A 55,604-nucleotide genomic window follows, 5' to 3' on the forward strand; every position below is an offset into this window, starting at 1 on the left:
GTCCCGACGTCGACATCGTCTCGATCACCACGCCCAACGCCCTTCACAAGGAGATGGCGCTGGCGGCGATCGCGGCGGGAAAGCACGTCCATTGCGAAAAACCGATGGCGCTGACCCTCGAAGACGCCCGCGAAATGGAAGCGGCCGCGCGGCGAAGCGGCGTCCGCACGATCATCGGCTACAACTACATCCACAACCCAGCCTTCGCCCATGCCCGCCGCCTGATCGAGGAAGGCGTCGTCGGCCGGCCGGTGCATTTCCGCGGCATCGTCGACGAGGACTATCAGGCCGATCCCGACCTTCCCTGGACGTGGCGGGCCAAGCGCGCCGATGCCGGCCTCGGCGCGTTGGGCGATCTCGGTTGCCATCTCGTCTCGATGGCGGTCGGCCTGATGGGGCCGGTGGAAAGCCTCGTCGCCGATACGCAGATCATCCATCAGACGCGGCCCCTCGGCGACGGCTCCGGCCGCGGCACGGTCGAGAACGAGGATGCGGCGAGCGCGATCCTGCGGTTTCACGGCGGTGCCCAAGGGGCGCTCTCCACCTCGCGCTCTGCCTGGGGGCGCAAGAACAAGCTCGACTTCGAGGTGCACGGCACGAAAGGCATGATCGCCTTTTCCCAGGAGCGGATGAACGAGCTGCAGCTCTATGTGAACGACGGGCCCCGTTCCCAGCAGGGCTTCCGCACCATCCTCACCGGCCCCGAGCATCCGCCCTACGGCGCCTTCTGCCCGGCGCCCGGCCATCAGCTCGGCTTCGGCGATCTCAAGACCATCGAGGCGGCCTCGTTCCTGCGCGCCATCGCCGGGGATGCGCCCAACCACCCCGACTTCACCGCCGCGCTGTCGTTCGAGGCCGTCATACACGCCATCGACGTCTCCGCCCGAGAGGGGCGGCGCGTCAATCTCTGACATCCGAAAATCTCCGACATCTGACGATCGTCCGCCCCGCCGGACAGGGAGGAAACCCATGAAAGTCGCACTCTTCGGCGCCGGCCGCATCGGCAAGGTCCACGCCGCCTCGATCAAGGCCGATTCGCGGTCGGACCTCGTCGCCGTCACCGACGTCGTCGCCGAGGCCGCGGATAGCCTCGCGAAGGAGCACGGCATCGCCGTCCGCACCCCTGAGGACATTCTCGCCGACCCGGCGATCGACGCGATCCTGATCGCCTCTTCGACGAACACCCACGCCGAACTCATCGAAAAGGGCGTTGCGGCGAACAAGGCGATCTTCTGCGAAAAGCCGATCGACCTGTCGCTCGAGCGGGCGCGACGCGTCCGCGAGATCGCGGCCAAGTCGGCGAAGCCGGTGATGATGGGCTTCAACCGCCGCTTCGATCCGAACTTCGCCGCCATCAAGACGGCCCTCGACGCCGGCGAGATCGGCAGGGGCGAAATGCTCGCCGTCACCTCCTACGATCCGGCGCCGCCGCCGGTCGCCTACGTCAAGGTCTCGGGCGGGCTCTACCGGGACATGATGATCCACGACTTCGACATGTGCGCCTTTCTCTTCGGCATGCCCGAGAGCGTCATGGCGCATGGCTCCTGCCTGGTCGATCCGGAGATTGGCGAGGCCGGCGACGTCGACACCGCCGTCGTCGTCCTGACCTATTCGGACGGGCGGCTCGCTACGATCCGCAACTCCCGCCGCGCCGCCTTCGGCTACGACCAGCGGGTGGAGCTGCTCGGCTCGGACGGCATGCTGGAGGCGAGGAACGAGGTCGAGAACACGGTGGTCAAGTCGACCGCGGCAGGCGTCTCCTCGGCCAAGCCGATGTTCTTCTTCCTCGAACGCTACATGCGCGCCTATCAGATCGAATGGGCCGCCTTCGTCGACGCGGTCGAGGGCGGCAAGCCCGTGCCGGCCACCGTCGAGGACGGTGTGAACGCGCTGGCTCTGGCGGAAGCCGCGAACCGCTCGCGCCAGGAGGGCCGCCCCGTCGCGGTCGCCGAGGTGATGGCGGGAGCCTGACCATGGCCTTCACTCTCGCCGCCTGCGCCGAAATGCTGTGGCGCGACCGCCCGATGGAGTGGCGGGTGAAGCGTCTTTGCGAACTCGGCTACGAGGTCGGGCTGTGGAACTGGCCGGATCACGACCTCGCCATGCTGGAGAGATCCGGCGCGACGTTTTCGATCATGAACGGCTATCTGTCCGGTCGCCTCGCCGACGACGAGGGCGCCGCCGAGCTCCTGCGCACGGCGCGCCAGACCGCCGAGGTGGGCCTTCGTCTCGGCGTCCGGCGGCTCAACCTCCATGGCACCGGCCTCGGCGAGGGTGGACTGCCGGTGACGCCGTGCGAGACCGTCAGCGGCGCCATGTGGTTGAAGGCGCGCGACACGCTGGAGAGGATCGCCGATCTCGCCGAGGAAAAGGGCGTCGTCTTCACGCTGGAAAACCTCAACACGGCCGTGGATCACCCGGGCGTGCCCTTTGCGAGGGCGGCGGACACTCTGGCGCTCGTTTCGGCGGTGAACCGGCCGGGGCTGAAGCTCAATCTCGACCTCTATCACGCACAGATCGGCGAGGGGAATCTGATCGAACTCTGCCGCTCCGCCTTGCCGTGGATCGGCGAGATCCAGGTCGCGGACGTCCCGGGCCGAATGGAGCCCGGCACCGGCGAAATCGCCTATGCCGGCATTGCCCGGGCGCTCGCGGCGATGGGCTATGACGGCGCCGTCGGGATGGAGGCCTTTGCGAGCGGCGATCCGGACGACGCGCTGGCGGCCTTTCGGCAGGCCTTCAACCTTCCTGCGACGTAGCCGACGAGCCGCTCCCGGCGCTGTCGGTCGAAAGCGGCCCATCCAGGCGGCGGGTTCGACGACGGTCCGGCCCTTCGGTGAGCGGGCGGGTTGCGCCGGTTGCGCGGAGCTCTCGCCGTGTTCGGGTTTGACCGCGCCGCAATTCCCATCTACCCCATGGCGATCAATCGACGGTGCCCCTCCCGAAGGGGCTGAAAGCGATTCCGGTGCGGCCGACCCAAGCAGGGGGCCAAGACGGAGCTGTCGGAACGATCCGCCGATCCTCGACGAGGGTTCGCGGCTCCTCCGGCGTCGTCAACGGACTAGGAGGGAACGTCATGAAAGCCTTGATGCTGTGCGGCCATGGCAGCCGCGACGAGGGCGCGGTGCGCGAATTCGCCGGGCTCGCCGAGAAGCTGAAGGCCCGGCTGCCGGACTGGAAGACCGACTACGGCTATCTGGAATTCGCCAAGCCGATCATCCGCGACGGGCTCGACCGGCTGCGGGGCGAGGGCGCGCGCGAGATCATGGCGCTGCCGGGCATGCTGTTCGCCGCCGGCCATGCCAAGAACGACATTCCATCGGTGCTCAACACCTATGCCGCCGAAAACGGCGTGACGATCAACTACGGCCGCGAGCTCGGCATCGACCTGAAGATGCTGCGCGCCGCCGGCGAGCGGATCAAGGAATGCTTGAGAGCCGACGGCTGGCAGGACGGCGAGCCGCTGCACGACACGATGCTCGTCGTGGTCGGCAGAGGCGCCTCCGATCCCGACGCCAACTCCAACGTTTCCAAGGTCATGCGGATGCTGTGGGAAGGCTTCGGTTTCGGCTGGGGCGAGACCTGCTATTCCGGCGTCACCTTTCCGCTGGTCGGGCCGGGGCTGACCCATGCCGCCAAGCTCGGCTACAAACGGATCGTCGTCTTTCCCTATTTCCTCTTCACCGGCATCCTGGTGCGGCGGATCTACGACCAGACCGACACCGTGGCGGCCGCCCATCCGGACATCAAATTCCTCAAAGCGCCCTATCTCGGCGACCACGATCTGGTGGTCGAGACCTTCGTGGACCGTCTCGATGAGATCCTCGAAGGCACCAACAACATGAACTGCCAGCTCTGCAAGTATCGCGAGCAGGTGCTGGGATTCGAGGCCGAGGTGGGGCTCGCCCAGGAGAGTCACCACCACCACGTCGAGGGCATCGGCTCGTCCGCCGACTGCAAGCTCTGCGACACGACCTGTACCGGGGCCTGTCAGGCAAAGCCTGCCGCGGGCGCAAAGTCCGCCGCGGGACATTCCCACGCCGATCACTCCCGTGGCGGTCATCATCACCACCATGACGGTGGCACCCACCATCACCACCACCACGGGGACGGCCATCACCATCATCATCATGGTGACGGCGGCCATGATCATGCCCATGATCACGGGCATTCCCATGCCGGCGGGAATGGCCACACCCACGACCATGGGCACCACCACCATCCCTATCCGCATGCCGACCACCCTCTCGGCCCGCGATCGATGCGCTAGTTCGAGCGCTCGACGCGCCGGCTGACGACGCGCCAGAAGACGAGACGACCCGATGCCCCTTTTCGACCGCTACGCCATCGTCGACTGGTCGGCCGCCAACACGCCGACCACCGGCAAGGATTCGATCTGGATCGCGCTGGCCGAGCGGGAAGGCGGCGAGGTGCGGATGATCGAGACCTCGAACCCGCCGACCCGCTCGGCGGCGATGGCCCGGCTGAGACAGTTCTTTCGCGATGCGCTCGCCGAGGACAAGACCGTCTTCGCCGGCTTCGACTTTCCTTTCGGCTATCCGCAGGGCGGCGCCTCGGCGATCACCGGCGAGGCTGGCTGGCAGGCGCTCTGGAGCTTCTTCGCCGAGGCGATGCAGGACCGGGACGACAACTTTTCCAACCGCTTCGAGGTGACGGGCCGCCTCAACCGCGAGCGCCTCTCCTTCGCGCCGATGTATTGGGGTCGGCCGATGCACCAGGACGTGCCGGGCCTGTCCGTGACCAAGCCCGATCCCTATCCGACGGCTTTGCCCGAAAAGCGCATGGCCGAGGCGCGCACCGGCAAGGCCCAGCCCGTCTGGAAGCTGAACTTCACCGGTTCGGTCGGCAGCCAGGCGATCACCGGCATCGCCCGGCTGCAGCATCTTCGCGCCGATCCGGAATTTTCCGGCAAGATCGCCGTCTGGCCCTTCGAGACCCGCTTCGCCGAGGCGATCTCGGCACCCATCGTCCTCGCCGAGATCTATCCCGGCCTCGTCGACATCGAGAAGGGCGAAAAATCCTGCCTCGACGAGGCGCAGGTCGACACGCTCGCCGAACTCTTCGCAAGGCTCGACGCGGCCGATCGCTTCGCGCCTCTGCTCGACGTGCCGCGCGGGCTGTCTGAGGAGGAACTCGCCGCGGTCCTCGCCGAGGAAGGCTGGATCGTCGGCCTCGACCAGCTCAAGGAGGCCAATCTCGTTCCCGACCGTGGCGGTCTCGACGACCTCGCCAATGGCGCTGCCGAAGACGGCTATCTGCGGGACCCGGCGGCGATCTATGCCGAGAGCTTCCGGATCATCCGCGAAGAGGCGGATCTTTCGGCCGTGCCGGAGGAGGCCGAGGCGCTGGCCGTCCGGATGATCCACGCCTGCGGCATGACCGACATCGTCACCGATCTCGCCGTCTCGGAGGGCGCCGTCGCCGCAGGCCAGGCAGCGCTCGACGCCGGCGCACCGATCCTCTGCGATTCGGAAATGGTCGCCCACGGCATCATCTCCGCCAATCTGAAGCAGCAGAACAAGATCGTCTGCCGCCTCACCGACCCGCGCACCCGCCGCATCGCCGAGAAGAACGCGACCACCCGCTCGGCCGCCCAGGTGGACCTTTGGAGCGACGATCTGCTCGAGGGTGCGATCGTCGCCATCGGCAACGCGCCGACCGCGCTGTTCCGCCTGCTCGAGCGCCTGGACGAAGGCGCGCCGCGCCCGGCGCTGATCGTCGGAATGCCGGTCGGCTTCGTCGGCGCCGCCGAGTCGAAGGCCGCGCTTCTCGCCGATTCCCGCGGCGTTCCCTTCGTCACCCTGTCCGGGCGGCGCGGCGGTTCGGCGCTGGCGGCGGCGGCCGTCAACGCGCTCGCCATGGGGACGAAGGAGCCGTGAGCGATCCCGTCCGTCCCTGGCTTGCCGGCAAGGCGCAGACGGGCGGCGACGACCCGGCCGTGCCGGCGCCGGACGGCCCCTGGCTGACGGTCGTCGGCATCGGCGATGGCGGCCTTTCCTCCCTGACCGGCGAGGCGCTCGACGCGATCGACCGGGCCGGAACGATCTTCGGCGGCGAGCGGCATCTCGCCATGCTGGGTGAAACCCGGGCCGAGACGGTTCCGTGGGACAAGCCCTTCGCCGACGCGCTCGATCGGCTGCTCGCGCGCGCCGGGACGCCGACCGTCGTCCTCGCCACCGGCGATCCGATGTGGTTCGGCGTCGGGGCGACGCTCGCACGCCATGTTTCGCCGGGCGCGATGCGGGTGCTGCCGGCGCCGTCCGCGTTTTCGCTCGCCGCCGCCAAGCTCGGCTGGCCGATCCAGACCACCGCCTGTCTCACCGTCCACGGAAGGCCGGTCGACCAGTTGTCGCGGCATCTCTTTCCGGGCGAGCGGCTGCTGATCCTGTCCGAGGACGCAGGCTCGCCCCGCGAGATCGCCCGGCTTCTGACCAGCCGTGGCTTCGGCCAGAGCCGGCTGGTGGTGCTCGAACATCTCGGCGGCGAGCGCGAGGCGATCCGTGAGACCCTGGCGGCCGGCTACGATCTGGAAGATGGCGCCGATCTCAACCTCGTCGCCGTCGAATGCGTCGCCGGGCGCGCGGCGACCCCGCGCCCGACCGTCGCCGGCCTGCCGGACGACGCCTTCGTCCATGACGGCAAGATGACCAAGCGCACGCTGCGGGCCCTGGCGATCGCCGCGCTCGAGCCGATGCCCGGCGCGCTGCTCTGGGACGTCGGCGCCGGCGCCGGCTCGATCGCCGTCGAATGGCTGCGGGCCGCGCCCCGAGCCCGCGCCGTCGCCATCGAGCCGAAGCCGGAGCGCTGCGCGACGATCGCCGAGAACGCCGCGACGCTCGGCGTGCCGGAACTCCTGATCGTCGAGGGCCCGGCGCCGCAGGCCTATGCCGGGCTCGACGCGCCCGACGCGATCTTCATCGGCGGCGGCCTGTCGGACGGCGTCTTCGCGGCGGCCTTCGACGCGCTGAAGCCCGGCGGGCGGATGGTCGCCCATGCGGTGACGCTGGAATCGGAAGCGATTCTGATCGATCTTCACGGCCGGCTCGGTGGGGAACTGATGCGCATCGCCATCGACCGGGCCGAGACGGTCGGGCCGTTCCGCGGCTTCAAGCCGGCAATGCCGGTCGTCCACTGGCATCTGACGAAGCCCCATCCGAGACCCCGGCCGGGCACGGGACAGGCCGGATGAGCGGCATTCTCTACGGCCTCGGCGTCGGCCCGGGCGATCCGGAGCTGTTGACGCTGAAGGCGCTGCGGATCCTGAAATCCTGCCCGGTCGTCGCCTATCCGGCGCCCGATCACGGCCAGAGCTTCGCGCGGTCGATCGTCGCCGGGTTTCTCGCCGGCGACCAGGACGAGATCCCGATCGTCGTGCCGATGCGCGTCGAGCGGTTTCCGGCAGCCGAGGTCTACGACCGGGCGGCCGAGGCGATCGCGGCGCGGCTGACCCGCGGCGAGGACGTCGCCGTCCTCTGCGAGGGCGATCCGTTCTTCTACGGCTCCTTCATGTATCTCTTCGAGCGCCTCGCCGAGCGCTACGCGGTCGAGATCGTGCCGGGCGTCGCCTCGCCGATGGCCTCGGCGGCGCGGGCGCTGCAGCCGATCGCTTCGCGCAACGACGTCCTCACCGTCATTCCCGGCCCGCTCGACGACGCGGCGCTGACCGAAAAGCTCGAAGGCGTCGAGGCCTTCGTCATCATGAAGCTCGGCCGGCATTTCGACCGGGTGAAGGCGCTGATCGCGCGGCTCGGCCTTCTCGATCGCGCGGTCTATTGCGAGCGGGTGACGCTGGCCGAGGAGCGGGTGATGCCACTCGCCGAGGTGTCGGGTGCCGCGCCCTATTTCTCGATGATCCTCGGCTATCGCGGCGAGGAGCCGGCCATCGCGCGCCGTTATGCCCGCGAGGCAGCCGGGATTCTCGCGATCCCTTCCAATCCGACAGATCGGGCCTGACCGCCGTGCCGAACGACAGACCCGCCGTCATCCATCTCACCGAGGCGGCGAAGCCGCTCGCCGATCGGATCGCGGCGGCGATCGGAGGCGAGGCGATCGGCGTCGGAGCGCGGGCGGTACGCGCCGAGACCACCGGCGCACCAATCGGATCGGCCGCCCCCGGCGTCGGCGAGAGCCTGCGCGGTCTCTTCGCGGCCGGTCGGCCGCTCGTCGCGCTGATGGCGAGCGGCGCCCTGATCCGCATCCTGGCGCCGCTTCTTTCCGACAAGCAGTCCGAACCGCCGGTCGTCGCCGTCGCCGAAGACGGCTCGGCCGTCGTGCCGCTTCTCGGCGGCCATCACGGCGCCAACGACCTCGCGCGCCGCATCGCGGCGGTGACGGACGGCTTCGCGGCGGTGACGACGGCAGGCGACGTGAAATTCGGCGTCGCCCTCGACGCGCCGCCCGCGGGGTATGCGCTGGAGAACCCGCAGGACGCCAAGGCCGTGATGGCGGCGCTCGTCTCAGGCGCGAGCGCGCGCCTCGAGGCGGCGGCGCCCTGGCTCGAAGCCTCGGCGATCCCGCTTGCCGAAAACGACTCGTCCGACGTCGCGACCGTCCGGCTGACGGTCACATCGACGGGCCGCTCTCCTCTGCCGAACGAACTCCTCTACCGGCCGAAGACCCTCGTCCTCGGCCTCGGTGCCGAGCGCGGCGCGCCCGCCGAAGAGGCGATCGCCCTTGCCGAGAACGTGCTGGCCGAAGCCGGCGTCAGCCCCCTGTCGCTGGCGGCCGTCGCCAGCCTCGACGTCAAGGCGGACGAAGCGGCGGTGCATGCGGTGGCTGAACATTTCGGCGTCCCGGCGCGGTTTTTTGCCGCCGCGCGTCTGGAAGAGGAGGCGCCGCGGCTGGAGAACCCGTCCGACGTCGTCTTCGCCGAGGTCGGCTGCCATGGCGTCGCGGAGGGCGCGGCGCTTGCCGGCGTCGGCGCGGCCGGCCGGCTGCGGATCGCCAAGCGCAAGTCGAAGCGGGTCACCGCCGCCCTCGGCGAGGCGCCGGAGCCGGTCGATCCCGCGACCATCGGCCGGGCGCGGGGCACGCTCTTCGTCGTCGGCATCGGCCCGGGCAGCGAGGCTTGGCGTTCGCCGGAGGTGAGCCGCATGGTGGCCGCCTCGACCGATCTCGTCGGCTATTCGCTCTATCTCGATCTTCTCGGCCCGCTGACGGGCGGCAAGACCCGCCACGACTTCGACCTCGGCAAGGAGGAGGCGCGGGTGCGCCACGCCATGGAACTGGCCGGCGAGGGACGGAGGGTGGCCCTCGTCTGTTCCGGCGACGCCGGCATCTACGCCATGGCGACGCTGGTCTTCGAGCTTCTCGACAAGGGCGACGTCACGGACGCCGCAAAACGGATCGAAATCGTCAATTCGCCCGGCATCTCGGCCCTGCAGGGCGCCGCCGCCCGCGCCGGCGCGCCGCTCGGCCACGACTTCTGTACCATCTCGCTCTCCGATCTCCTGACGCCCTGGGACGACATAAAGCGGCGGGTGAAGGCCGCGGCGGAGGGCGACTTCGTCATCGCCTTCTACAACCCCGTCTCGAAGAAGCGCCGGACCCAACTCGCCTTCGCCCGCGACGTGCTGCTGCAGCACCGCCCGGCCGACACGCCGGTGATTTTGGCCGCGAATCTCGGCCGCAAGGGAGAGACGGTGCGGATCGTGCCGCTGGAGGCGCTCGACGTGGACGAGGTCGACATGCTGACGGTGGTGATCGTCGGCTCGTCCAACACCCGCGTCGTTTCGACCGGCGACGGCAAGCGCTGGGCCTATACGCCGCGTGGCTATGCGCGCAAGGACGGGACGGGGATCGCCGGCGGTTATGCCGGGGCGATGCCCTCGAGGTAACCCGTCAGGGTGAGGTTCTCGGCCCGTCATGGACCGGCAGGGCAGAGGGGGCGCGAAGGGCGTCGACGTCGAAAGCTCGAGCTCCCCACATAAGCCTACGACCGCCCCCGCCACGCGTCCTTCACATGCACCGGCCAGCGGCGCGGCAGGATGGCGACGATGTCGAAGCGGATCGAAAGCCTTGCGTAGTCCTTCTGCTTGGCAAGCCAGAGATCGGCCGCGCCCTCGATCCGCCGCTGGGCGTAAGGGCCGACGGCGTCCATCGCGGCGAGGAGCGTCGGGCGCGCCTTCACCTCGACGATGGCGACGAGGTCGCCGCGCCTTGCGATGACGTCGATCTCGCCGAGCCTGGTGCGGTACTGCCGGGCGAGGATCCGGTAGCCCTTCAGCCGCAGCGCCCAGGCCGCCAGCCACTCGCCGCGATGGCCGCGGCCGAGATGGCGGCGTCTCGCCTTCGCCGCCCCCGCGTCGGCCTTGTGCGGCGGGCGGCTCATTTCGCCTTCAGCTCCAGGGCGCGCTGGTAGAGGTCGCGGCGGGGAAGTCCGGTGAGCCGTGCCGCTTCCTGCGCCGCTTTGGCCGGCTTCATCTCGCCGAGGAGGCCGGCGAGGATCTGGTCGGCATCGGCCTCGCCCGCCACGCTCCCGGCCGGCGGCGGCGCGATGCAGACGACGATCTCGCCGCGCACCTCTCCCATCGCGGCGAATTGCGCCGCCAGTTCCGGCAAGGTGCCGCGATAGACCGTCTCGTGCAGTTTCGTCAGTTCGCGGCAGACGGCGGCCTCCCGCTCCGGAAACGTCTCCCCCATGGCGGCGAGGCTGGCCGCGATCCGGTGCGGCGCCTCGAAGAGGATCAGCGTGCCGGGGATCCGCACGAGTTCTTCGAGCCGCTCGGCCCGCGCCTTTTCCTTCTGCGGCAGGAAGCCGGCGAAGAAGAAGGCGTCCGACGGAAGGCCGGAGGCGACGAGCGCCGTCGTCACCGCCGAGGCGCCGGGGATCGGCACGACCTTGACGCCGGCCTCATGCGCGCTCCGCACCAGCCGGTAGCCGGGATCGGAGACCAGCGGCGTGCCGGCGTCGGAACACAGCGCGACGGATCCACCGGAAAGAACGGTCTCGATCAGCGCCGGACCGGCGTCCTGCGCATTGTGCTCGTGATAGGGCGTCATCCGCCGCTCGATGGCAAAGCGCTGCAACAGCTTGCCGGTCACCCGCGTGTCCTCGCAGGCGAGGCGGTCCGCCCCGGCGATGATCTCCAGCGCCCGGAGGGTGATGTCGGACAGATTGCCGATCGGCGTCGCGACGAGATAGAGCGCCGGCTCCGGCCGGGAGGCCGTGCGGGTCTGGCCGAGAAGGGTGAAGGTCGGGGCGGCGGATTGGTCCATACGTCGGGCATATACGACGGCCGGAAGATCGTGAACACCGGGGCGGCATGCGGCCGGCGTCGCGCTTTGCCCCCGTTCCTCGGACCGGCGCCTTCGGCATCCTCGGCAACGCGCCCTGTTGCGGATGGTCGAAACACGGCCGACCGGCAAGAGATTTCGAGGCGGTGACCGCCACGATCGGGGGCGGCGACATTCCGACGGACGCCGTCGCTTCGCAGAGCGTGGCCCGCGCCGGTCTTTCGCTTTGTTTTCTGGAGCTTGTCGAAAATGGGGACCCGTGGTCAAAGTGCTCGTCACCCCATGAACGGCGAGACGAGCATGACCGTAACGACCCTGAAGCTCAACGAGCGCGACGACGTCGCCGTCGCCATCAAAGATATCCCCGAAGGCTTTTCCTTCGACGGCGGGATGGCGACGCGCGAAAGGATCCCGGCCGGACACAAAGTCGCCCTCCGCCGGATCGGGGTCGGCGAACCGGTCTTCAAATACGGCCAGATCATCGGCGCTGCGACTGCGGAGATCGCGCCCGGCGCCCATGTCCACGTTCACAATCTCGGCATGGGGACGCACAAGCAGGACTACGCCTTCGGCATGGCGGCTAAGGCTTTGCCGCCCGCTCCGGGCGAGCCGACGTTCCAGGGTTTCCACCGGCCCTCCGGCCGGGTCGGGACGCGCAACTATCTCGGCATCCTCACCACGGTGAACTGTTCCGGCTCGGTCGCCCGCTTCGTCGCTGAAGAGGCCGCGCGCCGCTGCCTTCTCGATGAGTTCCCCAATGTCGACGGGGTCGTGCCGATCGTTCATGGTTCGGGCTGCGGCATGTCCGGCAAGGGGGAGGGCTACGAGGCCCTGTTCCGCACCCTGGCGGGCTACGGCCACAATCCGAATTTCGGCGCCATCCTGATGCTCGGGCTCGGCTGCGAGGTGATGCAGGTCGCCGATCTCGTCGGCCGGGACGCGCTGAAGGACGGGGCGCGTTTCCGCTACATGACCATCCAGGGAAGCGGCGGGACGAAGGCGACGATCGACGGCGCGCTCGGCGCGCTGCGCGAACTCGCGGCGGAGGCCGATCGGTCGGTGCGGGCCGAAGCGCCCGCCTCGAAGCTCGTCATGGGCATGCAGTGCGGCGGGTCCGACGGCTATTCCGGCATCACCGCCAACCCCGCGCTGGGCGTCGCGTCCGACCTCTTGGTCCGCCACGGCGGGATCTCGATCCTTTCCGAGACGTCGGAAATCTACGGCGCCGAACACCTTCTCACCCGTCGCGCCGTCGACGAGGCGACGGGCCGCAAGCTGATCGACCTGATCGAGTGGTGGGAGGACTATACCGCCCGCAATCACGGCGAGATGGACAACAACCCGTCCCCCGGCAACAAGCGCGGCGGGCTGACCACCATCCTGGAAAAGAGCCTCGGGGCCGTCGCCAAGGCCGGCCATGCGCCGCTTGCCGGCGTCTACAAATATGGCGAGCCGATCGATCGTCCCGGCTTCGCCTTCATGGACAGCCCCGGCTACGACCCGTGCTCGGTCACCGGCCAGATCGCTTCGGGCGCAAACCTCATCACCTTTACGACCGGGCGGGGCAGCGTCTCGGGCTACATGCCGGTTCCCTGCATCAAGATCGCCTCCAATCCCGACCTCTGGAAGCGGATGGAGCCGGACATGGACGTCGATTGCGGCGCCATCCTCGGCGGCGCGACAATGGAAGAAAAGGGCGAGGAGATCTTCCGGATGATGCTGCGCGTCGCCTCCGGCGAAAAGACCAAGAGCGAGGCGCAGGGCTTCGGAACGGTCGAATTCGTGCCCTGGCAGATCGGCGCGGTGATGTGAGCGCCGGCGCGCCGTCCCGTTGATGCGGGCGCCCGAACGAAACGCATCAGCCCCAAAATCTCGGGTTCGAGCGTAGACGGACTGCGGATCGAGATCTTCCGCAACCGCATTTCGTGCTGTTCCTTGCCTGTCCGAGTTCTATGTGCCGCATCGTGGCTCGATCGGATAGAAGAGGCAGCGCGATCACGTGAGAATTTGGCCGGCAATACTTTTCCATCTGGCAATCCTTCTGTGGATCGGGGGTCCGGCTCTCGGGCAGGATTCGGCCTCGGGCCGCTATTTCGAGGTCGATGCCATTCATTCCGGGCTCGAACCGGCCGACGGCCATGTCGACCTCGAAACGCCGCAGTCGATGATGGAGACCTTCGTCTTCGCGGCCCGCGGCGAGGACTGGAAGACGGCGGCCCAAGCGCTCGATCTCTCCAACGTCTCTCCGGACGTCCAGCCCAGGATGGGGCCGGTTCTCGCCAAGCGGCTCTACGAGGTCATGGAACGGGCGATGTGGCTCGACTGGGGCAGTCTGCCGGACCGGCCGGACGCCATGCAGGCGAACGCCTCGAGCAAGAACCCGATGGCCGGCGAACCGCGCCGCGACATCCGCCTGACGATCCTGGAGCTCGACCGGCGTCCCGTCTCGATCCGCATCGCGAGGGTCAAGCCGCAGGATGAGGACCCCGTCTGGGTATTTTCCAGCCAGACCGTCGACAACATCATGGCGATGCACGCGATCTACGGGCCGACCTCGTTCGAGCGGGCCTTGCCGGAGTTCCTGCAGAAGCGCGCCTTCTGGACGCTCGCGGTCTGGGAGGTGATCGCCCTGCCGCTGATCCTGATCGGCGCGATCTTCGCCGCCTGGTTCGCCTATCGCGGTCTCGGCCAGGTGCAGGAGCATCAGCCGACGCGTATCGGCGCCCGGATCATCGACATGATCAAGGTTCCGTTCGCCCTGATGGTCTGCGTCGGCACCTTCTCGCTGGTCAAGACCATGCTCTTCACCTTCTCCGGTGCGGTGAACATGTTCCTCGGGCCGCTCCAGTCGGCGCTGTTCGTCATTGCGCTGGCGCTGGTCGCGGTCCGGGTCGTCGATGCGATCCTCGACAGGGTGGTGCGCCAGAACCTCGACCATCTGACGGATTCCGGCGCAGCGACCGAGCGCGATCTCTACACCAACATCTCGGCGGCGCGGCGGGTCACCATCGTCATCGCCTTCCTCCTCGGAACGGCACTGGTGCTCATCCAGATCAACGCCTTCCAGACCCTCGGCTTCTCGTTGCTCGCCTCGGCCGGCGTCATCGGCCTGATCTTCGCCTTCGCCGCCCGCTCGATCCTCGCCAACATCATGGCCAGCCTGCAGATCGCGCTGGCCAAGACCGCCCGGATCGGCGACGCCGTCCTGTTCGACGAAAAGTGGTGCTATGTCGAGAAGATCAACTTCACCTACGTCCAGCTCAGGGTCTGGGACAACCGGCGGCTGATCGTGCCGGTCAGCGAATTCGTCTCGACGCCGTTCGAGAACTGGACCAAGCAGGACGCCAAGCTGACCAAGACGGTCGAACTGAAGCTCGATCACCGGGCGGACGTGGACAAGCTGCGATCGGCCTTCGAGGAATTCGTCGATCGGGCGGAAGACGTCGTCGACAAGGATCAGGCGAAGGTCCAGGTGATCGGCCAGGACGACATGGGAATGGTCGTCCGGTTCATGGCCGCGGCGGAAGATCCCTCCGCCGGCTGGACCATGCAGTGCCGGCTGCGCGAGGAGATGCTGAAGGCGGTCGTCCGGCTGGAGGCGGAGTATTCGCAGACGCCGGCCGAGCGCGCCTCCTATCTGCCGCGCGAGCGCGAGGTGATCGTCGGCGAGTTCGGCGCCCGCAAGGCGGCCGCCGAATAGCGGGGCGTCACGTCGCGATGTAGCGGTCCGGCCGGTGGTTGATGGCGAGGAAGCCGTTGAGCACCAGCGCGCCGATCAGCGAGAAGATCACCGCCGACAGGTCGACCACGAACAGCGCGATGACGAGGATCGTCAGGTCGAAGGCGAGCTGCACGAGGCCGGCCCTGAAACCGAATCGATCCTGCAGATAGATCGCCAGGATCCCCGCCCCGCCGAGGCTCGCCCGATGACGGAAGAGGGCGAGGAGGGCAAAGCCGATCAGAAGCCCGCCGATCACGGCGCCGGCGAGCGGATCGATATAGGCGATCGAGAACACCATCGGAAGCCATCAGGAGACGAGGGACAGAAGCGCGATCGCGATGAAGGTCTTGATCGTGAAGGCGCGTCCCATCCGGCCGATGGCCAGCGCATAGAACGGGATGTTGATCAGGAAGAAGGCGAGGCCGACATTGATGCCGAAGACGTAGGAGACGATCAGCGCCAGACCCGCGACGCCGCCGGTCAGAAACTCCAGATGGGCGAGGATCGAAAGGCCGAGCGCGGCGAGGAGAACGCCGGTGAGAATCGCCTGGGCGTCCTCGGCCGGCGTGTGATGGGTCGCCGTCGCCGACCAGTCGCCGAAGCGCGAGCGCCGCCGTTCGGGCGTTTCGACGCTGTCGCGGGCTTCGGCGGATCGACTCATGGGCGAGGTCTCGGGCGATGTTGCACTGCAAGGCGAGACGCTAGCGCGCCGGCGTGGCGAGGGGAAGTGCACAGGCTCGTCGACGGGTCGCAATCCGGCCTGTGGGATGGCGCGAGGCGCACGAGAGCGGGATGAAACGAGCTCCGCTCATCCCCCGCTCCACCTTTCTGTTTGCGCATGATCTTTTCCGAAAACCGGTTCCCACTTTTCGGGATCATGCTCTAGCTTTGCCGCATGATCAGACCCGAAGACCTCCTGCGGCCGATGCCGGAGGGCCTCTATTGCCCGCCCGGCGACTTCTACATCGATCCCGTTCGCCCGGTCGACCGGGCACTCGTCACCCACGGCCATGCCGACCACGCACGGCCCGGCAACGCCAGGGTGATGGCGACGCGCCAGACCCTCGACATCATGGCGCTGCGCTACGGCGACGCGTTCTGTGCCGAACGGCAGGTGGCAAAGCTCGGCGAAACGACGCGGATCGGCGACGTCACGGTGTCGTTCCACCCCGCCGGCCACGTCCTCGGCTCCGCCCAGATCGCCGTCGAGTGGAAGGGCCTGCGGATCGTCGCCTCCGGCGACTACAAGCGCCGTGCCGACCCGACCTGCCGATCCTTCGAGCCGGTCCCCTGCGACGTCTTCATCACCGAGGCGACCTTCGCCCTGCCGGTGTTCCGCCATCCGGACACGGCCGGGGAGATCGGCAAGCTCCTCGATTCGCTCCGGCATTTTCCCGAGCGGGCGCATCTCGTCGGTGCCTATGCGCTCGGCAAGGCGCAGCGGGTGATCAAGCACCTGCGCGATCGAGGCTACGACGAGCCGATCTACATCCACGGCGCCCTGAAGAAGCTCTGCGACTATTATCAGAGCCAGGGCGTCGATCTCGGCGTCCTGAAGCCGGCGACGGTCGAAGGCGGCAGGAAGGGCGACTTCGCCGGCGCGGTGATCGTCGGGCCGCCCTCGGCCTTTGCCGACAAATGGGCGCGGCGCTTTCCCGATCCGGTGGCGAGCTTTGCCTCCGGCTGGATGCGGGTGCGCCAGAGGGCGCGTCAGCGCGGCGTCGAACTGCCGCTGATCGTCTCCGATCATTGCGACTGGGACGAGCTGACGGAGACGCTGGACGAACTGGCGCCGCAGGAAGTCTGGGTGACGCATGGCCGGGAGGAGGCATTGCTTCGCTGGTGCGAGCTTCGCCAGAGGCGGGCGAAGCCGCTGCATCTCGTCGGCTACGAGGACGAGGCGGAATAGCGAGACGCCCGGCGGCGTGGGCTGCCCATGAGCGATTGCGGGCGACCTGAGGTCTCCGATCACGGCCATCGCCCGGCCGAAGGAGTTCACCACTTCGCCGAATCGGATAGGGTCCCGTCCAAGGACTTCGGAAAAAGACGAGGGGAGGAAAGGACGCATGGATCTCGGATTGAAGGGCAAGGTCGCCGTCGTCACCGGCGGCTCGGTCGGCATCGGGCTGGCGGTGGCCGAAGGCCTGGCCGCGGAGGGGACCGACGTCGTTCTCGCCGCGCGCGGCAAGGAGCGCGCCGAAGCCGAGGCCGCGCGGATCGCCGCCGCTCACGGCGTCCGCGCCCTCGGCGTCGTGGCGGATGTGGCGACGGTCGCGGGCACCGACGCGGTGATCGCGGCGGCACGCGGCTTCGGCGGCGCCGACATCCTGATCAACAATGCCGGTACCGGCTCGAACGAGACGATCATGGAGGCGCCGGACGAAAAGTGGCAGGCCTATTGGGATCTCCACGTCATGGCGGCGGTGCGGCTTTCGCGCGGTCTGATGCCGCAGATGCGGGAAAAGGGCGGCGGTGTGATCCTCAACAACGCCTCGATCTGCGCGGTCCAGCCCTTGTTCTACGAGCCGATCTACAACGTCACCAAGGCGGCCCTGATGATGTTTTCGAAGAACCTCGCCACCGAGGTGATCGGCGACGGCATCCGGGTCAACTGCGTCAATCCCGGCCTCGTGCTGACGCCCGACTGGATGAAGACCGCCCGGCAGCTGACCGCCGAGACGGGCGGCGACTGGGAAGGCCATCTGAAGGGCGTCGCCGAGGAATATGCCGACATCAAGCGCTTCGCCTCGCCCGAGGAGATGGCGCATTTCTTCGTCTTTCTGTGCTCGGACAAGGCGAGCTACTCCGTCGGCTCCACCTATTTCGTCGACGGCGGCATGCTGAAGACGGTCTGACCGTCGAAAGGCCGGCCGACGGAACACTCCTGCGGCCGGGGCGTTCGTCCCCCGAACGTCAAATGGAGGCAATCGCCATGAATTGGGACCAGATCCAGGGCCAGTGGAAGCAGTACAAGGGCTCCGCCAAGCAACAGTGGGGCAAGCTGACCGACGACGACATGGACAAGATCGACGGCAACAAGGACATCCTCGCCGGCCGGTTGCAGGAGCAGTACGGCATCGAGAAGGAAGAGGCCGAACGCCAGATCGACGACTGGATCAAGGGCCGCAACTAGGCGCGGTCGATCTAATCTCGTCCAGATCCGGCGAATTCGAAGGCCCCGCGATCGCAGCGGGGCCTTTTCATTGGGCGTTCCTCTCGCCGGGGAGAGCCGATCCCTGCTGCTGCAGCAGCGCGAGATTGCGCTTTGCGGCAATGCTGCCGCGCTCGGCGCCGAGGCTGAAATATCGCAGCGCCGCGGCGGGATCGGGGCGCACGCCTTCGCCCTTGAAGCGCATGACGCCGAGATCGTTCGCGGCCTCGGGATTGCCGGCTTCGAAGGCCTTTTCGAACCAGCCTGCCGCAAGTGCGAGGTCCCGCGGGGCACCTTCGCCGCCGTAATGAGCCGATCCGAGCGCCTGCATGGCCACGGCGTCCCCCTGGCCAGCGGCCTTGCGGAACCAGGCGACCGCCTGAGTGCGGTCCTTCGCCACGCCGTCCCCGTCCCACAACAACTGGCCCAGATTGCGCGCGGCGAGCGCCAGGCCGCCCTCGGCGGCCCGGCGATAGAGACCGGCGGCGCGGGCGCCATCGCGGGCCACGCCCTCGCCAGTGGCGAACCGAACCGCAAGGTCGTTCAGCGCCAGCGTGTTGCCCTTGCCGGCCGCCTCCGCCAAACCTTCCGCTTCGTCGATCCGCGCAACGGTTCTTCCGTCGGCGGCGACGGAGAGGCCCCAGCCGGTGGCATCGACGACGACGTGGCGCAGATCCTCCAGCCTCGTTTCCACGCCATCGAAGCGGACGGCGTCCGGCAGGACGACGATCCGATGATCGCCGACGGTGACGAGGACACCCTGCCCGGCCTTGCGCAGGCAGTTTTTCTCGGCGCCGAGAAGCCGGACGCTCACGTCGCCGATCGTGACCTCGACGCCGACGCCGGCGGAGGATGCGCGCGCTGCGAGGGACCCCGCCGCGAGCCCCATGAGCACGGCAAGGCCGAAGATCGCCCCGCGTCGGCCGAGCCGAAGCCCGTCGCCGAAGGCCCACGGCGCGGCAATCGCCAGCGGTGTTTCCGCGGTATCGCGAACTCGCTCTCGTGCCAGCCCCATCTCATCCCACCTTTCAGGGTCGAGCCTTGCAGAAAGTCGTGAACGGGCCGCTAAGCCGGCATTTCGGCGGCGTTTGCGCGGCGGGAAGTTCGATCGAGCCCGATGGACAGCCTCGGAAGGTTCCGGCACTAGGGAAGCCGAGGGCACCCAGAGACCGGAGGATGCGCCACATGACCAAGATCGTCTTTCTCGACCGCGAGACCATCGGCCCCGACATCGTGCTGACCAAGCCGTCGGCCGGGCACGAATGGGTGGAATACCCGTCCACTCGTCCCGAAGAGGTCGCCGAGCGGCTGGCCGGCGCGACGATCGCCGTGACCAACAAGGTGCCGATCCGGCGCGAGAGCCTGGAAAAGCTGCCCGATCTGAAATTCGTCACCGTGGCGGCAACGGGTTACGACGTCATCGACGTCGACGCCTGCCGCGAGCGGAACGTCGCGGTCTCGAACGTCCGCGGCTATGCGGAAAACACCGTGCCCGACCATGCGATGGCGCTGATCCTCGCTCTGTCGCGCTCGCTCTCCGGCTACAGGCAGGACGTGATCGACGGCGCCTGGCAGAAGGCGGGCCAGTTCTGTTTCTTCAACCACCCGATCTTCGATCTTGCGGGCCGCAAGCTCGGCATCATCGGCGAAGGCGTCATCGGCAAGGGCGTCGCGAAGCGGGCCGAGGCCTTCGGCATGACGGTGATGTTCGCGGCCCACAAGGGCGTCGAGGGTCTCGGCCCGCTCTACACGCCCTTCGACGAGGTGATCGAGACCGCCGACGTCATCACTCTCCACGCCCCGCTGACGCCGAAGACGCGCGGGGTGATCGCCATGCCGGAGTTCAGGCGGATGAAGAAGAAGCCGCTGATCGTCAACACCTCCCGCGGCGGTCTCGTCGACGAGGCGGATCTCGTCCAGGCCCTGGAGGAGGGGCTGATCGCCGGCTTCGGCTTCGACGTCCTGACCAGGGAGCCGCCGGCGCCGGAAAACCCGCTTCTCAAGGTTCTGAACCGCCCGAACGTCATCGTCACGCCGCATGTCGCCTGGGCGAGCAACGAAGCGCAGAGCGAGGTCTGGCGCCAGGTGGTCGAGAGCATCGACCGCTTCGTCGCGGGGGACCCGGTGCGTCGCGTGGTGTGACGGGATCTCTCCCGCGCCGCCCGAACCAAATCGAATGGCGCTTAGACGGAGCGCCTGGGTGACACGAGGCGCATCGTCGCGGGTCGGCGATCCCGCGAGAAAGGCACCTGCCAAAAGTTAGTGTAGGCATCAACCAGAGAGTGGTTTACCCCTCACACCGTAAAATCTCTTTGACACCTCCTGAGCTACTCGCTACTACTCAACAAAGTAAACGGAGGAGTGTGAACGTGTCAGACTACCGTGCCATTGAGATCGATTTCGATGTCCACAAGGCTATCGAGGCCGAGCGAAGGAGTTTTTCCGAGCGCCCCAACGACGCGCTGCGGAGGCTTCTCGGCCTTCCAAAAAGGGATGTGGACGCTACCGAACAGAATGCGGCGAACAATGGTATGCAAGGGCGCGCATGGCTCGGGGATGGGGTCACCCTTCCACACGGAACAAAGGTGCGCATGACCTACAACAAGACCGATCACACGGGAGAAATCGTGGATGGTATGTGGGTTGTGGGAGGTCGAGCGTTCGACAGCCCCTCCGGAGCTGCCAGCGGCGTCGGACGCACCAAGAAGGGAACGCCCACCCGCCTTGATGGATGGGGCTATTGGAACGCCCAACTCCCTGGTGAGACAGGCTGGACGCCCATCAAAAACATGAGGCCCGAAGCTATTAGGCCCGCCGCTCTAGGTCACGACGAGTTCCTGCGCGAAATCGGAGTGGCGGAGCCAACCGATGCCTGATCTGCCAGAAGCGAAGATTCGCCCGTTCTCCCTCCGCCACGGCCAGGCGATTGAGGACCGGGCCTTCCACACAGATATTCCTGACCGCTTGCGCAACAGACTCTGGCTGACGGCACAGGAATGGAACGAGGTGATCCACTACAACACGAAGGACAATCCGGCATGGTGGAGCAGTACCTCCGTTCTCGACGAAACAGCGCGTGAATACGAACGGCTTCTTGGCCTTACGAGATACAGCCGAGACAGCAGCCGAGGAAATCGACTGCACGCTATATTCGTCGGCGGCAGCGGCCCTGAGGTGCTGGACATACTCGAGATCATGTACGCGCTGATGCCGGATGGAGAGCCCGCGTTCCAGCGTGCCATCAACGACGCATTCGTCGACTTCTCATGCCCGTGGCGACTCGCCGACGGCATGTTTTTCAGAATGGACTCGGCGTTTCTCGAAGAGGAGGTTCTGGCCCGCGCCACAGACTTGCTCGGCTCTCCCGAACTGGCGGGTGCGCACGCAGAGTTCATGCGGGCACGCGACGATTTGACGGACGGTGCCTCCCGCGATGCGATCGTCTATGCAGCGCACAGCGTCGAGAGCACGCTCAAGGCCGTGACCGGGAAGTCCGGCACGATCGACAAGCTCCAGCAAGAATTCATCTCGTATGGCATGGACGACCTGCCTACCCCGAAAGCGCGTGCTGCCGCCAAGGCTTTGATGTCGGTCGCCATCCTTCGAAACGAACTCGGAGGCCATGGCCAGGGCGCCGCCGTCATGGAAGTTCCACAGCCCTATGCAGAACTAGCGGTGCATCTCGCGGCCGCCATCAACTTCTTCGTCGTCACCCAACACCTGAAGCGGAAACCTCCAGAGTCAGAAAAGGCGGAACCAACCGAGCACGGATACACCTCCGCGCGAGAGCTGGACGACGAAATCCCATTCTAGTCTAGCGAATGATCCCGAAATGTTGCAACACGTCGAAGCGAGATGGCGGAATTAACCTAGTCGGATTTCGCTCTAAGCCGGGACGCGGATCAGCGCCCTCAGCCCGCCGAGGGCGCTCTCCGACAGGAGGATGTCGCCGCCATGGGCCCTGGCGATGTCGCGGGCGATGGCGAGGCCGAGGCCGGTGCCGCCGGCGTCGAGATTGCGCGCCGTGTCGAGGCGCACGAAGGGCTTGAACACCGCCTCGCGCTGCTCGGGATCGATGCCCGGCCCGTCGTCCTCGATGGCGATCGAGAGCCAGCGAGAATCGTGGCTAACGGTGGTCCGCACCGCTTCGCCGTGGCGGATGGCGTTGGCGACGAGGTTGGAGATCATCCGGGTGAAGGCATCCGGTCTGACGGTGACGCGGGAATCGCCCTTGATCTCGTAGGTGAGGGACTTGCCCTTCAGCTCCGCCTCGGCCTGATAGCGGTCGAAAAGCGGCTCGAGGTCGATCTCGCTGACGTCCTCGCCGGCCTCGCCCTTGGCGAAGGCGAGATAGCCTTCGAGCATGCGCTGCATCTCGTCGATGTCGGAATTCAGCGCGTCCTGATCCTCTCCCTCGCCGAAAAGGGCGAGCTGCAGGCGAAAGCGGGTGAGGACGGTGCGCAGATCGTGGCTGACGCCGTTCAGCATGCGCGTGCGCTGTTCGATCTGGCGCTCGATGCGGTCGCGCATCTGGATGAAGGCGACGGAGGCCTGACGCACTTCCGATGCGCCGCGCGGCCTAAAGTCCGGCGGCATCGGCTTGCCCCGGCCGAAGTCGTCGGCCGCCGCCGCGAGCGCCTGGATCGGCCGGATCTGATTGCGCAGGAACAGGACGGCGATCAGCAGAAGCACCAGCGAGGTGCCGACCATCCAGATGAGGAAGATGTGGGTGTTGGACGCATAGGCGGAGTTGCGCGGGGCGAAGACGCGCAGGATCCCCTCGTCGAGGCGGATGCGGATCTCGACGATCTTGGAATTGCCGACCGTGTCGATCCAGAACGGCCGGCCGATCTGCTTGGTCAGTTCGTCGGAGAGGATCCCGTCGAGGATGTTGAAGAACGGCTTCGGCGCCGGCGGCGGAAGCTCGCCCTGCGGCAGCAGCGAGACGTTGAGGTCGAGCCGCCGCTGGGCGACGTCGAGGATCTCGTCGAAATCGCCGGGGTCCTGGTCACGCTCGATCAGGTCGACGACCGCGCCGATGTCCTGCACCACCGCCTGGGACAGGCGCTCGGTGACCATGGCCCAGTGCCGTTCCATGAAGACCACGGTGACGACGCACTGGAGCAGCACCATCGGCGCGATGATGATGATCAGCGAGCGGGCATAGAGCCCCTTCGGCATGAAGCGCCGGATGATCCGCGGGATCGGCCGGAGCGGCCCCTGCCAGAGATCGATCCGGCGGGGCCGGCGGCTGACCAGCCGCTCGAACAGGCGGGCGATCCGCTCCGACGGCAGCCGCCGGCGCATTTCGCGCAGGCTGGGCGTGCCGGAGCGCGTGCGTCGTGGACGAAAGAGGCGGTCGATCAGGGTCATGCGGTCAGGGACGCCAAGCGGTGAGGGGCGAGGAACGGGTAGCTTCGGAAGCCCATATGGCAGCTAGGGTGATGTGTTCATGCCGATCAAGGCGACGAGTTGGTCGCGAAACTTTTCAGTCCTGACCCGAGCAGACTCGAGTTCGGCCTTGTTCGGAAGTGGAGCAACCGTCGCCGGATCATCGTCAGGATAGCGGAAGGCCGTTCCCCATGGAGAAAATGGCACCAGATCACGAGCGAATGAAAGCAGCGGGAAACTCGCGGGCAGGCGATTGGCGCAGGCCTGCAGGTCATGGCCGCCGGAACCGCGCGGATAGGCGACCCCGACATGAACCAACGCCGCTTTGAGCAGTTTTTCCGCCGCCTGCTGGATATGGTACGCGGCGACCTCCTCGTTGACGTCGGGATCGGGAAGAAGCGATCTGCGAACCCCGTCCAGGTCGGCATCGGCCTTCTCGATCCAGTCCTTCGCGCTCGCCGTCACGCCCGCTCCATGATGCCGGGAAAACATTCCAAATGGCCGATGATCGGCCGTCCGTCCCGCAGGACATCATGGCTCAGGCTGTTGATGTCCGCCGATCGCTCGATGAAGATTGATCGCCTTATTGGGAAGACCTGTATGGGAAGTCCGAAGCCCGAAGCCTCCGACCAGAGGTTCACGGGATTGAACAGACCGGGTCCGACGGTATCGGGAAGGATCACACACAGGTCCCAGTCGCTGTCCGGGCCATTGTCCCCGCGAGCCCGGCTGCCGAACAATATGACCGCCTCGGCATGGGTATGAGCCGCGAGGTGTTCGGCAGCACGTCTCAACTGCCGTGTTTCGTATAAACTCCAGCCGCGGTCGCTGGAGTCATGATCGGTCTTCGTCATGATCCGCAATCTCTATCGACGCCGATCTCGCAACATATTCCGGATCGGCGATCTGTCCAAATGATGCGATCAGATCTCACCGAAGATTTCGATTTGAAACCCAAGATGCCGCCGACGCGGCGCCTCAATCGACGTTCAGCCGGTAGCCGATGCCGCGCACTGTCTGCAGCCACATCGGGTTGGTCGGATCCTGCTCGATCTTGCGCCGCAGCCGGTTGATCTGGACGTCGACGGTACGCTCGCCGACCTCGCTCTCCTCGCCGAGAAGCTCCAGCCGCGGGATGGTCTCCCCGGCTTTCGCGGCGAACTGCGCCATGATTTCCTGCTCGCGCTCGGTCAGGCGGATGATCTCGGCGCCGCGCTTCAGTTCGCGCTTGGAGAGAGAGAAGGCGAAGGGGCCGAAGCGCACGTGCTCGAGCTTCGTCACCGGCTGGGGGCCGCCGCGCTTCAGGATGTTGTTGATCCGCAGGAGCAGTTCGCGCGGATCGAAGGGTTTCGGGAGATAGTCGTCGGCGCCGGCTTCCAGCCCCTCGATCCGGTGCTCGGTCTCCGAGCGCGCGGTCAGCATCAGGATCGGCGCGTCGCGGGTCTTGCGGATCGCGCGGACGAGATCGATGCCGTTCTCGCCCGGCATCATCACGTCGACGACGACGAGGTCGAAATCGAGGCCGGAAAGGATCCGCCGGGCCTCGGCCGCGTCCGCCGCGACCGAGACGCGGAAGCGTTTTTCCGCGAGGAAGCGGGAGAGCAGGGAGCGGATGCGCCGGTCGTCGTCGACGATGAGAATGTGCGGGGCGTCGTCGCCGATGCCGCTCGGGGCGATTTCTGCGGCGCTCTCGGGCTCGGTCATTCCGGATCTTTCCAAGTGATGTCCTTGCGCTCGAACCAGTCGCGGGCGGAAGCCCGGTCGGTCGCCATGGCCTTCAGGAAGGCGGCGATCGGCCGCATGTCCTCGTCCGTGGTCTTGGCGAGGGACGCGTCGATGCGGCGGACCTGCGCTTCGGAGAGTTCGACGGCGAGGGCCCGTCCCTTCTGCGTCGGATAGAGCCGGCGCTGGCGCCGGTCCTCGTCGCCGGGAAGCTGGCAGATGAAACCCTCGTCGATCAGCTGGCGCAAGACCCGCGACAGCGATTGCTTGGTGATCTGCAGGATTTCCAGGAGTTCGGCGATGGTCAGGCCGGGATCGCGGTTGACGAAATGCAGGACCCGGTGGTGCGCCCGGCCGAAGCCGTAGCGCTCGAGGATCGAGTCCGCATCGGCGGTGAATTCGCGATAGGCGAAGAAGAAAAGCTCGATGACGCGAAAGTCGAGCAAGCCCTGCGTCGGCAGCGGATCACGCACGATGGCGCGCTCGCCTTCCCGCGTCGCATCGCTTCGAACGGCCGGAGTGTCCATAAGATAGGTCAGCACCATTGACGTAATTTTCGTTTATTGTTACATCGGCATTCTGGATGTGGAAACCGCGCGATACCGCTTCGCGGCACCGAGCAGATATCATCAATCGCCGTCCATTCGCATTGCGCCCGCGTCAATTCTGCCCGCAGTGCGATCCCACGTCCAACGGCAATCTAGGGAGAGCGCCCGGCTAGTGGCGCTGATAAACACCATGAGCGCGGTTCCATTCGATCAACGCGATGGCGAAATCTGGTTCAACGGCGAGTTCGTCGCCTGGAAGGACGCCAAGATCCACGTCCTGACCCACGGCCTGCATTATGCGAGCGCGGTCTTCGAAGGCGAGCGTGCCTATGGCGGCGAAGTCTTCAAACTGCGCGCGCATACCGAGCGGCTGATCGAATCGGGGCGGATCCTCGGCTTCAAGGTGCCCTATACGGCCGACGAGATCGACGCGGCGACGACCGAGCTGTTGGCCCGCCAGGGCTTTTCCGACGCCTATGTGCGACCGATCGCCTGGCGCGGCTCGGAGATGATGGGCGTCGCCGCCCAGAACAACCGGATCAACGTCGCCATCGCCATCTGGCAGTGGCCGAGCTATTTCGACCCCGAGCAGAAGATGAAGGGCATCCGGCTCGATCTCGCCGAATATCGCCGGCCGGACCCGATGACCGCGCCGTCGAAGTCGAAGGCGGCGGGTCTCTACATGATCTGCACCATCTCCAAGCACGCGGCCGAGGCGAAGGGCTACGCCGACGCGCTGATGCTCGACTGGCGCGGCCAGGTGGCCGAGGCCACCGGCGCCAACGTCTTCTTCGTCAAGGACGGCGTTCTGCACACGCCGAAGCCCGACTGCTTCCTCGACGGGATCACGCGGCGCACCGTCGTCGACCTCGCCAAACGCCGCGGCATCGAGGTGGTCGAGCGGGCGATCATGCCGGAAGAGCTCTCGGGCTTTTCCGAATGCTTCCTCACCGGCACTGCCGCCGAGGTCACGCCCGTCTCCGAGATCGCCGACTGGCGGTTCACGCCGGGCGCTATCTCCAAACGGCTGGTCGACGACTACGCCGCCGAGGTGATGCCGAAGCAGGCTGCGGCCGAGTAGCCGACGGACTGCGGAAAGGAGCGCCTCGGCGCTTCTTCCCCGCGCGGTGTGACGGAGGGCCGGCCATGGCGACGGCGGAGCTTTGCTGGCGCGTGGAAGAGGCCTGTCGCAACGCCCGGCCCTCGCCGGTCGAGATCGAGATCGACGGGTGGCTGCTGCGCGCGGCGGGAGGGCCCGTTCGCCGGATCAATTGCGTGTCGCCTCCTCGGCGCCGTGCCGCCGACCCCGTCGCGATCCTGCCGGAGGTCGAGGCGATCTACGCAAAGCTGGGGCGGCCGGCGATCTTTCGGGTGCCCTCGCTCGTCAGGGGGATAGACGCGCCGCTGGAAGAGCGTGGCTACGGCCTTCAGGCGCCCACGCGCGTCCTCTACACCGACCTCGCTCGGCGACCGCGCACATCCAACCCGGCCGTCGAACTCGTCGATGCGGTGGGAGAGGATTGGATCGCCGCCTTTACGACGATCGGAGCGGCATCCGCCGAGGCCGTCGCGACGTTTCGGCAGTCGGTCGGTTGCATCGTCCTGCCGAAGCGCTTTGCGGGCTTGCGCATCGGCGACTCGCTCGCCGCGATCGCCTATGGCGTCATCCATCGCGGGCTGATGGTCGTCGAGGCGGTGGCGACGCATCCTGCCCATCGGCAACGTGGACATGCCGGTGCCGTGCTCGATGCATTGATGAGCTGGGCAGTGGAGAGCGGCGCCCGAGGCGCCTGCCTCGCGGTGGTTTCGGACAACGAACCGGCGCTGGCGCTCTACCGCTCGCTCGGCTTCCGGCGGGAACTCTATCGCTACCACTACCGGCGCAACGACATCGCGACCTGACGCCGCCTGCGCGGCTCAGTGCAGCGTGCGCGGCACGGTCTTCGGCGGCACGCCGTCGTCCACCACTTTCTGGCGATGGAACAGGAAAAGGCCGGCGACGACGATGATCACGGCGCCGGCGAGCACCTGCGGGGTCGGCAGGTTGCCGAAGAACACGAAGCCGAACACCGCCGCCCAGAGCAATAGCGTGTATTGCAGCGGCGCCAGCGTCGAGGCGGGTGCGAGCTTCAGCGCGCGGGTGATCAGCATGTGGGCGGAACAGGAAACGACGCCGAGGAGCAGGAGAGCGCCGAGGTCGAGGGCGGACGGCGTTACCCATGTCGTCGTCGCCGTCATGACCGCCCCCGCAACGAGGGCGGCGAGCGTCTGCCAGCCGACCAGGGTCGCGTCGCTGGTTTTGCGAAGCGTCCGGGCGAGAATCAGCGTCATTGCGAAGCTGATGCTGCCGAAGAAGGCGAAGAGCGAGGCGAGCGACAACGAGGCCGAAGAGGGCTGCAGCGCGACGACGACGCCGGCAAAGCCGACGAGGATCGCCAGCCAGCGCCGCCAGCCGACCTTTTCGCCGAGAAAGACGTGGGAGATCGCGGCGACGTAGATCGGCCCGGCCATGTAGAACGTCATCACGTCGGCGAGCGGCATGGTCGCGACGGCGGCATAGAACAGCCCGGTATCGGCCGTGGCGCACGCGGCGCGGGCCGCCTGCAGCCCCGGCCGCTCGGCCTTGAAGAGGGCGGCCTTGCCCTGGCGCAGGAGCAGCGGCGCGAGAATCACGAAGGCGCCGATCGACCGGACGAACAGGATCTGCCCGACCGAAAAGCTCGCGACCAGCCATTTGCCCATGGCGTCGTTGAGCGCGAACATGAAGTCGCCGACGAGCATCAGGACGACGCCGAGAGCGACGGTGCCGGCGAGCGGAGCGGCAGGGAGGGGACGGGCGGTCATGGTTCGGCTCGAATTCCTGCGCGACACTCGCCGGCGACCGTCGTCGCCGCGGCGATCCGGGCGGCGGATCGGCTGAAGGCTCTGGCTGGCAGGCTGTATGATCGGATGGCACGCCCGGTGCGAAGCTCTATGGCGCTTCGGGTCGGGCGGCAACAGGATTCGCGGAAGGTTTGCCGCCGGCCCCGCCGCATCTCATGCCGCGAGCATGGCAGGGACGAAGAAACGCCCCGGGCTCCCTTGGCAGGGCGACCCATTCGATGACAAGACGGCGGCCTCCAGCGCGGCCGACCGGCCGCCGTTCCGTTCTCCTGTAAACGAAGCTTGCCGATGATCCCCTGGGAACACCTCGCCACATCGCAGATCCCCGGCGCGCGAGGCGACATGAAGCTGATGCGGCGCGGCACCGAATATTCGATCATGCTGGGGCGGATCGAACTGATGAACAGCCGGCTGTCGGGCTCGGAAGAGGCGCTGGCGCGGTTGTCCGTCGAGAAGATCGCCGGGCACCCGTCTCCGACGATCCTCGTCGGCGGCCTCGGCATGGGTTTCACCCTGCGCGCGCTCCTCGCCGTCGCGCCGACCGATGCCCGCATCGTCGTCGCCGAGCTCGTCCCCGCCGTCGTCGACTGGGCGCGGGGGCAGATGGCGCACATCTTCGCCGGCTGCCTCGACGATCCGCGCGTCGAGATCGTCCTCCAAGACGTGGCGGCGGTCATCGCCGGGGCGAGATCGCGCTTCGATGCCATCCTGCTCGACGTCGACAACGGACCGGAGGGGCTGACCAGCGATGCCAACGACGCGCTCTACACGGCGAAGGGGCTCGGCGAGGCCCGCAGGGCGCTGACGCCGGGCGGCGTCCTGGCGGTCTGGTCGCAGGGCCCGGACGAGCGGTTCGCGGCGCGGCTCGGCCGCGGCGGCTTCACCGTCGAGGAGGTGCGCGTCAAGGCCCATCGCGGCAAGCGCGGCGCCCGGCACGTGATCTGGTTCGCCTCGAAATAGCGTCTCGTATCACGCAATCCCGGATGGCCGTCTTGTGCCACCCCGCTTTCGCTGCCACGTCTCGTCCTGACGAACGCCATAGCGACGTTTTCATCCATCAGCAGAGAGTGCCCCGTGACCCAGCTCAGCGCCCGAATCGTTCCGGTTACCCCGTTCCAGCAGAATTGCTGCATCCTGTTCGATGCCGACGACAAGGTCGGAGTCGTCATCGATCCGGGCGGCGACGCCGACCAGATCGTCGCGGCGGTGAAGGACGTCGGAATCACGCTGGAGGAGATCTGGCTCACCCATGGCCATCTCGATCATGCGGGCGGGGCGATGGACCTGAAGGCGTTGACCGGCGTTCCCATCGTCGGCCCGCACGAGGACGACGAGTTGCTGCTTTCCTCGATCGAGGAGCAGTCGAAGATGTTCGGGGTCGGCGCCGGCATGAAGAACTGCACGCCCGACCGCTGGCTGGAGGAGGGCGAGACGCTCTCCTTCGGCAGCCATTCCTTCGAGGTCTTCCACACGCCCGGCCATGCGCCGGGGCATGTCATCTTCTTCCATCGTGCGGCGAGATTCGCCCATCTCGGCGACGTCCTGTTCGCCGGATCGATCGGCCGCACAGACTTGCCGGGCGGCGATCACGAGACGCTTCTGAGATCGATCCGCGACAAGGTGCTGCCGCTCGGCGACGACGTCGGTTTCCTCTGCGGCCACGGGCCGGGCAGCCGCATCGGCGACGAGCGGCGGACCAACCCGTTTCTGCGCTGACGTCCGTCGCGAGGCCGAGGCTCCTTACTTCAATGACGCAGTATCGTCGCCGCGGCGGTAGTCCTTGGCGATGCGGATGATCTTGGCGCCGCCGGTCCAGATCGTATCGATCCCGGAAGGCGGCATCCGCCGCCGATCGAGGCGCGCGGCCTCGACGTCGATGATCTTGGGCGCGCTCGACGAGGCCCGGATGCCGCCGACGGCGCCGACCGAGCCGCCCGACAAACGCCGAAACGCGCCGCGATTGCCCCGCTCGTAGCCGACGTCCGAGGTCAGGAAGCTGACCGAGCCGCGGTCGCTGATGTTCGTCGGCTGGACGACGACATGGCGCCAGTGGCCCGCGGCCGGGCCGCGCAACGGCCGCAGGCCACCGCGATAGACGATCGGCGCCGCGTCGACGCGGAAGGTCGAGGCACTGATGCTGCCGCCGTCCTCGAGGAACTCTTCCCGCTCGCTGGTGGAATAGATATCCGGCGCGGTGTTGAGGTTGTCCTCGTTGAATTCCTGCAGCGTGTCCGGGGCTGAGGCGCTGCCGGTCAGGCGATCGATCCCGTTGATCCGACCGGCGTCGCCATTCGCCCTGAAGACGTGGCCGCGGTCGCCTTCGTGACGCCCGCCGGCCCGGTTCTCGGCCGGCAGTCGCACGGCGCCGCCGTCGCGGCGGTATCGCTCCTGGCCGGTATCGTTCCGCATGTGATGCCGGGGGGCATCTTCCGCCTCGGCGGGCCCGGCGTGGAGCGGCATGCAGACCGTGGCGACGGCAAGGATCGTCGTCGCGGCGAAGAGGCTTTGGCGAGCCATGGGTCTCTCCTCGAAAGTAACGAATTCTTAACTCTTTCGGGGATGAGCAGGTTTCGTGCCATGAAATTCTGCCTCGAAACGGCACGAATCGACCTTGGCCGTGCCGAAACGGCACAGACTCGCAAGGTCGCCGGTATCGATGTGGGACGGATCGGGCGTCAGAGCGCCAGGATGTGGTTGTCCCATTCGAGGTCGGACGCCGCCGTCGCGTCGTCCTCTTCCAGCCGCATGACCGCCCCCTTGCCGGAGGTGGCGAGGAAGCCGGTGCCGTCGGGCGCGAGGCCGCAGCCGTCGGCGAGGCCGATGCGTTCGAGGACGTTTCCGGTCTTCGCCTCGAGGATCATCACCGTGCCGCCGACCGGCGAGGAGACGGCGATGCGCTCGCCCTCCCGGCTCGCCGCGACCGAGCCGACATAGTTCGACAGGGAGGCGAGATCGGTCGGGGCGAGTTCCGTCAGCGACAACGGGCTGCCGGCCTCGGCGAAGCCGACGAGCGGCGGTGCGTCGGAGGCCGCGCCCTGATACTGGCCGCCGAACCACACCCGGTTCCCGGCGTCGATGGCGATGTGATGCAGCGACAGCTTGTGGAGGTCCTGCGGCAGAAGCTGCTTGTCGATCAGGTCGCCGGTCCGCCGATCGATGAAGACGATCGAAGGCTCCATGGTCGGCAGGTTGAGCATCTGCCGGCCGTAGTCCGGATGGGTTTCGATGCCGCCATTGGCGATGACGATGGTCTCGCCGTCGGGCATCAGCAGCGCCTCGTGGGTGTCCATGCCGTGGGCGTCGAACTCGCCGATACGGGCAAAGTCGGCCTGAACGTCGTAGACGGCGACGAGGCCCTTGGCCGCATCGTAGTCGTGCTCGGTGGCGTACATCAGCCGCCCGTCCGGCGAGAAGAAGCCGTGGCCGAAATAATGCCGCCCCTCGGGCGACGTCAGCGTCTTGATGGTCTGGCCGGAGGTCGGGTCGAAGACGATCGCGAAGGTGCGCGGACGCCGGGCGAAGACCACCGCACGGCCGGAAACCGCGTCGAAGGCGACGTCGTGGCCGCGGTCGGGCAGGGCGACGGTCGAGACGATCTCGCCGCGATCGGTGAAGACGGCGCAGCCGAAGCTGCCGTCGGGGCGAAGGCACGAGGCGCCGAACAGGGCGTCCGCCCGCTCGAAGGCCGCGGCACCGCGCGGCGACAGTCCGGCGGCGAAGGCCGCGCCGGCGCCGATCAGGAAGCTGCGGCGGTCGAGGAGGGCGCCGCGCGCGACGGTCGTTCCGGGAAAGAGGCGCATCGTCCGCTTCCTTTCAGCCATTCACTGTTAGGTCGTCCTGCTCAGTCGCCGTCGAGGGCGGAAAAGCCGGCCGAAAGGCCGAGCAGCGGCGAGAGCTGCCCGGCGAACTGGCTCTGCAGGCTGTCGGTGACGATCAGCAGATAAGTGAGGTTCTGGCGCTTTGCCGTGTCGCCGACCACCTCGCCCAGCGGCGGCGAGAGCTTGCCGAGCGCCATGTCGGCGTTCTCGAATTCGAACAGGATCGAATCCTTCAGATAGGCATGCGCCTCGGGGAGCAGCGAGCCGACGTTCGAAGCGGCGAAGAGATCCTTCATCCCCGCGAAATTCGCCCGGAGCGAGGCGAGGGCGAGTTCCGAGCGGTAGAACAGGAAGGCCTTCGGCCTGGCACTCTTTTCGTTCTCGCCCATCGCCGGATTGAGCCTCAGATCGCGAATCGCCTCGAAGCCGTTGATGAAGACGCCGACGATCTCCTTCAGGGAATCGTCTGCGCTCCGATAGGCGGGGTCGCTGTCCTTGGGGCCGGTCAGCCGCTCGGCGATGCCGCCGGCCTCCTTGCTCCAGTCCGCCTCGATCGCATCGCTGAGTTCTGCGAGATTGGCGGTGATCGCCTCACCGAAGCGGCAGCGGAAATTGCCCTCCTTCGTCGCCAGCGTGTCGGCGCCCGTGCCGTGAAGCACGTATTCGAGGGCACCGAGCCCCTGTACGGCGACGGACTTGTCCGCAAGTCCGGCCTGCGTCGTGGCGCTCTCGTCCTCGTCCGCGAGGATCGCCTGCACCTGCCTCAGGCCGATGCCGCGCCGATCCGGGAAGAACAGGATTCGCGAGCCGCGATTGTCCTCCATCACCGGACCGAACTGCACGAACTCGACCCGCGACCAGGCGCGGACGAGATCGGCGAAGGCTTCCCGCGCGCCTTCGAGATTCTCGCCGGCCGGCAGCTTGCAGAGGTCGCCCATCGCCTCCTTCGCCTCGTCGGCGGCGTCGGCGAAGGCGGCGTAGCCGGGGCGGATGGACCCGTCGATGGCGTTCCAGACGACGTCGAGCTTCTGTTCCCGCGTCGCTTTGGTGGTCTCGGGCGGGCCGTCCTCTTGGGCGAGGGCGGGCACGGCTGAGACCGGCAGCGCGACGAGGACGGCCAAGGCGGCTGCGAGCCACCGGAAACGGGCCGGGCGGGATCGGGGCGCAATCGGGCGAGGGGGCATGTCGAAGCTCATAGGGACTCCAGGAAACGGTGCAGCGCGGCGCGATCGGCCGCATCCATCGCGGCATAGGCCTCGCGCGAGGCCTCTGCCTCGCCCCCATGCCACAGGATCGCCTCGGCGAGATTACGCGCCCGGCCGTCGTGGAGGTACAGGGTGTGGCCGTTCACCGTCTCGGTGAGGCCGATGCCCCACAGAGGCTGCGTCCGCCATTCGCTGCCCGAGGCGTCTCCCACGGGGCGGTGATCGGCGAGACCCTCGCCCATGTCGTGCAAGAGGAAATCCGAATAGGGCCAGATCAGCTGAAACCGCTGGGCCTTGTCCGGCGCGTCCTTCGAGGTGACGAATTTCGGCGTGTGGCATGAGGTGCAGCCGGCATCGTAGAACAGCTTCTTGCCGCGCAGGACCTCAGGGTCGCCGACGTCGCGGCGGGCCGGCACGGCGAGGTTCTGCGAATAGAAGGTGACGAGGTCGAGGATCGGGTCCGGCGCCTCGACCTCGCCGAGCCGCTCCTGGACGCCGGAGGGCGCATCGCGGCAGACGGTCTGGGCGATCGAGCATTCGCCGAAGGCATCGGTGACGAGCGGCGTCGAGATGCCGATGTCCCCGGAAAAGGCCTCGGCACTCTGCACCTTGATCGAAGGCGTCGTCGCCTTCCAGCCGAAGCGGCCGAGAACGAACTCGCCGGTCTCCGGATCGCGCGCCATCGAGGCCCTGCCGGAAATGCCGTCGCCGTCGGCGTCGTTCGGATCGGCATTGGCGAGAATGTCGGCCGTCTCGATCTGTTCGACGAGGCCGAGGCCGATCATCGGCGGGGCGACGCGCGGCGACAGCATGACGTCCTTCGCCATCGGCCCGTAGCCGAGATCCTCGACCGAATAGGTGGGGTGGCGGAGGCTGACCACGGTGCCGTCGGCGAGGGTGACGGGTTCCTCGCGATAGCTGATCGCCATCTTGCCCTCGGGCTTCAGCCCCGGCACGGCGAAGTTCTGCAGCTGGCCGCCATAGGACGGCTCGGGAATGCGCGTCAGTTCGTGGTTTTCGAGCTTCTGCCGGTCCTCTTCGGTCTTCGGCGGCACCGAAAGCCGCAGGAACATCGAGACGGCCGGCTCGCCGTTTTCCGGCGGGTGGCCACGCCCGTCCTTCAGGTGGCATGACTGGCAGGAGCGCGAGTTGAACAGCGGCCCGAGCCCGTCGGAGGCTTCGGTGGAGGAGGGGGAGGAGACCCACAGCTTGCGAAAAAGGGCATTGCCGAGCTTGAAGCGATCCTCGCCGGCAAAGCTCTGGTTGGCGGAGACCTGGGAGAAGGAGTCGCGGTTGACGAGCTTGGTCGAGGTCGCGCCGCCGGCCTGCATCGCCTCGAATTTTTCCGGCTCGGAAAAATCCGTCGTCGGCTGCGTCACGGCTCGGACCCGGGCGAGGTCCTTCTTCGAAAGGTCGTGCCGCGCGGGTCGATCGATCCCGTAGCTGGCGCTGAGCGGGATTGCGGCCGGCAGAAGGATCATGCCGGCCAGAAGCGTCACTTTCGTGGCGAAACGCATGAGAGCGTCTCCATCCGTACTTCACACGGCGAAAAGGGCCGCCCCGGCGGCCCCTCGCATCTTCTCTTCGAACGGACGTCCCGTCCGCCCGGCGCCTTACTGAAAGACCGCCTGGGTGTTGTCCAGCGAATCCGAGCCTTCGATGGTCACGCCGCCGAGGTCGAGGGCGGCGACCGCCCGCTCGATCGCCCGGGTCTGGGTGATCAGTGCGTCGATGCCGGCCTGGACGCGGGCATTGCCGGCGTCGTTGCCCTCGCCGATCTGCTGGTCGTAGGCCTCGCCGTCCTCGGCGGCCTTGGCGATCGCCTGGAACTTCTCGACGCTGTCGTCGAGATCGGCGCGGATCTCCTCGTCGATCTCCGGCGCCTCGGCCGCGACCAGATCGGCGATCGCCGGGCCTTCGACCGTCTTGCCGTCCACCCGCTGGTACTTGCCGGTATAGACGTTGCGGATGCCGAGAACGTCGTTGAGATGCGACACGTGGGTGTTGTCGGAAAAGCAGTCGTGCTCCTCCTCCGGATCGTGCAGCAGCAGGCCGAGCTTCATCCGCTCGCCGGCGAGTTCGCCATAGGAGAGCGAGCCCATGCCGGTGAGGATCGCGGAAAGGCCCTTCGTCGGATCGTCGGTGAGCGCCTTGCGCGCCGCGCCGTCGGCCTTCCAGTTGCCGACCATCTCTTCGAGGTCGGAGACGAGGAGGTCGGTGGCGGCATCGAGATACTGGCCGCGGCGGTCGCAATGGCTGCCGGTGCAGGCATCGCCTGTCGCATAGTCGGTATAGGGACGCTCGCCGGCGCCGGCCTCGGTGCCGTTGAGGTCCTGGCCCCAGAGCAGGAATTCGATGGCGTGGTAGCCCGTGGCGACGTTCGCCTCGATGCCGCCGGCCTCCTGCAGCTTGTCCTGCAGAAGCTCCGGCGTGATCGTCGAGACGTCGATCTGTTCGCCGTTGACGGTGATCGTCTGGTTGGCGATCACATTGGCGGTGTAGAGGGAGTTCTCGTCGGACTCCGACCCGTAGCTGCTGTCGACATAGTCGATCAGGCCCTCGTCGAGCGGCCAGGCGTTCACCCGGCCTTCCCAATCGTCGACGATCGGATTGCCGAAGCGGAAGGCTTCGGTCTGCTGATAGGCCGGGCGGGAGGCGCGCCAGGCGTCGCGGGCGGCCTGCAGGGTCGCCTCGCTCGGCTTTTCGATCAGCGCATCGGTCGCCGCGTCGAGTTCCTTGGCCTTGGCAAGAGCGTCCTCGTAGCCGGCGAGCGCGATGTCGGCGTAGTTTTCGAGCACGGCCTTCGGGGCCGGCGTCTCGGCCAGCGCGACCCCGCTCGAAAGCAGCGCGGCGGCGGCCGCGAGGGTGAAGGTTGCGGAGCGGGCGGAAGAATTCATGGCGACAGGTCTCCTCCCGGGCGTGGAATCACCCAGTGAACGGTGCGGCAAGTTGCGCGTGGCGTGTGTGGATCGTTTGCCCAATCTTGGCTAAGACGGTCAAGATTATCTGTCAACCGGCCGAGCAAAGATTGGAATTGGAAGAATTCCAGAAAGATCAGCGGCTCAGGCGCCGCCCTGCTTGCGGTCGACGAAGGCTTTCAGGATGGCATTGATTTGGGTCTGCCACCCCCGCCCTTGACCCTTGAAGTAGTCGACGACCTCGGAATCGAGCCGAATGGTGACGGGACGCTTGTTCACCGGCGACCGCGGGGCGGGAATGCCGGTCTCCAGGTGGGCATGGGAAAGCCAGTCGGCGGGAATGCCGCTCAGGTCCACGTCGTCATGTTCCTGCCGGGTCAGTTCCGCATCGTCGTCGACGAGTTCGAAATCCGTCTTGCCGCGGTGGGTCATCAGTGCCTTTCCACCATATCGAGGTAGTGACGTTCCTCGCGCTTCCATGCCCTTCTGGCCGTGATCATCCAGAGGGTGGTACCCCTCCACATCCAAACCACGGCGAACAGGCGTCCATTGATCTCGCCGAGGGAAACGGTGCGATCCTCACCGTCCCGCGGGTAGGAATAGGATAGCCGAGGGCGCCCGTCGAAAAGGGCCTTCATATCTTCGAAGTCGATCTTGCGATCATCGATCAGCCAGCGCCGCTTGCCTTCGTCCCAATCGAACGTCATGGCCGCCTACGCGTATTTACAATGTACGTACACGGCGAGAAGATCAATGCTCTGCGTTCGTGCGGCTGGATCTGTGTCGGCTAACCACCGCACGCTACAGGTCCTGCGCGCATCTCACAACATTTCCACGCTGGTTTGATTTTCCGGCATGCGCGGGGTCGCACCCGCTCAGCGAAGGACGTCAGCAGTTTTCCAGAAAGGCGATGAGCCGCGACAGGCCCTGTTCGACCGGGCCGGAATTGTCGATCTCCACCGCGCGCCAGACCGTTCGCGGCAGGTCGAGCGGCGCCTCCCGCTCGACGCGGGCCAGCGCCCCCGCCCGGTCCTCGCGGCCGCGCCGGACGATGCGCTCGACCAGCAGGGATCTGGGCACGGCGACGTGGGCGACGGCGAGGCGCGGGAAGACCGCGGCGGCATCGGCGATCTGCCGGCGCGAGATGTTGGCGATCACGGTCCGCCCGTCTGCGATCATGGCGTGAAGGCTAAAATCGAGCCCGTAGCCGAGGCCGTGGGCGCGCCAGGCGAGGGCGAAGCCCTGCTCGTTCCGGCGGCGTTCGAACTCGGCTTCGTCGAGCTCGGCGTGATCCTCGGCGTCCGGGTCGGCCTTGCGGGTGACGAACCGCCGGGCGAAGTGAAAGCGCTCGTCGCCGGCGAAATGGCGGGCGGCGAGACGGATGAGCGTGTCCTTGCCGGCGCCCGACGGCCCGACCACGGCGACGAAGGCGCCGCGGACGTCGGCGCTTTCCCGTTCAGGCGACACGGCGGCCGGCCCGATGTACGCTGACGACGAGGGGGGGGCGCTTCGGCCGCGGCTCGCGGATGCGCACGAGGTCGGCGCGTTTGCCGAGGGCGATCTCGCCGCGATCGGCAAGGCCCGCCGCCCGGGCCGGGTTGGCCGTGACGAGGCGAATGGCAGGCGCAAGGTCGAGCGTTCCTTCGCGCGCCAGCAGAAACGCCGCCTGCAACATCGAGAAGGGAATGTAGTCGGACGACAGGATGTCGAGCTGACCCGCGGCGAGGAGGTCGTGGGCGGCGACGTTGCCGGAATGGGAGCCGCCGCGCACGATGTTGGGCGCGCCCATCAGGACGCCGAGGCCGGCGCCGTGCGAGGCTTTCGCCGCCTCGAGGGTGGTCGGGAACTCGGCGATCTGCGTGCCGAGTTCGAGCGCCTCGGCGACATGCGCCTCGGTGGCGTCGTCGTGGGAGGCGAGCGCGATGCCGCGCTCGCGCGCCCCGGCGGCGATCACCCGGCGCGAGCGGCCGCTGTTTGCCTCGGATTCGGCGATGCGCCGCTGCGTGAAGCTTTCGAAGGCCTCGTCCGACAGCGCTTTCTTCTTCTGGTAATAGACCCGGTAGGTCTCGAGGCTGACGAACTGACGCTGGCCGGGCGCGTGGTCCATCAGCGAGGCGAGGCGCACCCGCGGGTTCTTCGACAGCCGCTCGAAGCCTTCCTCCGCATCGGGCGCCGAGACCTCGCATCTGAGGTGGATGAAGTGTTCCGCCCGCGTATCGTCGCTCGACGCGGCCTCGGCGATGACGTTCGAGAGCTTTTCCATCGTGTCGACGGTCAGCGTCGCGTCCTCGTCGGTGCCGACGCGGATCGCGTCGAAGACGGTGGTGATGCCGGAGGCGGCGATCTGCGCGTCATGGGCCTGAAGCGCGGCGAACATGTCCCAGAAGACCTTCGGCCGCGGCATGAAGTGGGTCTCGATGTGGTCGGTATGAAGTTCGACCAGACCCGGAATGAGGACGTCGCCCTCCATGTCCTCGCCGCTCGCCGGGCCTTCGCCGATCGCCGCGATCTTGCCGTCGCGAATGACCAGATGGCCGCTGATCACCTCGTCGGGAAGGACGATGCGGGCGTTCGACAATGTCGTTTCGGCGGGCATTCGGGGCTCTTTCGGGCAGTGCGACGGGCGATCCCGTCACTGCGGAGCTTCGCGGCGCGTCAGGTGACGAACTTGCGAAGCTGCTGGGAGAGAAGGTCGGTGAGGACCACCGTCACGACGACGATGACGAGGATGGCCGACGACTGCGGATAATAGAAGCCGCGGACCGATTCGAACAGCACCTGGCCGATGCCGCCGGCGCCGATGACGCCGAGGATCGTCGCCGTCCGAACGTTGGTCTCGAGGCGATAGAGCGTGTAGGAGACCCACAGCGGCAGCACCTGGGGGACGACCCCGAAGATCACCTCCTGGATGCGCGTCGCGCCGGTCGAGCGGATCCCTTCCACGGGCCGGGGATCGATCGATTCCACCGCCTCGGAAAACAGCTTCGCCATGATGCCGGTGTTGTGGACGAACAGCGCCATGACGCCGGCGAAGGGGCCGAGGCCGACGGCGACGACGAAGAGCACCGCCCAGACCACCTCGTGGATCGCCCGGAAGACGTCCATCAGGCGCCGGCAGGGGTGGAGCACCCACCAGGGCACCATGTTGTGGGCGCACAGGATGCCGAAGGGGATCGAGACGATCAGCGACAGGAAGGTGCCCCAGACGGCGATCTCGACCGTGACGACCATCTCCTCGACGTAGTAGCGCCAGTCGGTGAAGTCGGGATTGAGGAAGCCCGAGGCATAGTCCGCCATGTTGGCGGCATCGGTGAAGAGGAAGGTCCAGCGCCCCATCTCGGCCGGGCCCCAGCTGATGGCAAGGGCAGCGACCACGCCGGCGAGGATGGCGAGGTTCCAGAGCGTGCGCGACCAGTCGCGGCCGGCATTGATGTCGGGCATGGCCTGCGCTGCCCGCGACGGGGAGGCGGCGGAAAGGGGTTCGCTCGTCGTCGACATCGAGGGCTCCGCTGGTCCGTGGAAAGCGCCGCGTCAAAACGGCCGGCCACCGGTTCGGCGGCCAGCCGCGGGGAAGAGCCCGCCCGCCGGAAAGGGCGGGCGAGCCTCGTCGGCCTGGTCAGGCGCCGGGCTTCTTCTCGTTGGCCTCGATCTTCTTCTGATACTCGGCCTTCTCGGCTTCGAGCTTCTCGATCTCGGCCTTCTTGGCGGCGGAGTCCATCTTTTCGTCGGCCTGGATCTGACCGATCTTCTTCGAAACTTCCATCACCCGGATCGGCAGCAACTGGTCGTCGTCGGACTTCCTGAACGGCGCCCATTCGAGGCCGGCGAGGACTTGCTTCTCCTCGGCGGCGTCGCCCTGCGACTTGTCGGTGCCGTAGTTCAAAATGAAGGTCTCGATCTTCTCGCGGGTGGCGTCGTCGACCTTCTTGGAGATGACCAGCGGATCGGAGGGGATCAGCGGCGACTTCCAGAGAATCTTGATCTTCTTGAAGGCTTCCGGCTGGTTCTTCTCGATCAGCGCGAGATTTTCGGTGTTGTTCGACGCCGCGTCGACCTGGCCCATGGCGACGGCCATGGCGTTGGTCTCGTGATTGGCGTTGGTTACCGTCTTGAAGCATTCCTTCGGGTCGACGCCGCTCTGGGCGAAGACGAAGGTCATCGGCACGAGATAGCCCGAGGTCGAGTTCGGATCGCCGAGGCCGAAGTTCAGCGTCTTGTCGCACTTCAGGAGATCGTCGAGCGAGGTCAGCTTGGAGGAGGCCGGGACGAGGATCAGCGACCAGTAGCCAGGATTGCCCGAGGCATCGACGGTCTGGGCGAAGATCTGGCCGTCGGCCCGGTCGACGGCTTCCATCGCCGACTTGTTGCCGAACCAGGCGACCTGCACCTTGCCGAACCGCATGCCCTCGATGACGCCGGCATAGTCGGACGCGAAGAACGGCTTCACGGTGAGGCCGGTCTGTTCCTCCATGTCCTTCAGGAACGGCTCCCACTTCGGGCGCAGGTTCTGCTGGCTCTCGGTGGAGATGATGCCGAAATTGACCGTCTCGCCGTTCTGGGCGACGGCCGTGCCGCCGAGCGACAGGGCGATGGCCGCCGCCGCGAGCATTTTCGAGATGAGCTTCATGGGTTCTGGTTTCCCTGTTGGTGGTCTGGGGATCGTCGGCCGGTCGCTGAAACGTCGCTCACGCCGGCTGAAGGGTTTTCTTTCGGACGCCAGCGCGTCGGTCGGACGTCTCGGCCGGACGGGCCTCGCCCCTGACCGGCAGCTTCTGCGGCAGGACCAGTTCTTCGGACGCGGCGCCGTAGAGTTCGGTCAGGAAGGTGTCGGACAGGGCGTCGGACGGGCCGTCATAGACGACCTTTCCGTCCCGAAGCGCGATGGTCCTGTCGCAATAGACGCGGGCATATTCGACCTGATGCAGGGAGACGAGGACGGTCATGCCCTCGCTCCGGTTGATGTCGGCGAGAACGTCCATCACCCGCCGCGCCGAGGCGGGATCGAGCGAGGCGATCGGCTCGTCGGCGAGGAGGATTTTCGAACGCTGCACCAGCGTTCTGGCGATCGCCGCGCGCTGCTGCTGGCCGCCGGAGAGCGTCGAGGCGCGCTGCCAGGCGACCTCGGGGATGCCGACCCGGCCGAGCGCCTCGATGGCCGCGATCCTTTCGGCCCTGGTGAAGAAGCCGAACGTGCCGCGCCAGGCCGAGATGCGGCCGAGGATTCCGCAGAGCACGTTGGTGATCACCGGCAGCCGGGCGACCAGATTGAACTGCTGGAAGATGACGCCGATGTCACCGCGAAGGTTGCGCATGTCGGCGCCGTATCGGCCGTCCCTCTGCTGGACGTTGCCGAGGATCTCGATCAGCGAGCCGGCGTCGCCGCGCTCCAGTCCGGCGATGTGCCGCATCAATGTCGATTTGCCGGAACCTGATGCGCCGATCAGCGCCACCATCTCGCCCCGGCCGATGGTCAGATCGACCCCGGCGAGGGCCTGTTTCCTGCCGAAACGCTTGGAAAGGTTTTCGACTGCGATCGCCGTCATCGGGTGCTCCTGATCGGTGTCGCGCTGCCGCGTCACCGGAGCTTTAGAGCCCTTGCATGAGAGTTCGATGACGGCTTTGCGATGCTTCGATGACGATTGATTCGCGAATGATCGAAAAGGCTTACGAGCCGTGCTTGGCGAGAAACGCCGCCCCGTCGAGGGTGCGGAAGTCCTGAAGCGCAGCATGCAGCGCGGCATGCGGCCAGTCCCACCATGCGAGCCGCTCCATGCCCGCGGCGACCTCTTCGGAGAACCGCCGGCGGATGAGCCGCGCCGGCACGCCGCCGACGATCGTATAGGGCTCGACGTCCTTCGAGACGACCGCGCCGGCCCCGACCACGGCGCCGTTCCCGATCGTGACGCCCGGCAGGATGGTCGCGCCGTGGCCGATCCAGACGTCGTGGCCGATGCGCACCGAATGGGCTCGCCGCCAGTCGAAGAACTCGGCTTCGTTCTCTTCGCCGTCGAAATAGTCGCCGGCCCGGTAGGTGAAGTGGTGCAGCGTCGCGCGCCAGGTCGGATGATTGGTGGCGTTGATGCGGACGGCGGCGGCGATGTTGACGAACTTGCCGATCTCGCTCGCCCAGATGCCGCAGTCCTGCATGACATAGGAATAATCGCCGAGGCGGGTCTCGGAGACGCGGCAGCGCTCGGCGATCTCGGTGTAGCGGCCGAGATGGCAGGCTTCGACCTCGGCGCTCTGATGGATCAGCGGGGTTTCGGAATATTTCGGCATCAGGCGGCTCTTTCGCGCGCGGAAAATCCGGAGACGTCGACGATCCGGTCGGCGATGCGCCCGCGCACCTCCTCGTCGTGGAAGATGCCGAGGATCGCCACGCCCCGCTCGCGCTTTTCGGCGATCAGGTCGCAGACGACGTCGCGATTGGCGGCGTCGAGCGAGGCGGTCGGCTCGTCGAGAATGAGGATCGGGTGATCGGTGAGGAAGCCGCGGGCGATGTTCACCCTCTGCTTCTCGCCCCCGGAAAAGGTCGCCGGGGGAAGCTCGTAGAGGGCTGCGGGGAGATTCAGCCGCTCCAAGAGCCGCGCCGCGTCTTTGCGGGCCGTGGCGGGTTCGACGCCGCGGGCAAGCAGCGGCTCGGCGACGACGTCGAGGGCCGAGACCCGCGGGATCGCCCGGAGGAACTGGCTGACATGGCCGACGACGTCTCGTCTCAGGACGATGACCTCGCGCGGGCTTGCCGTGGCGAGATCGACGAAGGGCTCGTCGGCCGCCCCGCGCATGAGGATACGGCCCGTCTCGACGCCGTAATTGCCGTAGATCATTCTCAGGATCGACGACTTGCCGACCCCGGACGGTCCGCCGAGGACCACCACCTCGCCGGCCTTCACCGCCAAGGACACGTTGCGGACGACCGGCAGATGGATGCCGCCGCGCAGATGGTTGGTGAAGCTCTTGGCGACGTCTTCGACGACGAGCCGCGTCGCTCGCGAACGCTCGTGCATGGCTCAGACCTCCAGGATCGAGGCGACGAGAAGCTGGGTATAGGCGTGCTGCGGATCGTCCAGCACCCGGTCGGTCAGCCCGCTCTCGATCACCCGGCCGGCCTTCATCACCATGATGCGGTGGGAGAGAAGCCTCGCCACGGCGAGATCGTGGGTGACGACGATCGCCGACAGACCCATTTCGCCGACGAGGCCGCGCAACAGGTCGAGGAGCCGCGCCTGGACCGAGACGTCGAGCCCGCCGGTCGGCTCGTCCATGAAGACGAGACGCGGGGCGGTGACGAGGTTGCGGGCGATCTGCAGGCGCTGGCGCATGCCGCCGGAAAAGGCCGTCGGCCGGTCGTCGATGCGCGCGCCGGGGATCTCGACGCGGGACAACCAGTCCTCGGCGGTGGAGCGAATGCGCCCGTAATGCCGATCGCCGACGGCCATCATCCGCTCGCCGATATTGGCGCCCGCCGAGACACGCATCCTCAGGCCGTCGGCGGGGTTCTGATGGACGAAGCCCCAGTCCGTGCGCATCAGAAAGCGCCGCTCGGCCTCGCTGAGACCTGCCAGATCGCGCGTCTCGCCGTCCCGCATGCGGTAGGAAACGCTGCCGCCGCTCGCTGCCAGCCGGCAGGAGATGCAGTTGAGGAGCGTCGTCTTGCCGGAGCCCGATTCGCCGACGATGGCGAGGATCTCGCCGGGATAGAGGTCGAAGGAAACGTCCTTACAGCCGACGTGCCGGCCGTAGAGGCGGGTGAGGGCGGCGACGGAGAGGAGGGGGGTGTCGGTCATGGGCGGGCACTCCGTGCGGTACCAACCGGAAGAAGTACGTCATTCGCGACAACATGTGGTAGCGTTGTCGCATGAATGAGACGCGCATCTTCGAATGGGACGAGAAGAAGGCCGCCGCCAATCGCAGCCTCGGCCGGCCCCCTTTCGAAGACGCATTGCGCTTCAATTTCGTGACGGCGGTGATCACCCACGACCGGCGCACGGATTATGGAGAGGAGCGCGTGCAGGCGATCGGCTTTATCGGCCAGCGCCTGCATGTCCTGATCTATACCGAGCGACATCAACGCATTCGCATTATATCCTTCAGGAAAGCCAACGAGCGTGAGGTCAGGCGCTATGATCGTGAGACGGGAAGTTTCAATCCGGACGAAAGCGACGGCTGAGGATTGGGCCGAGGCGCGGCGGCTGACAAAGCTTGCCCTCGCCGAAATGACACCCGAGGAGGACGCGGCGATCACCGCCGATGCGCTTGCCGATCCCGACAATCCGCCGATCGAGGACGACGCCGAGTTCATGACGTGGGAAGAGGCCCAGGCGCGGTTGAAAGGCCGCACGCAGGTCGCCCTCGAGCACGACGTCGTCGAACGCTTCCGCCGCGCCGGTGACGATTGGCGCGAACGCATCGACGCGATCCTGCGCGAGGCTGCTCCGGCGGAATGATTGCCGACGGCGCGTAGCTGGAGCGGCCTCCTCTGTCCTCCAGAACCCGTATCGACGGGCGGACATCTCCCCCATGAGGAAGATCCGCGGTGTCGTCGGCCGTTCCGCTCTTCGATCCACCTGACCGAACGTTTGACGTCGGCAATTACCAGGACGGAACTCGTCAAGCCGAATCCATCGAAGCCTCGATCTCCCCCCCTGCGGGGGAGATGCCGGCAGGCAGAGGGGGGTATGGCCGCCGCCACGCTTTCGAAAGCGCTCATGGCCGCGCCCCTGTCAGGACGGGCGCCCCGTCCACCCCGAAATGCCCCGCCTCCCGGCGCTCTTCGCAGTAGTCCGTATCGGAACACGCAAATAGCCGGCCGCCGTGGTCGTCGGTGACGATCTCGTCGAGATAGACCCCCGTGGCGCCGCAGAGGCCGCAGGGCTGGGAGAAACTCTGGACCGAAAAGGGATGGTCCTCGAAGTCGAGGCTCCTCACCTGCGTATGAGGCGGGATCGCGTAGATCCGCTGCTCGCGGCCGGCGCCGAAGAGCTGCAGCGCCGGGGAATCGTTCATCTTCGGATTGTCGAATTTCGGGATCGGCGAAGGATCCATCACGTAGCGGCCTTCGACCTTGACCGGATAGGCGTAGGTCGTTGCGATGTGTCCGTGTTGGGCGATGTCCTCGTAGAGCTTGACGTGCATCAGCCCGTATTCCTCCAGCGCATGCATGATCCGCGTCTCGGTCTCGCGCGGTTCGAGAAAGCGCAGGGGTTCCGGGATCGGCACCTGATAGACCAGCGTCTGACCCTCCGTGAGGGGCGCTTCCGGGATCCGATGGCGGGTCTGGATGATCGTCGCATCGGTCGTCTTGGTAGTGACGGCGACATTGGCGACCCTTGCGAAGAACGCCCGGATCGAGACGGCGTTGGTGGTGTCGTCGGAGCCCTGGTCGATGACCTTGAGGACGTCGTCCGGCCCGATGATCGCCGCCGTCACCTGCACGCCGCCGGTGCCCCAGCCATAGGGCATCGGCATTTCCCTCGATGCAAACGGCACCTGATAGCCGGGGATCGCCACGGCCTTCAGGATCGCACGGCGGATCATCCGCTTGGTCTGCTCGTCGAGATAGGCGAAGTTGTAGGCGGGCAGCGCGGCGGTCATGCTGTTCCTCCGCGGTCTTCGGCTGAGACGACCCCGGATGGGAGGATCCGAACATGGCCTGGATGGCGATCGGCGAACTCTGCGCCGTGCTCTTCGGGATCGTGGCCGGCTGGTATTTCCTCGTCTACCGCGATCCCGCGACCGGCCGGCACGGGCGCGGCTCCGCCGGACCGCCGCGCGAGCAAGACGACGAGGGCGGGGAGGCTCGTCGCAGGCGCGACGACTGAGGACGGACGACAGATCATTGCGAACCGTCCCTCTCTGCCGCCGGCTCCTCGGTGGGCGGCGCAGCCGTGGGCCGCTCGGCCCGCATCGTCCGCAAAAGGTCGAGTTCGGCCTGGAAGTCGACGTAGTGCGGCAGCTTCAGATGCTCCACGAAGCCGGTCGCCTGGACGTTGTCGCAATGGGCGAGGACGAATTCCTCGTCCTGCGCCGGGGCGCGGCGCTCCTCCTCGAATTCGTCGGCCCGAAGCGCCCGGTCGACGAGGCTCATCGACATCGCCTTGCGCTCCATCTGCCCGAAGACCAGCCCGTAGCCGCGGGTGAACTGCGGCGGTTCGGATTTCGAGCCGGTGAATTGCGAGACCATCTGGCATTCGGTGACGCGCACCCGGCCGATCACTACGGGAAAGCCGAATTCCGGCAGGTCCACCTCGACCTCGACCTCGCCGATGCGGATCTCGCCGACGAAAGGATGGGTCCGGCCGAAGCCGCGCTGGGTGGAATAGCCGAGGCCGAGCAGAAAGCCTTCGTCGCCCCGGGCGAGCGCCTGGAGCCGAAGGTCGCGCGTGGCGGGAAAGGCGAGCGGCGAGCGGGTGAGGTCGGCGGGTTCGCCGCCGCCGTCCCGGCCGTCGCCCTCGATCAGCGCTTCGTCGCCGAGAATGTCCGTCACCCGGGGCGCCGGACCGGTTTCGCCCGGATCGCGCCGGGCGGGCTCGGCGACGAAGCCGTCCTCCGCCATGTCCGGCTCGATCAGCCGGTGGGTGTAGTCGAAGGTCGGGCCGAGCAACTGCCCGCCGGGCAGGTCCTTGTAGGTCGCCGAAATCCGCCGCTCGATCAGCATCCTGCCGGTGTCGATCGGCGAGGAGGCTGCGAAGCGGGGCAGGGTGGTGCGATAGGCCCGGATCAGGAAGATCGCCTCGATCAGATCGCCGCGCGACTGACGCACCGCCATGGCGGCGAGTTCCGGGTCGTAAAGCGAGCCCTCCGCCATCACCCGGTCGACCGCGAGCGCCAGTTGCCCGGCGATCTGCTCGATGGTCAGGGCCGGGACGCGGCGGTCGCCGCGCCGCCGGTCGACGAGCAGCCGATGGGCATTGGCGATGGCGGCCTCGCCGCCTTTCACCGCGACGTACATCTCACGCCTCCTCGACGATGGTCGTGCGCGGCAGGCCGAGGATCTCGGTCCCGCAGGTCAGGACGAGATCGAGACCGCAGGGAAACAGCGCCCGGTTCGTCCGCCGGGCGGCGACGAAGTCGTTCCCGAGGCCGGAGATCCGAACGGTCGTCTCGCCGGAAATCCCGGGGCCGGACAGCCGCAACGCCTCTCCCGATCCGAAGGAGGCGACCTCGACCAGAAGCGTCGCCGAGCGGTCCGGATAGCCGAGTGTTCCGAGCGGAAAGGTTTCGAGACAGGCGCGGTCGAAGCAGGGGACGACGGCAAACCGCGCCTCGGCCGCCCCGACAAGCCGGGCGCCGGTCTGGAAGCCGAGCCAGGCCTCCAGCGTTTCGCCCGCGTCCCCGACGTGAACCGGCGTATCGGCATCGCCGAGGGCGAGGAGCGCCGCGCCCTGGGCGGGCGAGAGCGGCGCCGGCGGGCTGGCGCGCGCGCCGGTGTCGACGATCGTTCCGGGGCGCGACAGGGCTCCGAGGATCGCCGAAAATACCGCCTGGGCGTCGAACACCGGGTCGGCGAAGCCGCCGGCGACGGCGCGGCGGGATAGATCGAGCGGGTTTGCCGCGACCATCAATCTTCTCCCCGCATCATGGTGAAGAAGTCGACCTTCGTCGCCTCCGTTTCCGAGCGCCGCTCGGCGTCGGCTTCCGCCAGCGCCGCCTCGACGTTGGCGACGACGTCCCGCTCGATCGCCTCCCGCATCGTCTCGTCCTGCCAGAGCGCGTCGAAGGCGGCGGCAAAGCGGGCGCGTCGTGCGTCCCGCCCGAGCACCATCGCATGGCCGACCGCGCCGTCGTCGAGCGTCACGCTCGCTCGCGTCACGCTCGCCTCGCCGAGATTGAACGGCGCCCCGCCCCCGCCCGCCCGGCCGCGCACCATGACGAGGCCGCTTTCGGGACCGCGTAGCGCTCCGACCGTTCGGCCTTCGCCGAGGCTTTGCCACGCCGCCTCGAGAAAGCCGGCATCCGCCTGGGCGAAGGCCGAGACGGCGCGGCGGCGGGCTGCGGAGGGGGCCGGATCGGGGTTGCTGGAAACGTCCGCCATGTCTCTGCCATCCGTCGATCGTCTGTGTTGTCTATTTGTATAGACAACTGAATAGAACTCATGTAGCACGATTTTCGTGACACGGAAATGACGGTTGGCGTCGTCTTCGGCGAGCCGCATGACGGCGCCGACTCGACGAGCGCAGGCAAAGGGGAATGCAGGTGGCGACGTCCGAGACCGCGGGCATCGCGCGCTGGCGGCAGATCGCCGACAGTCTGCGCGCCGACATCGCGGAAGGGCGTCTCGCCGGCGCATTGCCGAGCGAGATGCGGCTCGCCGAGCGCTTTGCCGTCAATCGCCATACCGTGCGCCGGGCGATCGCCGCGCTGAGCGAAGAGGGGTTGGTGACGGCCGCCCGCGGCCGGGGCACCTTCGTCGCCCCACGGCCGGGGCGCATCGCCTATCCCGTCGGGCCGCGCAGCCGCTTTTCGGAAAATATCGGCGCCGCCTCCCGCGAGCCCGGCGGATCGATGGTCGGCGCCACCCGCGAGCCGGCGTCGGCCGAGATCGCCGGCCTTCTCGGCTGCGGCATCGCCGCGCCGCTGACGCGCCTCGAGCTTTTGCGCGTCGCCGACGGCGCGCCGGTGATCGTCTCGACGCTGTGGTTCGAGGAGGCGCGCGTGCCGGGCATGGTCGCCGGCTTCGCCGAGACGGGTTCGATCTCCAGAGCGCTCGAAACCCTGGGACTGTCGGGCTGCAGGCGGCTGTGGACGCGGGTCTCGGCCATCGCCGCCGATGCCCACGACGCCGAGCGGCTGCACTGCCCGCTGGCGACGCCCTTGATCCAGACGACGAGCCTCACGGCGGCGGTATCGGGCGAGCCGGTGCAATACGCCCGTTCGCGCTTTCTCGGCAGCCGGTTCGAGTTGCTCTTCGATCATGCCGTCGGGACAACGACCGACTGACCGGCCGCCGCGGGCGGGGGGCGCGGCCCCCGCGACGACCGTTTTCAGGACGGGAAGATTGGGTTCGACCAGGCGAGCCGGCCTTCGCCGTCGCTGACGATCACCCGGCACCAGTCGCCGGCAAAGCGCTGCAGGGAGAGTTCCGCCGTGGTCAGGGCGGCCTCGTCCGAGAAGGCCGTCTCGGCGCGGCTGCCCCGGCCGACGAGGGAGATCATCCGGGCCGGCGAAGTGCGAATCACGACGGTGTCGCCGACGGTCTCGATCGCTTCGATCGCCGGCCCCTGGCTGGAATAATAGAGCCCGGCCTTCATCGCTTCGAGAAGCGCCCGAGGCTCGTTGCGCTCCGCTTTCACCATCATCCAGCCGCCGCCCGAGTCGGGGATCTTCAGGTGGGCGTCGTCGGTGGCGTAGCCGGACAGATGCCGGTGGCCGTCGTTGAGGAGCTGGTCGAGCAGCGCCGTGCCGTCGCCCCGGGCCACCTCGATCGCGCAGCCGGTGTTCCAGATTTCCACGGCATGGGCGACGTCGGCGAGAGCCCGACCGTCCTCGATCGTCAGCGACGACCATTGCGGATGGGCGATGCCGACGAAGGCGCCGGCATGGCGGGCTCTCGCCGCGAGAGATTCCATCCGCTCGTCGGGGAAGGGCGGGTCGAAGTCCGCCGGCAGGCCGCAGGCCAGCACGTGCCAGATCTCGCCCTGGCTGTTCTGCGGGGCGTGAATCTCGGCGCCTAGGATCGTCGTGAAGTCGTCGCCGCGATATTCGTTGGTGTCGGTGATCGGAAAGTCGAACTTCGCTAGGAAATGATCCGACAGGCACAGGAAGTCGTAGCCCATCTCGCGGTAGTGGGCGCAGACGTCGCCCGGCGACAGGGCCCCGTCGGACCGCGTCGAGTGGGTATGGATGTTGCCGCGAAAGAACCGTCCTGCGGCCGAAAAGACCTCACGCCCGTCCATGTCGTCGTCCCCATTTGATCGTCGGTCACAACTCTTCGGCTTGAACAATGACGCCGCTGTGACACAGTGTTTTCCACCGTCACCTCGTCGTCATCGGGACGATAACGAAACGTCATCCGAGGCGACTAAAAGGCGCCGGCAGATCCGCTATTCCAACGGATGGGAGCTTTCCATGACCTTCGTCAATCCGATTACGCGCCGCTCGATGCTGAAGGCCGGCGCGGCCTCCGCCACCCTTCTCGCCGCTCCCGCCGTGCTGACGCGCCCGGGCTTCGGCCAGAGCTCGGGCACCGTCAACGTCTTCACCTGGGGCGACTACGTCCAGCCGAACATGGTTTCGAAGTTCGAGAAGGACACGGGCATCAAGCTCAACCTGTCGACCTACGGCTCGAACGACGAGGCGACCCAGAAGCTCAAGGCTTCCGGCGGCAAGGGCTTCGACGTCATCTTTCCCTCGGTGACCAACGTCGCGAACTACCAGGACGGCGACCAGTTCCTGCTCCAGCCGATCGACGAGGAGAAGGCTAAGGTCGGTAACGTCATCCAGTCGATGTATCGCGACTCGATCCAGCTTGGCGCCGTGCAGAACGGCAAGCGCGTCGCCATTCCCTTCAACTGGGGCACCGAGGCGGTCACCTACGACGCCTCCGTCTTCGACGATGCCACGGACGCCGACGTGTCCTATGGCATGCTCTGGGACCCGCGCGCCGAGAACAAGGCCGCCTTCCGGCAGAAGTCCGTGCTCATCGGCACCGGTCTCTATCTCGACGCGATCGGCGAACTGAAGTCGAACCGCATGCTCGACGTCTACAAGAGCGAAGAGGACATGCGCCGCGTCTTCGACAAGGTCGCGGCCTTCATCGTCGAGCACAAGCAGAATTTCGGCGCGTTCTGGAACAATGCGACGGAGGCCCTCAACGCCTTCCAGCAGTCGGGCGCCGTCGTCGGCCAGACCTGGGACTCGACCGGTCTCCTGCTCAATCGCGACAACGAAAAGCTGAAATATCGCATGCCGAAAGAGGGCGGCATGACATGGATGGATTCCATGGCGATCCCCTCCGGCGCCGAGAATCTCGAACAGGCCTATGCCTTCGTCAACGCCATGCTCGATCCGGAAATGGCCGGCATCATGAGCGCCAACACCGGCTACAACTCCTGCGTCGACGGCGCCGCCCAGCATGCCGGCGAGACCTATGCCAAGCAGTTCCAGGAAGTCTACACGTCTGAAAACCTCGCCAATCTCTGGTGGTGGCAGCCGGACACGCCGTTCTTCGCGGCCGGCCAGCAGGAATATGCCGAGCGCATCACCAACGCCTCCTGAGAAAGGACACGGCTGACGTTTCGACCAGGGTCGACGTCTGCGGCGCGCGAGCCGGATCGTTTCGCGCGCCGCCATTCGCTTGAGGGCCGTTTCGGCGGCTCGTTCGGGAAGGGTGCGAGACTTGGACGACCTGACGCCGATCCGGAGCCACGACGAGGTCAGGCCGCAGACGCTCTTGCGCCCGGCCGGGCGTCCCCCTGTGCGGATGTCCTATGCGGCGACGATCGACCATCGCCTCATGCGTCCCTTGTGTCTCGCCCTCGAGGCGGCGAGCGGCCGCGCCCGTCTCGAACGGCTCTATCGGGAATTTCTGGACGATCCGGCGAGCGGCGACTTCTTCGCCGAGGCGATCACGCGGATGAACGTCGACCTCGCGGTTCGCGGCGCGTCGCGGATCCCGCGGACGGGGCCGCTCGCCGTCGTTGCCAACCATCCTTTCGGGGCGATGGACGGCATCGCGCTCGGCTGCCTGCTCGGGCGGGTGCGGAGCGACGTCATGATCATCGCCCATTCGGCGCTGGCGCGTGTGCCGGAACTGGCCGCGAAGCTGTTTTCGATCGATTTTTCGGGGACGAGAGAGGCCGAGCGGGCGAATATCAAGGCCCGCGCCGGGGCGCTCGCCCATCTGAAGGGCGGCGGCTGCCTGCTGGTTTTTCCCGCCGGCGCGGTGATGACGACGCCGCGGCCGCTCGCCCGCCGCGCCGTCGAACTCGACTGGGGGCCGCTTTCGGCGCGGCTGATCATGCGCTCGGGGGCGACGGTCCTGCCGGTCCACGTCCCGGGGCAGAATTCGCGCCTGTTCCAGATTGCCAGCCACCTGTCGCAATCGCTACGCTATGCTCTCCTGTTTCACGAGGCGGCACGGATGATCGACGGGCGCATCGCCATGACCGTCGGGCGGCCGATCGAGCCGGCGGTGATCGCAGGCTTTCAGGACGCCGTCACGCTGACGCAGTGGTTGCGCCGGCAGGTGTTCTCGCTCGAAGAACGAGCCGTGTCGGACGAACCGGACTTTTTCGCCGGCATGTTCGACGACGAGCCGAGCGAGAGCGAAGCGTTGCCGGCGCTCTGACGATAGAATGGAAAGGCGGGCCGATCGTGGCGCGCCGAAACGAGGCGAGGGGACTATCGGCATGGATGGAAAGAGCGTCGAGCTTGCCGGCGTCACCATGGTCTTCGACGGTTTCACCGCCGTTCATCCCACCGATCTTCATATCCCGGCCGGCGAGTTCCACTCGATCCTCGGCCCCTCCGGCTGCGGCAAGACCACGCTGCTGCGGATCCTTTCGGGGTTCCAGCGGCCGAGCGCCGGCCACGTGCTGATCGGTGGCGAAGCGGTCGATCATCTGCCGGCCAATCGCCGGCCGACGGCGATGATCTTCCAGTCTCTGGCGCTCTTCCCGCGCATGAGCGTGCGCGAAAACGTCGCCTTCGGTCTCGAGGCGCGGGGTATTTCCCGGCGCGAGCGCTCGGCGCGGGCCGACGAGCTCCTCGCCCTCGTGGCGCTGGAGGCGCATGCCGACAAGCGCCCCGATCAGCTGTCCGGCGGCCAGCGCCAGCGCGTCGCCGTGGCGAGGGCGCTCGCCGTCGAGCCGGCCGTCCTCTGCCTCGACGAGCCGCTTTCGGCGCTCGACCTGAAGCTGCGCCAGCACATGCGCACCGAATTGCGCGCGCTGCAGAAGCGCACCGGCGTCACCTTCATCTACATCACCCACGACCAGGGCGAGGCGCTGACCATGTCCGACCGGATCTCGGTGATGAACAAGGGGCGCATCGAGCAGGTCGGCACGCCCACCGCCGTCTACGACGCCCCTGCGACGCCGTTCGTCGCGGGCTTCGTCGGCGAACAGAACGTCTTCACCGGCAAGGTCACCTCGGTCGAGAAGGAATTCGCCAGGATCGACGGCCCGGGCGGTACCTTCACCGGCCGGCGCACGCCGGACGTCGCCCTCGGCGATCAGGCGGTGCTGATGGTGCGGCCCGAACGGACCGGGCTCGTCGATGACGAGAGGAACGGCGTCAATCGCCTCGCCGCGCAAGTGGAAGGCCGGGAACTGGAAGGGCCCTATCTCAATCTCGTCACTCGTGACGCGACGGGCCGCCGAATCGTGCTGCATCTTGCCAATGACGGCAGCGTCCACCCCGCCACGGGGGCGACTGTGATCGGCTTCCGGCCGGAAGATGCGATCGTCATGCCGGTGACGGACGGACGCGCCGCTGCCGTGGCGGAGCACTGATCGTGGGCGCGCTGCTTCGCACCTATGGCGCACCGCTGACCACGGTGATCGTCCTTCTCGTTGCCGTCTGGATCGGCGGCATGATCGCCGCGCCGCTGCTGACCATGGGCGAGCGCTCCCTCGTTTACGTCGATCGCAACGACGACCTCAGCCAGACGAACAACGCCATCAACCGCCTGTCCCGCGACATCGCGACGCTGGCCTACGACATCGAGGCCCGCAAGAAGGATCTGGCCGATCTGAACGAGGCGGCGTCCTCGCCCGAAGAAGGGTCCGGCGCCAATTCCGGCAGTGGCGGCGGCTTCATGGTGCCTGGGATGAGCGTTCCCTCGGCCGGCAGCCGGCCGAGCGGCGGAGGGGCCTCGCCGGCCGCCCCGTCATCGCCGCTGCTGCCCTCCTTCGGCGGCGGACAGGGCGGCGAACGGACCGCCGAGAGCCTCACCGAGGAGATCGGTGCGCTGCAGGAAAGGCGCGATGCCGCCGGGGCCGAGATGGCCGCTCTGAAGGAGAAGCAGGCACAGCTGATCGAGGCCGCGGCCAGTGCGCCGCGCTACTCCGTCCAGAACTATTCGTCGATCGAGCCGCTGCATCTGAAGATCTTCGTCAAGACGATCCTCTATGCCACGCTGGTGACGGCGATCGCCTTCGTCGTCTGCTATCCGGTCGCCTATTTCGCCTCGAACCTCAAAGGCGCGCTCGGGGCGGGGGCGATCCTGCTTCTCCTCGTCATCCCCTATTCGATCAACGAACTCCTGCGCGTCTATGCCTGGGTGATGATCCTGGCGCGGGAGGGCGTCCTCAATTCGGCGCTGCAGGCCTTCGGCATCGTCGGCGCCAATCCGCCGCAATGGGTGGCGTCGAACAATTCGGTCTTCCTGGTGATGGCCTATGCCTACATCCTGTTCATGATGTTTCCGCTGATGAACACCCTCGGCACCCTCGACCGCAGCCAGGTCGAGGCGGCGCGCGATCTCGGCGCCTCGGTCTGGCGGGTGCATTACCGGGTGGTGCTGCCGCATGCGAAGCCGGGCATCGCCATGGGATCGATCGTCGTCTTCATGCTGTCGGCGGGCGTCATCACGGTGCCGGAACTCGTCGGCCGCGGCCTGCATCCCGACTGGTTCAGCCAGGTCATCTATCGCCGCTTCTTCGACACCGGCGACTGGAACCAGGGCTCGGCCTATTCGCTGATGCTGCTCGCCAGCTGCATCGTCTTCATCCTGATGGTGCTGTCGGCCTTCCGCGTCTCGATCCGGGAGATCGCCAGATGAGCACCACGATCGGGCGGCCCGCCGCGGTGGATCAGGCGGCGGTGTCCGCCAGGGCGGCGGAACGGGGCTACGCTCCCGGCATCGGCGACACGCTGCTGAAGGTCTATCTCGGCCTGTTCTTCTTCGTTCTCTTCGCGCCGATCGCGATCATGGTCGCCGCCGCGTTCAACGCCTATCCCTCGCCGTCGATCACCGTCTGGCAGGGCTTCACGCTGAAATGGTTCGCCGCCATCTTTGCCGATGCGCGGATGATGACGGGGCTCTTCA

58 protein-coding genes and 1 pseudogene (2 of these 59 cut by a window edge) are annotated in these 55,604 nt (G+C 67.2%); 29 read left to right on the plus strand and 30 right to left on the minus strand.

All coding sequences use genetic code 11. The features are described from left to right. The 8 genes from LZD57_RS00575 to cobJ all read left to right on the plus strand — a co-directional run. Positions 1-911 carry the 3' portion of a Gfo/Idh/MocA family protein gene (locus tag LZD57_RS00575; protein WP_233717172.1) on the plus strand. The gene continues 205 nt to the left of window position 1, outside the view, so the window shows 911 of its 1,116 coding nt (coding positions 206-1,116); its start codon lies off the left edge, out of view; its stop codon occupies positions 909-911. A gap of 58 nt (positions 912-969) precedes the next feature. Next, positions 970-1,971: an inositol 2-dehydrogenase gene (gene iolG, locus LZD57_RS00580; protein WP_233717173.1), complete on the plus strand. Its 1,002-nt coding sequence runs from the start codon at positions 970-972 to the stop codon at positions 1,969-1,971. Positions 1,972-1,973: 2 nt separating this feature from the next. Beyond that, a complete protein-coding gene (locus LZD57_RS00585; protein WP_233717174.1) occupies positions 1,974-2,759 on the plus strand; it encodes a TIM barrel protein in 786 nt (261 codons plus the stop codon). A gap of 317 nt (positions 2,760-3,076) precedes the next feature. Beyond that, on the plus strand, positions 3,077-4,270 hold the full coding sequence (locus LZD57_RS00590) for a sirohydrochlorin chelatase (RefSeq protein ID WP_233717175.1): 1,194 nt from the start codon (positions 3,077-3,079) through the stop codon (positions 4,268-4,270). Between the two features lie 1,006 nt (positions 4,271-5,276). Continuing rightward, complete coding sequence (locus tag LZD57_RS00595; RefSeq protein WP_233717435.1) at positions 5,277-5,900, plus strand: precorrin-8X methylmutase; 624 nt, start codon at positions 5,277-5,279, stop codon at positions 5,898-5,900. A gap of 59 nt (positions 5,901-5,959) precedes the next feature. After that, positions 5,960-7,210 carry a precorrin-6y C5,15-methyltransferase (decarboxylating) subunit CbiE gene (gene cbiE, locus LZD57_RS00600; protein ID WP_233717436.1) on the plus strand — a complete coding sequence of 417 codons (1,251 nt, stop codon included), beginning with the start codon at positions 5,960-5,962 and terminating at the stop codon, positions 7,208-7,210. Then, positions 7,207-7,974, plus strand: coding sequence for a precorrin-2 C(20)-methyltransferase (cobI, locus tag LZD57_RS00605; protein WP_233717176.1), 768 nt, complete (start codon positions 7,207-7,209; stop codon positions 7,972-7,974). The genes cbiE and cobI overlap by 4 nt, the downstream gene beginning before the upstream one ends. Then, positions 7,971-9,857, plus strand: a complete 1,887-nt coding sequence (gene cobJ / locus LZD57_RS00610; protein ID WP_255699722.1) for a precorrin-3B C(17)-methyltransferase — start codon at positions 7,971-7,973, stop codon at positions 9,855-9,857. Before cobI ends, cobJ begins: the two co-directional genes overlap by 4 nt. A 95-nt stretch (positions 9,858-9,952) precedes the next feature. Here cobJ and LZD57_RS00615 read toward each other — a convergent pair whose 3' ends face one another. Beyond that, entirely contained in the window at positions 9,953-10,351 is a 399-nt protein-coding gene (locus LZD57_RS00615) for a YraN family protein (protein WP_233717178.1), read from the minus strand. Beyond that, on the minus strand, positions 10,348-11,238 hold the full coding sequence (gene rsmI, locus LZD57_RS00620; RefSeq protein WP_233717179.1) for a 16S rRNA (cytidine(1402)-2'-O)-methyltransferase: 891 nt from the start codon (positions 11,236-11,238) through the stop codon (positions 10,348-10,350). The genes LZD57_RS00615 and rsmI overlap by 4 nt, the downstream gene beginning before the upstream one ends. 318 nt (positions 11,239-11,556) lie before the next feature. Here rsmI and LZD57_RS00625 point away from each other — a divergent pair, with 318 nt between their 5' ends. Together LZD57_RS00625 and LZD57_RS00630 are read left to right on the plus strand one after the other, a co-directional pair. Next, positions 11,557-13,068, plus strand: coding sequence for a UxaA family hydrolase (locus LZD57_RS00625; RefSeq protein WP_233717180.1), 1,512 nt, complete (start codon positions 11,557-11,559; stop codon positions 13,066-13,068). 187 nt (positions 13,069-13,255) lie between these two features. Continuing rightward, positions 13,256-14,956, plus strand: a complete 1,701-nt coding sequence (locus tag LZD57_RS00630) for a mechanosensitive ion channel family protein (protein ID WP_233717181.1) — start codon at positions 13,256-13,258, stop codon at positions 14,954-14,956. Between the two features lie 7 nt (positions 14,957-14,963). On the opposite strand, the pseudogene LZD57_RS00635 reads toward LZD57_RS00630, so the two are convergent. Further along, a pseudogene (locus LZD57_RS00635) lies at positions 14,964-15,638 on the minus strand (YitT family protein). 234 nt (positions 15,639-15,872) lie between these two features. On the opposite strand from LZD57_RS00635, the gene LZD57_RS00640 reads away from it, so the two are divergent. The 3 genes from LZD57_RS00640 to LZD57_RS00650 all read left to right on the plus strand — a co-directional run bounded on the left by LZD57_RS00640 (position 15,873) and on the right by LZD57_RS00650 (position 18,110). Then, entirely contained in the window at positions 15,873-16,886 is a 1,014-nt protein-coding gene (locus LZD57_RS00640; protein ID WP_233717182.1) for a ligase-associated DNA damage response exonuclease, read from the plus strand. 157 nt (positions 16,887-17,043) lie between these two features. After that, a complete protein-coding gene (locus LZD57_RS00645) occupies positions 17,044-17,832 on the plus strand; it encodes an SDR family NAD(P)-dependent oxidoreductase (RefSeq protein WP_233717183.1) in 789 nt (262 codons plus the stop codon). Positions 17,833-17,909: 77 nt separating this feature from the next. Then, entirely contained in the window at positions 17,910-18,110 is a 201-nt protein-coding gene (locus LZD57_RS00650; protein ID WP_233717184.1) for a CsbD family protein, read from the plus strand. Between the two features lie 67 nt (positions 18,111-18,177). Here the strand turns inward: LZD57_RS00650 and LZD57_RS00655 are convergent, their stop codons facing one another. After that, positions 18,178-19,143: a tetratricopeptide repeat protein gene (locus tag LZD57_RS00655; protein WP_233717185.1), complete on the minus strand. Its 966-nt coding sequence runs from the start codon at positions 19,141-19,143 to the stop codon at positions 18,178-18,180. 170 nt (positions 19,144-19,313) lie between these two features. Between LZD57_RS00655 and LZD57_RS00660 the strand changes: the two genes are divergently transcribed. The 3 genes from LZD57_RS00660 to LZD57_RS00670 all read left to right on the plus strand — a co-directional run bounded on the left by LZD57_RS00660 (position 19,314) and on the right by LZD57_RS00670 (position 21,941). After that, positions 19,314-20,270, plus strand: a complete 957-nt coding sequence (locus LZD57_RS00660; RefSeq protein ID WP_233717186.1) for a D-2-hydroxyacid dehydrogenase — start codon at positions 19,314-19,316, stop codon at positions 20,268-20,270. A 227-nt stretch (positions 20,271-20,497) separates the two neighbouring features. Continuing rightward, complete coding sequence (locus tag LZD57_RS00665) at positions 20,498-21,004, plus strand: hypothetical protein (RefSeq protein ID WP_233717187.1); 507 nt, start codon at positions 20,498-20,500, stop codon at positions 21,002-21,004. Beyond that, positions 20,997-21,941 carry an AbiJ-NTD4 domain-containing protein gene (locus LZD57_RS00670; protein WP_233717188.1) on the plus strand — a complete coding sequence of 315 codons (945 nt, stop codon included), beginning with the start codon at positions 20,997-20,999 and terminating at the stop codon, positions 21,939-21,941. Before LZD57_RS00665 ends, LZD57_RS00670 begins: the two co-directional genes overlap by 8 nt. A gap of 72 nt (positions 21,942-22,013) precedes the next feature. On the opposite strand, the gene LZD57_RS00675 is transcribed toward LZD57_RS00670, so the two are convergent. The 5 genes from LZD57_RS00675 to LZD57_RS00695 all read right to left on the minus strand — a co-directional run bounded on the left by LZD57_RS00675 (position 22,014) and on the right by LZD57_RS00695 (position 25,786). Further along, positions 22,014-23,309 (minus strand): ATP-binding protein, encoded by a 1,296-nt coding sequence (locus tag LZD57_RS00675; protein ID WP_233717437.1) that lies wholly within the window; start codon positions 23,307-23,309, stop codon positions 22,014-22,016. A gap of 255 nt (positions 23,310-23,564) precedes the next feature. Continuing rightward, positions 23,565-23,984, minus strand: coding sequence for a HEPN domain-containing protein (locus tag LZD57_RS00680; protein WP_233717189.1), 420 nt, complete (start codon positions 23,982-23,984; stop codon positions 23,565-23,567). Further along, positions 23,981-24,373, minus strand: a complete 393-nt coding sequence (locus LZD57_RS00685) for a nucleotidyltransferase family protein (RefSeq protein ID WP_233717190.1) — start codon at positions 24,371-24,373, stop codon at positions 23,981-23,983. Before LZD57_RS00685 ends, LZD57_RS00680 begins: the two co-directional genes overlap by 4 nt. Before the next feature lie 124 nt (positions 24,374-24,497). Next, positions 24,498-25,223 carry a response regulator gene (locus LZD57_RS00690; RefSeq protein ID WP_233717191.1) on the minus strand — a complete coding sequence of 242 codons (726 nt, stop codon included), beginning with the start codon at positions 25,221-25,223 and terminating at the stop codon, positions 24,498-24,500. Further along, positions 25,220-25,786, minus strand: a complete 567-nt coding sequence (locus LZD57_RS00695; RefSeq protein WP_420844707.1) for a MarR family winged helix-turn-helix transcriptional regulator — start codon at positions 25,784-25,786, stop codon at positions 25,220-25,222. The genes LZD57_RS00690 and LZD57_RS00695 overlap by 4 nt, the downstream gene beginning before the upstream one ends. 193 nt (positions 25,787-25,979) lie before the next feature. On the opposite strand from LZD57_RS00695, the gene LZD57_RS00700 reads away from it, so the two are divergent. Together LZD57_RS00700 and LZD57_RS00705 are read left to right on the plus strand one after the other, a co-directional pair. Further along, positions 25,980-26,870, plus strand: a complete 891-nt coding sequence (locus LZD57_RS00700; protein ID WP_233717192.1) for a branched-chain amino acid aminotransferase — start codon at positions 25,980-25,982, stop codon at positions 26,868-26,870. A 65-nt stretch (positions 26,871-26,935) separates the two neighbouring features. After that, positions 26,936-27,691 carry a GNAT family N-acetyltransferase gene (locus LZD57_RS00705; protein ID WP_233717193.1) on the plus strand — a complete coding sequence of 252 codons (756 nt, stop codon included), beginning with the start codon at positions 26,936-26,938 and terminating at the stop codon, positions 27,689-27,691. Between the two features lie 15 nt (positions 27,692-27,706). On the opposite strand, the gene LZD57_RS00710 is transcribed toward LZD57_RS00705, so the two are convergent. Beyond that, on the minus strand, positions 27,707-28,633 hold the full coding sequence (locus LZD57_RS00710; RefSeq protein WP_233717194.1) for a DMT family transporter: 927 nt from the start codon (positions 28,631-28,633) through the stop codon (positions 27,707-27,709). Positions 28,634-28,960: 327 nt separating this feature from the next. Between LZD57_RS00710 and LZD57_RS00715 the strand changes: the two genes are divergently transcribed. Beyond that, positions 28,961-29,632, plus strand: a complete 672-nt coding sequence (locus LZD57_RS00715; RefSeq protein WP_233717195.1) for a spermidine synthase — start codon at positions 28,961-28,963, stop codon at positions 29,630-29,632. A gap of 114 nt (positions 29,633-29,746) precedes the next feature. Beyond that, a complete protein-coding gene (locus LZD57_RS00720; protein ID WP_233717196.1) occupies positions 29,747-30,388 on the plus strand; it encodes an MBL fold metallo-hydrolase in 642 nt (213 codons plus the stop codon). Positions 30,389-30,412: 24 nt separating this feature from the next. Here LZD57_RS00720 and LZD57_RS00725 read toward each other — a convergent pair whose 3' ends face one another. From LZD57_RS00725 to phnK, 15 genes are all read right to left on the minus strand, one after another. Further along, a complete protein-coding gene (locus LZD57_RS00725; RefSeq protein ID WP_233717197.1) occupies positions 30,413-31,189 on the minus strand; it encodes a hypothetical protein in 777 nt (258 codons plus the stop codon). A gap of 158 nt (positions 31,190-31,347) precedes the next feature. Continuing rightward, on the minus strand, positions 31,348-32,472 hold the full coding sequence (locus tag LZD57_RS00730; protein WP_233717198.1) for a DUF1513 domain-containing protein: 1,125 nt from the start codon (positions 32,470-32,472) through the stop codon (positions 31,348-31,350). A gap of 41 nt (positions 32,473-32,513) precedes the next feature. Next, the gene (locus LZD57_RS00735; RefSeq protein WP_233717199.1) at positions 32,514-33,611 is read right to left on the minus strand and encodes an imelysin family protein; all 1,098 of its coding nucleotides are present in this window, start codon (positions 33,609-33,611) and stop codon (positions 32,514-32,516) included. A 71-nt stretch (positions 33,612-33,682) separates the two neighbouring features. After that, complete coding sequence (locus tag LZD57_RS00740; protein ID WP_420844708.1) at positions 33,683-35,212, minus strand: di-heme oxidoreductase family protein; 1,530 nt, start codon at positions 35,210-35,212, stop codon at positions 33,683-33,685. Between the two features lie 96 nt (positions 35,213-35,308). Then, positions 35,309-36,592, minus strand: coding sequence for an imelysin family protein (locus LZD57_RS00745; RefSeq protein ID WP_233717200.1), 1,284 nt, complete (start codon positions 36,590-36,592; stop codon positions 35,309-35,311). 165 nt (positions 36,593-36,757) lie between these two features. Then, on the minus strand, positions 36,758-37,045 hold the full coding sequence (locus tag LZD57_RS00750) for a BrnA antitoxin family protein (protein ID WP_233717201.1): 288 nt from the start codon (positions 37,043-37,045) through the stop codon (positions 36,758-36,760). Further along, positions 37,045-37,320 carry a BrnT family toxin gene (locus LZD57_RS00755; RefSeq protein WP_233717202.1) on the minus strand — a complete coding sequence of 92 codons (276 nt, stop codon included), beginning with the start codon at positions 37,318-37,320 and terminating at the stop codon, positions 37,045-37,047. Before LZD57_RS00755 ends, LZD57_RS00750 begins: the two co-directional genes overlap by 1 nt. A 181-nt stretch (positions 37,321-37,501) precedes the next feature. Next, positions 37,502-38,080, minus strand: coding sequence for a phosphonate metabolism protein/1,5-bisphosphokinase (PRPP-forming) PhnN (phnN, locus tag LZD57_RS00760; protein ID WP_233717203.1), 579 nt, complete (start codon positions 38,078-38,080; stop codon positions 37,502-37,504). Further along, positions 38,070-39,209, minus strand: a complete 1,140-nt coding sequence (locus LZD57_RS00765) for an alpha-D-ribose 1-methylphosphonate 5-triphosphate diphosphatase (protein WP_233717204.1) — start codon at positions 39,207-39,209, stop codon at positions 38,070-38,072. The genes phnN and LZD57_RS00765 overlap by 11 nt, the downstream gene beginning before the upstream one ends. Positions 39,210-39,268: 59 nt before the next feature. After that, positions 39,269-40,111 carry a phosphonate ABC transporter, permease protein PhnE gene (gene phnE, locus LZD57_RS00770; protein ID WP_233717205.1) on the minus strand — a complete coding sequence of 281 codons (843 nt, stop codon included), beginning with the start codon at positions 40,109-40,111 and terminating at the stop codon, positions 39,269-39,271. 118 nt (positions 40,112-40,229) lie between these two features. Further along, positions 40,230-41,240 (minus strand): phosphonate ABC transporter substrate-binding protein, encoded by a 1,011-nt coding sequence (gene phnD / locus LZD57_RS00775; RefSeq protein ID WP_233717206.1) that lies wholly within the window; start codon positions 41,238-41,240, stop codon positions 40,230-40,232. A gap of 58 nt (positions 41,241-41,298) precedes the next feature. Beyond that, positions 41,299-42,156, minus strand: coding sequence for a phosphonate ABC transporter ATP-binding protein (gene phnC, locus LZD57_RS00780; RefSeq protein ID WP_233717207.1), 858 nt, complete (start codon positions 42,154-42,156; stop codon positions 41,299-41,301). A 121-nt stretch (positions 42,157-42,277) separates the two neighbouring features. After that, complete coding sequence (locus LZD57_RS00785) at positions 42,278-42,892, minus strand: DapH/DapD/GlmU-related protein (protein WP_233717208.1); 615 nt, start codon at positions 42,890-42,892, stop codon at positions 42,278-42,280. Next, positions 42,892-43,620, minus strand: coding sequence for a phosphonate C-P lyase system protein PhnL (phnL, locus tag LZD57_RS00790; RefSeq protein WP_233717209.1), 729 nt, complete (start codon positions 43,618-43,620; stop codon positions 42,892-42,894). Before phnL ends, LZD57_RS00785 begins: the two co-directional genes overlap by 1 nt. Before the next feature lie 3 nt (positions 43,621-43,623). Continuing rightward, positions 43,624-44,400 carry a phosphonate C-P lyase system protein PhnK gene (gene phnK, locus LZD57_RS00795; RefSeq protein WP_233717210.1) on the minus strand — a complete coding sequence of 259 codons (777 nt, stop codon included), beginning with the start codon at positions 44,398-44,400 and terminating at the stop codon, positions 43,624-43,626. A gap of 71 nt (positions 44,401-44,471) precedes the next feature. Here phnK and LZD57_RS00800 point away from each other — a divergent pair, with 71 nt between their 5' ends. Beyond that, positions 44,472-44,783, plus strand: a complete 312-nt coding sequence (locus LZD57_RS00800; RefSeq protein WP_233717211.1) for a BrnT family toxin — start codon at positions 44,472-44,474, stop codon at positions 44,781-44,783. Positions 44,784-44,829: 46 nt separating this feature from the next. After that, positions 44,830-45,060, plus strand: coding sequence for a BrnA antitoxin family protein (locus tag LZD57_RS00805; protein ID WP_233717212.1), 231 nt, complete (start codon positions 44,830-44,832; stop codon positions 45,058-45,060). A 259-nt stretch (positions 45,061-45,319) separates the two neighbouring features. On the opposite strand, the gene LZD57_RS00810 is transcribed toward LZD57_RS00805, so the two are convergent. Continuing rightward, a complete protein-coding gene (locus tag LZD57_RS00810; protein ID WP_233717213.1) occupies positions 45,320-46,207 on the minus strand; it encodes an alpha-D-ribose 1-methylphosphonate 5-phosphate C-P-lyase PhnJ in 888 nt (295 codons plus the stop codon). Between the two features lie 53 nt (positions 46,208-46,260). Between LZD57_RS00810 and LZD57_RS00815 the strand changes: the two genes are divergently transcribed. Continuing rightward, on the plus strand, positions 46,261-46,434 hold the full coding sequence (locus LZD57_RS00815; RefSeq protein ID WP_233717214.1) for a hypothetical protein: 174 nt from the start codon (positions 46,261-46,263) through the stop codon (positions 46,432-46,434). A 14-nt stretch (positions 46,435-46,448) separates the two neighbouring features. Here LZD57_RS00815 and LZD57_RS00820 read toward each other — a convergent pair whose 3' ends face one another. From LZD57_RS00820 to phnG, 3 genes are read right to left on the minus strand one after another with little or no spacing between them, the layout of a single operon-like run. Beyond that, positions 46,449-47,564 carry a carbon-phosphorus lyase complex subunit gene (locus LZD57_RS00820; protein WP_233717215.1) on the minus strand — a complete coding sequence of 372 codons (1,116 nt, stop codon included), beginning with the start codon at positions 47,562-47,564 and terminating at the stop codon, positions 46,449-46,451. A gap of 1 nt (position 47,565) precedes the next feature. Next, positions 47,566-48,174, minus strand: coding sequence for a phosphonate C-P lyase system protein PhnH (gene phnH, locus LZD57_RS00825; protein ID WP_233717216.1), 609 nt, complete (start codon positions 48,172-48,174; stop codon positions 47,566-47,568). Then, positions 48,174-48,647: a phosphonate C-P lyase system protein PhnG gene (gene phnG / locus LZD57_RS00830; RefSeq protein ID WP_233717217.1), complete on the minus strand. Its 474-nt coding sequence runs from the start codon at positions 48,645-48,647 to the stop codon at positions 48,174-48,176. Before phnG ends, phnH begins: the two co-directional genes overlap by 1 nt. A gap of 161 nt (positions 48,648-48,808) precedes the next feature. On the opposite strand from phnG, the gene phnF reads away from it, so the two are divergent. Then, on the plus strand, positions 48,809-49,552 hold the full coding sequence (phnF, locus tag LZD57_RS00835) for a phosphonate metabolism transcriptional regulator PhnF (RefSeq protein WP_233717218.1): 744 nt from the start codon (positions 48,809-48,811) through the stop codon (positions 49,550-49,552). A 44-nt stretch (positions 49,553-49,596) separates the two neighbouring features. Here the strand turns inward: phnF and LZD57_RS00840 are convergent, their stop codons facing one another. Then, complete coding sequence (locus LZD57_RS00840; RefSeq protein ID WP_233717219.1) at positions 49,597-50,508, minus strand: CehA/McbA family metallohydrolase; 912 nt, start codon at positions 50,506-50,508, stop codon at positions 49,597-49,599. Between the two features lie 172 nt (positions 50,509-50,680). Between LZD57_RS00840 and LZD57_RS00845 the strand changes: the two genes are divergently transcribed. The 5 genes from LZD57_RS00845 to LZD57_RS00865 form a co-directional block, all read left to right on the plus strand. Continuing rightward, positions 50,681-51,829, plus strand: coding sequence for an extracellular solute-binding protein (locus tag LZD57_RS00845; RefSeq protein ID WP_233717220.1), 1,149 nt, complete (start codon positions 50,681-50,683; stop codon positions 51,827-51,829). A gap of 121 nt (positions 51,830-51,950) precedes the next feature. After that, positions 51,951-52,901, plus strand: a complete 951-nt coding sequence (locus LZD57_RS00850; RefSeq protein WP_233717221.1) for a lysophospholipid acyltransferase family protein — start codon at positions 51,951-51,953, stop codon at positions 52,899-52,901. Positions 52,902-52,962: 61 nt separating this feature from the next. Beyond that, positions 52,963-54,066 (plus strand): ABC transporter ATP-binding protein, encoded by a 1,104-nt coding sequence (locus LZD57_RS00855; protein ID WP_233717222.1) that lies wholly within the window; start codon positions 52,963-52,965, stop codon positions 54,064-54,066. A gap of 2 nt (positions 54,067-54,068) precedes the next feature. Beyond that, positions 54,069-55,337, plus strand: coding sequence for an ABC transporter permease (locus LZD57_RS00860; RefSeq protein WP_233717223.1), 1,269 nt, complete (start codon positions 54,069-54,071; stop codon positions 55,335-55,337). After that, positions 55,334-55,604: the 5' end (the start) of an ABC transporter permease gene (locus LZD57_RS00865; RefSeq protein WP_233717224.1), read on the plus strand. 608 nt of this gene lie beyond the right edge of the window; 271 of the gene's 879 nt are visible here — the first part of the coding sequence; the start codon lies at positions 55,334-55,336; its stop codon lies off the right edge, out of view. Before LZD57_RS00860 ends, LZD57_RS00865 begins: the two co-directional genes overlap by 4 nt.

The sequence above is a fragment of the Jiella avicenniae genome, from assembly GCF_021390325.1.
Lineage (GTDB): Bacteria > Pseudomonadota > Alphaproteobacteria > Rhizobiales > Rhizobiaceae > Jiella > Jiella avicenniae.

Bases quoted from the DNA above. Each gene is read 5' to 3' on its own strand.
- iolG (WP_233717173.1), top strand. From the start codon at position 970: ATGAAAGTCGCACTCTTCGGCGCCGGCCGCATCGGCAAGGTCCACGCC.
- LZD57_RS00585 (WP_233717174.1), top strand. From the start codon at position 1,974: ATGGCCTTCACTCTCGCCGCCTGCGCCGAAATGCTGTGGCGCGACCGC.
- LZD57_RS00590 (WP_233717175.1), top strand. From the start codon at position 3,077: ATGAAAGCCTTGATGCTGTGCGGCCATGGCAGCCGCGACGAGGGCGCG.
- cobI (WP_233717176.1), top strand. From the start codon at position 7,207: ATGAGCGGCATTCTCTACGGCCTCGGCGTCGGCCCGGGCGATCCGGAG.
- LZD57_RS00615 (WP_233717178.1), bottom strand. From the start codon at position 10,351: ATGAGCCGCCCGCCGCACAAGGCCGACGCGGGGGCGGCGAAGGCGAGA.
- rsmI (WP_233717179.1), bottom strand. From the start codon at position 11,238: ATGGACCAATCCGCCGCCCCGACCTTCACCCTTCTCGGCCAGACCCGC.
- LZD57_RS00625 (WP_233717180.1), top strand. From the start codon at position 11,557: ATGACCGTAACGACCCTGAAGCTCAACGAGCGCGACGACGTCGCCGTC.
- LZD57_RS00640 (WP_233717182.1), top strand. From the start codon at position 15,873: ATGATCAGACCCGAAGACCTCCTGCGGCCGATGCCGGAGGGCCTCTAT.
- LZD57_RS00645 (WP_233717183.1), top strand. From the start codon at position 17,044: ATGGATCTCGGATTGAAGGGCAAGGTCGCCGTCGTCACCGGCGGCTCG.
- LZD57_RS00650 (WP_233717184.1), top strand. From the start codon at position 17,910: ATGAATTGGGACCAGATCCAGGGCCAGTGGAAGCAGTACAAGGGCTCC.
- LZD57_RS00655 (WP_233717185.1), bottom strand. From the start codon at position 19,143: ATGGGGCTGGCACGAGAGCGAGTTCGCGATACCGCGGAAACACCGCTG.
- LZD57_RS00660 (WP_233717186.1), top strand. From the start codon at position 19,314: ATGACCAAGATCGTCTTTCTCGACCGCGAGACCATCGGCCCCGACATC.
- LZD57_RS00670 (WP_233717188.1), top strand. From the start codon at position 20,997: ATGCCTGATCTGCCAGAAGCGAAGATTCGCCCGTTCTCCCTCCGCCAC.
- LZD57_RS00675 (WP_233717437.1), bottom strand. From the start codon at position 23,309: ATGCCGAAGGGGCTCTATGCCCGCTCGCTGATCATCATCATCGCGCCG.
- LZD57_RS00685 (WP_233717190.1), bottom strand. From the start codon at position 24,373: ATGACGAAGACCGATCATGACTCCAGCGACCGCGGCTGGAGTTTATAC.
- LZD57_RS00690 (WP_233717191.1), bottom strand. From the start codon at position 25,223: ATGACCGAGCCCGAGAGCGCCGCAGAAATCGCCCCGAGCGGCATCGGC.
- LZD57_RS00695 (WP_420844707.1), bottom strand. From the start codon at position 25,786: ATGGTGCTGACCTATCTTATGGACACTCCGGCCGTTCGAAGCGATGCG.
- LZD57_RS00700 (WP_233717192.1), top strand. From the start codon at position 25,980: ATGAGCGCGGTTCCATTCGATCAACGCGATGGCGAAATCTGGTTCAAC.
- LZD57_RS00705 (WP_233717193.1), top strand. From the start codon at position 26,936: ATGGCGACGGCGGAGCTTTGCTGGCGCGTGGAAGAGGCCTGTCGCAAC.
- LZD57_RS00710 (WP_233717194.1), bottom strand. From the start codon at position 28,633: ATGACCGCCCGTCCCCTCCCTGCCGCTCCGCTCGCCGGCACCGTCGCT.
- LZD57_RS00715 (WP_233717195.1), top strand. From the start codon at position 28,961: ATGATCCCCTGGGAACACCTCGCCACATCGCAGATCCCCGGCGCGCGA.
- LZD57_RS00725 (WP_233717197.1), bottom strand. From the start codon at position 31,189: ATGGCTCGCCAAAGCCTCTTCGCCGCGACGACGATCCTTGCCGTCGCC.
- LZD57_RS00730 (WP_233717198.1), bottom strand. From the start codon at position 32,472: ATGCGCCTCTTTCCCGGAACGACCGTCGCGCGCGGCGCCCTCCTCGAC.
- LZD57_RS00740 (WP_420844708.1), bottom strand. From the start codon at position 35,212: ATGCGTTTCGCCACGAAAGTGACGCTTCTGGCCGGCATGATCCTTCTG.
- LZD57_RS00745 (WP_233717200.1), bottom strand. From the start codon at position 36,592: ATGAATTCTTCCGCCCGCTCCGCAACCTTCACCCTCGCGGCCGCCGCC.
- LZD57_RS00750 (WP_233717201.1), bottom strand. From the start codon at position 37,045: ATGACCCACCGCGGCAAGACGGATTTCGAACTCGTCGACGACGATGCG.
- LZD57_RS00755 (WP_233717202.1), bottom strand. From the start codon at position 37,320: ATGACGTTCGATTGGGACGAAGGCAAGCGGCGCTGGCTGATCGATGAT.
- LZD57_RS00765 (WP_233717204.1), bottom strand. From the start codon at position 39,209: ATGCCCGCCGAAACGACATTGTCGAACGCCCGCATCGTCCTTCCCGAC.
- phnE (WP_233717205.1), bottom strand. From the start codon at position 40,111: ATGTCGACGACGAGCGAACCCCTTTCCGCCGCCTCCCCGTCGCGGGCA.
- phnD (WP_233717206.1), bottom strand. From the start codon at position 41,240: ATGAAGCTCATCTCGAAAATGCTCGCGGCGGCGGCCATCGCCCTGTCG.
- phnC (WP_233717207.1), bottom strand. From the start codon at position 42,156: ATGACGGCGATCGCAGTCGAAAACCTTTCCAAGCGTTTCGGCAGGAAA.
- LZD57_RS00785 (WP_233717208.1), bottom strand. From the start codon at position 42,892: ATGCCGAAATATTCCGAAACCCCGCTGATCCATCAGAGCGCCGAGGTC.
- phnL (WP_233717209.1), bottom strand. From the start codon at position 43,620: ATGCACGAGCGTTCGCGAGCGACGCGGCTCGTCGTCGAAGACGTCGCC.
- phnK (WP_233717210.1), bottom strand. From the start codon at position 44,400: ATGACCGACACCCCCCTCCTCTCCGTCGCCGCCCTCACCCGCCTCTAC.
- LZD57_RS00800 (WP_233717211.1), top strand. From the start codon at position 44,472: ATGAATGAGACGCGCATCTTCGAATGGGACGAGAAGAAGGCCGCCGCC.
- LZD57_RS00805 (WP_233717212.1), top strand. From the start codon at position 44,830: ATGACACCCGAGGAGGACGCGGCGATCACCGCCGATGCGCTTGCCGAT.
- LZD57_RS00810 (WP_233717213.1), bottom strand. From the start codon at position 46,207: ATGACCGCCGCGCTGCCCGCCTACAACTTCGCCTATCTCGACGAGCAG.
- LZD57_RS00815 (WP_233717214.1), top strand. From the start codon at position 46,261: ATGGCCTGGATGGCGATCGGCGAACTCTGCGCCGTGCTCTTCGGGATC.
- LZD57_RS00820 (WP_233717215.1), bottom strand. From the start codon at position 47,564: ATGTACGTCGCGGTGAAAGGCGGCGAGGCCGCCATCGCCAATGCCCAT.
- phnH (WP_233717216.1), bottom strand. From the start codon at position 48,174: ATGGTCGCGGCAAACCCGCTCGATCTATCCCGCCGCGCCGTCGCCGGC.
- phnG (WP_233717217.1), bottom strand. From the start codon at position 48,647: ATGGCGGACGTTTCCAGCAACCCCGATCCGGCCCCCTCCGCAGCCCGC.
- LZD57_RS00840 (WP_233717219.1), bottom strand. From the start codon at position 50,508: ATGGACGGGCGTGAGGTCTTTTCGGCCGCAGGACGGTTCTTTCGCGGC.
- LZD57_RS00845 (WP_233717220.1), top strand. From the start codon at position 50,681: ATGACCTTCGTCAATCCGATTACGCGCCGCTCGATGCTGAAGGCCGGC.
- LZD57_RS00855 (WP_233717222.1), top strand. From the start codon at position 52,963: ATGGATGGAAAGAGCGTCGAGCTTGCCGGCGTCACCATGGTCTTCGAC.